We start from the raw sequence: 49,029 nt of genomic DNA on the forward strand, positions 1-49,029 counted from the left end.
GCCCGCGCACCAGCGGCTCCGCGTCGACGAGGCGCACGCGGTGATGCGCCAAACGCCGCCGTACCGGGCCCGGCACGCCGGGCAGCCGCAACAGCGACTCGGCGGCGGCACGGAGGATCCGGTTCTCCGGGATGTCCGCCGTGTACGCGTCGTAGGTGATCTCCACCGGCGGAGTACGGCCGAAGTGCCTTCGGAGCTGCTCCGCCTCGCGGATCCGTCCGCGCACGACCAGCGCGGACTCCTCCACCCGCCGGTAGCCCTGCAGCACGCCCTGCCGCAGCGCCGCGTCGATCTGCCGCTCGACAGCGTGCGCGAGGGCGGGCACCACGTCCTCGTACGCCCCCGCGTCCACGGTGCCGTCCCGCCCGCTCCGCCAGGCCTTTGCCGGGTCGAGGCTGAAGCCGAGGAGGAAGAAGAGCCGGCGTACCGGTGTCTTGGGGGTGATCCGGACGGTGAGTGAGCAGCTGGTCTCCGGCACGCGGAGCCGCACCGCGCCGACCAGGCTCCCGGCCCGCAGCAGCCAGTGGCCGTCTCGGTGAGGGTCCGGTACGGCGCTCTCCAGGACACCCGAGGCGGCCAGCGCCCGTCCGGTGGCGGGGTCCAGCGGCACGGAACGGGCACGGGCGTACTCACGCAGGGCGATGCTCGTACCGGGAGCGTCCTCGGGGTTCACGGCAGGGACTTCCGCAGCGCGTCGAGGCCGTAGCGGGCCTCGATGTCCTCGCCTTCGCCGTAGTGGTGCTCCTCCAGCAGCGGCAGGATCTTCGTCCGCCAGACGCGGCGCAGCCGGTTGTCGGCGTCGATGCCCGGCTTCATCAGGTAGGAGGGGCCTATGGCGAAGTCCGGGTCACCGATCCGCTCGTTGAGGGCGTCGAGGAGCCGGGCCGGCTCCGGGTCCAGCTGTTCGCGCTCCAGCCAGCGGTGCAGCAGGCCCCGGGTGGGCTCGGTGCGCGGGGAGAGCTCGACGAAGGCGAAGCGGCGGCGCATGGCGGCGTCGACGAGGGCGATGGAGCGGTCGGCGGTGTTCATGGTGCCGATGACGAAGAGGTTCGGCGGGAGGGCGAAGTCGTCGCCGGAGTAGGTGAGTCGGACGGACTTCCTGCGGTATTCGAGCAGGAAGTAGAGCTCGCCGAAGACCTTGGCGAGGTTGGCGCGGTTGATCTCGTCGATGATCAGGAAGTGCGGGACGTGCCGGTTGCCCTCGCGCGACGCGAGGTCGGCGAGTTCGCGCAGCGGACCGGCGGTCAGCCGGAAGGCGACGTCGTGGGTCTCCGGGTCCTCGACCGGCCGGAACCCTTCGAAGAAGTCCTCGTAGGCGTAGGACGGGTGGAACTGCACGAGCTTCACCTGCTCGGGCCCACCGCCGAAGTGCTCGGCCAGCTTCATGGCCAGATAGGTCTTGCCGGTGCCGGGCGGCCCGTAGAAGACCAGCTGCCGCTCCTCCAGGAGGAGTTCGCGGACCTCCTCCAGCCAGTCGGTGCCGTCGACGAGAAGTTCGCCGGCGAGGGCTTCGTCGACCGGCGGCAGCGCGAGCTCCTTCGCCTCCTCCGGCGGAAGGTCCACGGCGGGCGCCGAGATCGCCACCGGAGTGCGGAGCCGGACGAGCACGTCCGCGATCGGTGTCAGGTCGACGACGTCGTGCTGGACCGAGAGCTTCTGCTGCACCTCCTCCGGCAGGTTCTCGTACGGAAGGCCCTCCGGCTGCCAGCCGGCCTTCCGCCGCAGGTTGGACAGGCCGCCCGGGGAGTCGGTCTGTTCGGCCGGGCCGTCGATCTCCCCGAGGTGGAGCAGGCCGTCGGCGAGGGTGACGACGGTGTCGCCCACCCGCATCTGCGTCAGGAACGCGTGGATGTCGTCGACCAGGCCGTGCTTCTGGCTGTAGGTGGCGGAACCCTCGTACCCCTCCTCGATGTAACTGCGCAGTGCGCTCTTGGTCGGGTCCGACTCGTCGAGCGGCGGCAGGTGGGCGCCGGAGAGCGAGACGATCCCGTCGGCGAGCCAGAGCCGGCGCACCAGGTTGTGACCGGAGACGTTGGAGCCGCGCACCAGCCACGCCTTGTGCGGCACGCGCCAGCTGCCGGGCAGGTAGTCGGAGAGCGGGTGGCCGTCGGCGGTCCGCCAGGTCTCCGGGCCGCCCGCGTTGTAGCCGAGCACGACGGTGGCGGCCGCCGAGGGCGAGTTGCACTCGATGTCGCGGTTCGCCACCCAGTAGCCGGGGCGGTCGTCCACCAGCGACCAGTCGGACCGAAGCTCGGCGCGCAGTCGGCGGCCGTAGTCGCCCAGCTTGGGCCAGTCGGTCGCGGTCACCGACGAGCCCTCCAGCAGCAGGAACTTGGGCGAGCCGTTGTTGCCGATCGTGTCGAGCAGCCGGCCTCGTGCCACGAGGTCCACGCCGGGCAGCTTGATGCGGAACTCGGGGTGATCCGGGTGGGGCATGGCGAGCCTTTCGTGCGTCGGCCTGGTGGCAGGGTGAAGCCTACGTGTTGACGGTGTCAATCGACGAGAGTCCGGCGCGGGCCCGGTAGTCGATGCCCTGGAGGTGGACCTCGATGCCGAGGTTCTGCAGGGCGCGCGCGGTGTGCAGGAGCGAGATCTTGGAGACGGTGAACAGCGAGTCGGGGGTGAGCGCGGCGCCCGTCTTCAGGGCGATGGCGAAGACCACCCGGCGCGGCTCGAAGCGTCCCGCGGGGAACGAGCGAAATCGCCTCCTGACGGCCGCGACGAAGGCCTCGTTCGCGTCGCTCTCGGCGTGCAGGGCGTCGGCCGACACGTGGCCCTGGACGAACAGATGGCTGAGCGGGCCCGAACCCCTCGCCTGCTTCACGTGAACCAGAGTGCCGTCCGGAGAGACCAGGTCGGCCGCCTCGAAGCCGCGCGGGTGCAGCTTGCAGGTGATCAGCTTCCGGTCCAGACAGGCCCACCCGAGCTTCTGTGCGACGAGTTCGTTGTACCCCTGCTCGTGGGCGTCCTTGAGCCCCCACACAAGGGCCTCGGCCGCCGTCGGCCACGCGGGGAGGCCGTAGTCCGGGGACGCCGCGAACAGCTTGCGCACCTCGGCGTCCACGTACTCCAAGTGGTTCGCGCCGATCTCGTAGCACTTGTTCTGCAGGCGGAGGAAGGAGCTGTTGTCCAGGGAGAACTCCGCCGAGACCCACTTCAGCGCATCCGTGGCCGAACCGACCGGCAGACCGCCGTCGATATCGGTCATCAGCTGGATCCCGACCCTCTTCAGGGTGTCCAGCCGGTCTGCGGCGGGAACGCCGTCCAGAAGGTCCTGGAGGCTGTCGAGCGTCACCTCCTCGGTGAGGAACGGCTTCCTGCCGCAGCGGGGGGACACGCGTGCCGACTGGCTCTCCGCCAGGACATCGAGCAGCGCGGACGGGGGTGCGAGAGTGACGCGCTCCGACGCCGCGGAGCTGTGCAGGGCCCCGGCCAGCCGCTCGTCGAGGGCCTTGATGCGGGGATCGGTCCGGGAGAGACGGCGGACGTAGGAGATCCGCTCGAACCCGGCGTCGGGCTCCCGGTCCAGCCGCGCGCCGATCGCCCGCAGGTCCGAGACGAGGTGCGGACCTTCGAGCGCGAGGCGCACGTTGAGGGAGTCGGAGCCGAGGACGCGCGGGCGGGCCTTCCTGATCCGCGGGTTCCGCTCGGCGCTGAGGCCGATCTCCATGGCCCGGCCGACGACGCGGGTGCAGATCTCGCCGTACTCGTCCAGGTCGAAGGTGCGGATGTGCTGTCCGCGCGCCGTGGAGCTGCGGTCCGTGTACGCGCGGGAGTCCATCCGGGTGTGCGTCAGCTCGCTGACGGTGCCGGGGTCGACCGTGCGCAGGGCGAAGTCCAGGCCGAACGACGGCGTGGTGTACGCGGACTCCAGCAGGAGGTGGCCGGACCCGAAGCAGATCGCGAAGACCCGGTCGTCCACGGGCAGGAGGACGGCCGCCGCCGCGAGGTGGTTCGTCAGGTCAACGGGCTCGCTGACGAGCCGGACCAGGTCTCCCTGCCAGGGCGGCTTCCTTCCCGCGCCGATGACGCCGTACGACGCGACGCCGGGGATGCCGGCGATGGTGATGCTCCTGACCTGGAACCCCTGCTGCTTCTCGTACTCGGCACGCAGGGCGGTACGCAGTTCGGTGGGCGAGGAGCCGACGCCCTGGAGCAGGTAGACGGTCGTCGGCCGGGTCTCGGGAAGGACGTCGAGGTCGAGGGGGAAGGCAAGCTGTCCGCGCATGGGGAACCGCCGATCGCTGGTCGGGAGGCGAGGTGTTAACCAGAGTAGCAGTGAACTCTGTTGGCAATGTTAACAAGCTGGGCTTGGCTGTGCTGTTAATTACTCGCCCGTCCCTACCCCTGTTCGCCCGCCGGGCAGCAGGAAGCCCCCGCTCCGAACGGAGCGGGGGCTGTGCTCGGACTGTCAGACCTCGCCGAACTCGCCGGCCTGGACCGCCGCGACGAAGGCTACGAACGCGGTGGCCGGGAAGACGAGGGCGGGGCCCTGGGGGTCCTTGGAGTCACGGACGGGGACGAAGTCGTCGGCGGCGAAGTTCCGCGCGACCTCGATGCAGTCGCCGCCGTTGCTGCTGTACGAGGACTTGAACCACTGGGGATCGGTGGTCACGGTAGTTCCTTCCTTAGCTGGCGGATCACGGCCACGGACTCAGCCTGGGAAAGGGCGAGGGCCTGCAGCTGATAGTAGGCCGTCAATACCGGGAGCACTGCGTCGCTGTCCCGCTCAAGGTGACCTTGCTGGGCGGACTCCGCGTAGGACATCAAGGAGCGATTCGGGAGCGTCAATACGTTCACCGGGAGGTCGAACGCCCGATCCTCGCCTATGGCGTACGGCGCCAGCTGAACGACGGTGTGCGGCAGCTCGGCGAACGCGACCAGGTGGTCCAGCTGGCCGGCCATGACCGACGGGCCGCCGACCGGCCTGCGGATACAGCTCTCGTCCATGACCACGTGCACCAGTGGTGGTGACTCGCGGCGCAGTTGGGCCTGTCGACCGGCAAGGACCTTGACGCGCTCGTCGGCCTGCTCCGAGGTGATGCTGCCTCGGCGCACTGCCCCAGCGGCGACGGCTGTTGCGTACTCCATGGTCTGGAGCAGGCCTGGCACGATGCCGAGTGTGAAGAGCCTGAGCTCGACGGCGCGGCGCTCATGGGCAACGTACTCCGGGAATCCTTCGAGGAGCGCCGTGTACTTCACGTCACCGGCGTGACGCTTGAACACGCCGTCGGTGCCGAAAGCCAAGTCAAGTTGCTGCGCCAGTCGACGGGTTGGGGGACGTCGACCGGTTTCTACGGCTGATACGTGCGTCGCCGAGTAGCCCGTCGCGCTTGAGAGTTCGTCCTGGGTCCACCCCCGCGCCTCACGTGAACTGCGGAGAAAGGCGCCGAATGCTGCTGCGGGCGACGACTCGGGATCCAGCTCAACCTTGTTCACGGACCAGCTTCCTTACTCTTCGAGCAGGTCTGACACGTTGAAGACTGCTCTGACTGTACGACACAGTAAGTCGCCCTGGGTAGTGAATCGACTACAGAAGGGAGCGGCTGTCATGCCGCGAAAGAAGTCGAGCCCCGCCTACCAGCCCCAAATCGGGGAGATCGCGCGCGACTTGGCCAAGCGAGGATCCGACGGAGGGCTGGCCGAGGGCGTCTACATGGACTGTCTCGCCGGGCTCTACTACCTCCGCGCCGAGGGCGGCGGCTGCGAGTGGACCACCAGACCCGGGAACGTCCAGCGACTGGACGCCCCCCGCTTCGTCACCGTGCAGCACTCGAGCCGGCCGCGTACGGCGGGCTCGGTCGGAGAGGTCGCGTGACGCCCCGACCCGGTTTCATGGCACCGCTGTTGTAAGGGATCGTCGTCGTGCTCAGTGCTCTCGTGGCCCTCGCGGTCGGCTGGCCGCTCCGCAGCGGGCCCGCCGGTCCGTGGCTCCTGGTCGTCGGCCTCGTCTTCGCGGCCGGAGCAATCGGCGCCCTCCCGATCTCGGGAGCCTGATCCCGCGGTTCTCTCCCCTCGCACCTCTCGCTCGCTGGTGCACGGCTGCGCACCGCTCATCCCCTTGGAGGCATCACGATGTTCACGCTGCCCAGTCTCCTGACCGACCCGCCCGGCCGGCGACTCGGCCACCAGGCCCTCATCCTCAACCGGGACGGCGCCGTCCTCCTGATCGGCACCACCTACAAGGAAGGCCTGCTGCTCCCCGGAGGCAGTGCCGAACGCAACGAACTCCCGCACCTCGCCGCCCGGCGACACATCGAGACGGAGACGGGCCTCGTCCTGCCGCTGGCCCGCGTCCTGGCCGTGGACTACGTGACCATGCAGCTCCTGCCCGAGGGCATGAACCTCGTCTACTGGGGCGGCCGACTCGTCCCGACCCAGGAGGAGATCGTCAGACGCCACCGGCCACCGGCGGAGATTGTCGAACTCCGCTGGGTCCACCGCGCCGAGTTCGCCGACGTGATGGAGGCCGACCAGCACCGTCGGGTGGAACACGCGCTGGATGCTCTCGGGCGGGGCGCCCACCTGCCCATGCTCCTGCGGGGCGTCCCGGCGGCGTAGGGCGCGGACGTCACCTGCCCGCCTGGTGAACAACGCCAGGCGGGCAGGGTCGCTCGCGGTTACGCGTCAGCCGCGGGGTGGCGGGGCCCCTGCCCCGGCGGCGGATTGAGCGTGGACCGGTAGGTGCCGGCCTCGCCTTCGATGAGCGGGTTCTCCAGCGTCAGCCCGGCGGCGGCCATCCGGTCGTACTCGGCGAGGACCAGGCGCTTGGTGCGGTACTCGCCGTATTTGGCGATCTCGTTGTTCTTCAGGCCCCCCGACTCCGTCTGGAATGACTCCAGGATGTAGTCGGTGTCCTCGCGGGAGATTCCGTATAGGTGGAAGAAATACGCGTCCAGTTCGCCGCGCAGCTGAGCACGGCGGTTCTCGTCCCACCGGAACGGTTCGCCCTCATCACCCAAGTCGCGGGCAAGTGGAACCATGTCGTAGGCGGTGTAGACGAGTTCGAGAACGCGGGAGAGAAGGGAGGGAACGTGACGTTCGAGATTATCGGGAGTAGGGACAGGTAGCTGTTTCCAGACGAAGAGCCCCATGCTGGTGCCGCCAATTTTTTGGCGGCTGATGAAGTCGAAGATTAGGGATGACTGAGTGGCGATCAACGAGGCCACCAATCGGGGGGTAACACGGGGCATCATCAGGGGGAACTTATGGCCAACGGCTGTTCTTGGAAGAAAGGCGGGAATGGCTGTTCGCTCGTTGGTTGAGGCGGTGACATCGCACCAGCCGCAGAGCCACCTGTGGTCCCATTTTTCCTCGGCTAGACGCAGTTCGATCCCCTTGACCTTAACGTCCTTGTTGTTGCGTCGTGTGGGGATAGTTCCGTCCTGCTGGATCCAGTTGAGGGGCAAGGCAAGTCGCGCGGGGTCCTGATGCGCTTCGGTAGACAGGTATTTGGGCTGATTCTGGCGGTTGACAGCAGTTGGGCTCTTGATGACGTCGGCGGCACGATGGTTGAAGAAGTCGACCATCTTTGCCTCATACAGGGGAAGCATCAGTGCTCCGTCCCGCTCGAAGACATTGCCTCGCAGCTCCCACCCATCGGCTTCGAGCCGCTCACGGCTGCGGAAGAGGTCGGAGTCGTCAGTCATGTCGAAGAGACGTTTGAAGCTCATACCCCACGGGTTGCCGTTCCTACGCCCCTCGTTCCATAGCACCGGCACGCGACGGTAGATATTGGCTGTGATGTCTGCGTCGCGTTGTGTCCGAAACACCGGGAGGGTGCCTGTGTTCGGGTTGATCCGGGCCAAGTCTTCCGGGTCGAGGACGAAAACTCGATCGGCGTCTTCCAGGTCCGTAACGTCGGACAGGAAGAAACCGACGCGGCTGGTATCCGCCCGCGCGGCGCGGCCGGTAAGGGAGAACAAGCAAAACTTGTAGCGAGAGTCGACGCTCTCGAACCACTTGCCGCCCGTGGGCAGCGCTGGCGACTTCGGGCGACGGTTCTCGAAGTCGTACAGCGACGCCAGAGCTCCCCGCCGTGTGAAGTCACCAAAAAGGTACTGGGAGCTCGCACCAGTGGCGACCGCCGTAGGAAGGATTAGGCCGAACCTGCCATTGGCTGCAACCACGCTCGCCATCCGTTCGGCAAACAGCGTGTCAGTCTGAAGCGAGTTAACGCCCTTGACCGTCAGTCCCTTTGCGCACAGCGGGAAAACATCTGAGTCTCCTGCGAAATGGAACGTCCCCTTGACCGCGCGCCGCGCCTCCCGGTACCGCATGCTAGCTTCCGGGTTTTCCTGCTCCCACTCGACGATGCGGGTCCGACGGGCAGTTCCCGCGATCTCCGCGATCTCGGGGTTGACTACGCTGAAGTACTTCTTGTCCTCGAAGTCGACCTTGTCCCATGGTGGATTTCCCACCACACAAGAGAATCCGCCGGCCCAGCCCGACACCGGGTCGACCGCACCTACGTCTTTCTGTGTGTCGCCGATCTCCGGGACGGTGAAGATCTCCGGAAACTCCAGGTGCCAGTGGAAGAAGGTGTACTGGTTCCGCAGGTGAATGATCTCGTCATGCGTCGACTGCGGTGCCGCGTCGCCCTCGGGGTCCTCAAGACTGCGGAACACCTTGTGAGTGATGGCCGGCGGTGCGTCCTCGTGCTTGACCCAGACGAAAGCCGCGCACCAGGCGTCCGCCAAGTGCAAGGCGCGCAAGTACGCGGTCGAGGTTGACCATTCCTGGTAAGCCTCTTCCTTGCGGCGGATGTCGGAAAGGTCGGCGGCCGGGGCCGCAGTGATCCGCCGCAGCCCGCGGGCGAAGGAGGCGTTGGCAACCTTCGTCTCTGTCTCGACCTCGAACAGTTCGCCCTGATGCCCGCGCTCGAGCGAGTTCCGCTTGAGCAGCGAGGTTGCCCAGGCATCGTCGTCGCCCTCGGTCTTCTTGAACGCCTTGTCCGGGATGCCGTCCCGCATCAGCGCTGGGGTCGCCCCGATCAGGCCGTTGCCATGCTTGATGTGCGAGTCGAGGAAGCCGAGGGGTCGACCCGGCTCCATGGCCTCCAACCATAGCGAAACCTTGGCGAGTTCGACTGCCAGGGGGTTAAGGTCCACGCCGTACACGCAGCGCTCGACGACCTCATGCAGGGCATGGCGTACGGCGTCGGTCGTGGGTTCGGGGTTGCGCTCGCGGACTGCGGCGACACGCTTGGCGATACGGCGGGCAGCCGCGACGAGGAAGTGGCCCGATCCGCATGCTGGGTCGCAGACCGTCAGGGAGAGGAGTTCTGCAACGATTGTGTCGGCCGGGTCTGTACGGCCCTCGGCGTTCGCGCGCTGCTCTCCGCGCTTGACGGCATTGTCTATCACCGGGTTAAGCGTTGAGTCGAGCAGGGTTTCGGTGAGTGCGGCTGGCGTGTAGTAGCTGCCGGTCTTCTTGCGGTCGTTGCCGATGCGGTCGACCAGTTCGAAGGTGCGGTCGGCGGCGCTGTGCTTCGGGACGAGTTCCAACAGGGCCTCGTACACCGAGCCCAGTTCCTCGGCGCCCATGTGCAGGTAGTCGACTGGACGCCAACGCGCGGAGCCCGCGTCACGCACCCGGGCCAGATGCTTGACCGCCTCGAAAAGGTGGCGGTTGGCCAGCCGCGCGTCGCGCAAGGGTTCGTCGGCCGGTGTGTCGTTGAACAGGCCGCCGAGCCCTTTCAGGCCCAGCTCGGGGAGGCCCTCCTCGGAACTCAGCGCGTTGATCAACAGCTCCAGGACGCGGTACTGGTCGTCGTGGGCGGTGCCCAGGCGAAGCAGGGCCTTGCGGCGGAGCCGGGCCGTGGAGAAGTAGCGGGCGAAGCGTTCGCGGATCTGTACGCTCGCCTCGGGATCCAGCAGGGCGCCCCGGTCCTCGGCGACGAAGAGGAAGATCATCCGGTAGACGAGACGTAGCAGCGCCGTCTGCATGGCCTGGACGTCCAGATGCTCGCGGAGCTTGTGATTCTGTGGGTGGCTCAGGAACCCAGTTCCGAGGGCGGTGAGGGCCGCCTGGACGCCGTCACGAAAGTGGTCGAGCGCCCGGCTGCCGGATTCGATGGCGACCGTCCGCCATTTCTCCAGCCAGCACCCCGAAGCCGCCGTCCCCTCCGCCACCGCGAACCGGGAGGCGTGCAGTACGCAGTACAGCAGCACGAACTCGCTGAACAGCTCGCCGTCGAACAATGCCTCCAGGTCGAACTCGACGTACGCAGCAGTCGCAAAGGACGACGAGTCGCGCAGCAACCGCAGGCGGCGACCATTGGTGAGTAGGGCCCACTGGTGGGCCTCGGTGCGGTTGAGGCAGTCCTGGAGCATGGACTGCGCCGGCATCTGCCCCGCCGCGGCCCGCGTGTCCAACTCCTGGTTCCACGGGATCTGGTGGATCAGAGCCGGGCCGTGCCGGTGGCTGACCGGGAACCGCTGCCCGCCGTCGGAGTCGGCGACGATGCCCTCCGCACCAACCGGCGTCAGCGCGCCGAAGTCGAGCTTGCGGAACAGCTGCGCCAGCCAGTCCGTCCCCGCCCGCCCCGTCGGGTCGGCGGCCGGTGTGCCCGTGATCGGGTCCGAGGGCAGGGCCGTACGCAGCTCGCGCCAGAGCGGCTTCAGGTACTCCCAGGCCCGCTCGGCCTCGTCCCGCACCGGCACCGAGGCGGGCAGACCGTAGTCGGCGGGCTTGGTGCCCGGCAGGTTCCTGGCCTCGGCGATGCGCAGCAGCATGTCGGTGGGCAGCAGGCCGCCGACGGTGGTCACGGCGGTGAAGACCTGGGCGGTGCGGGTGGCGGCGGACATCAGGCGACGGCTCCAGCGGACGGGGCGGCGGCGGGCGCCGGGGTGGCGGGCAGGTAGACGTACGCGCCGAGGATGTCGGCGTCCTCCTGGGGGACGACCTTCAGGCCGCGGACGATCTCGTCGCCGGCCTTGCGGACCCGCCGGTGCGAGGCGTCGAGTTCGGCGGCGAGGTGCTTGCCGTACTCCTTCAGGTGGTCCGTCAGTTCGTCCTTGCCGTCCAGCGTCCGGACGATCTGGTTGCGGGCCAGCTGCGGGTTGGTGTTGTCCGAGGCGCGCGCCGACAGCAGCTCGGCCGCGGCTTGGTCGTCGAGCCAGCGGGCCCGGGCCGGCATGCCCTCGAAGGCGAGCAGCCGCGCGTCCTCAGCGACCACCTGCTTCTCGCCCGTGCGCGAGGGCAGGGTGAGGTGGAAGCGGTACCGGACGAGCAGCAGCGTGGTGCGGACACTCACCGCGTCCGTGGTGAGTACGCCGCACCGACGGGCCGGCCGGGGGCCGGGGGTGTTGGCGTCGAGGGCGGAGTCGAGGACGTAGGAGGCGACCGCTGCGACGGCCGGGTCGGTGCGGACGAGGGCCGCCTCGCCGCGCGCGATCGCCGGATCGGTGCGGAACGGGATCTGGCGGTCCTCCTCGACGATGCGCCCGCCGAGGGTGGCGGCGAGCGCATCGCGCAGCCCGGCCGGGGTGCCGCCGACCTGCGCGGTGAAGTCGCCGGTGCCGTCCCGGGGGTCGCGGACCAGCGCGTCCAGTCCGTGCAGCGCGGCGAGCGTGAACTCGCGGACCTCCTCCGCCCCACCGAGCGCCGCCCGGACGGCGGCGACCTCGCGGGCGACCTCCTCGGGGTGGATGGACCGCTGGGCGTACTTGGAGCGGGAGGTCTTCTCGCGTTCGGCGGCGGAGTTCCACTCCCGTTCGGCCTTGTCGAAGGACTGCTGGGCGGCAGGCATGTCGAACAGGCTGTCCTGGACGCCCTGCCGGCCGTGGAGCAGCAGCCACTCGACGATGGCGTCGGTGACGCCGGACGCGGTCTCGTCGGGTACGGACACGGAGATGCCGAGGTCCTTCTGGATCTGCCGGTGCTTGGCGAACAGCACCTCCAGCACCTTGCCGTCGATGCCGTTGTCCTCGCCGAACATGGTGATGACGCGGACCTGGTCGCGCTTCTGCCCGTACCGGTCGACGCGGCCTTCGCGCTGGTCGTGGCGGGTCGGGTTCCAGGCCAGGTCGTAGTGGACGACGGCGTCGAAGTGGTGCTGGAGGTTGACGCCCTCCGAGAGGCAGTCGGTGGCGATCAGCACGCGGCGGGTGGCCGGGTCGTCGGCGTCCTCGGCGGCGAGTTCCTCGATGCGCTCCAGTCGCTGCTGCGGGGAGATGGTGCCGGTGACGGCGGCCACCTTCGCCTTGCGGCCGAGGGCTCCGGACAGCTCCTCGGCGAGGTACTCGGCGGTCGGGATGTAGCGGCAGAAGACGATCGGGTGGTAGCCGTCCGCGAGGAGCGACTTGAGGTGCTTGACCAGCGCCTTCAGCTTCGCGTCCTGCTGCGTGCCCTCCAGGGCCTTGGCCCGCTCGGCCAGTTCGAGCAGCCGGGCGCCGGCGTCCTCGGTCTCACCGGCGCCGGGGGCGACGTCCAGGCCTTCGAGGGTGTCGCTGTCGGCGGCGTCGCTGTTCAGCGGCGCGCCCAGCACGTCCGCCTCCTGGGCGGTCCGTGCGGTGGCGGAGGCCGAGCGGGTCCGCAGCGTCTGGGCGGCGGCCCGGGGGGAGGAGACCATCGAGCGCAGCAGCGCGATCACCGACCACCAGGCGATCCGTGCCTCGCGCTTGCCCTCGCTGCCGGCGGCCCGGACGCGGTCGCCCGCGTAGGCGATCGCGTCGTCGAGCAGTGCCCGGTAGCCGGGGGCGAGCTTGTACGGCTCGTCCTTCGTCCAGCGGTCGGAGGGGAAGGCGGTGCGCTCGGCGAGCGAGTCGTCGGCGAGGCCGTCCTCCTTGGTGAGGTAGCTGCGGACGTCCGCGCGCTTGCGGGCGATGAAGTGCTCGGCGAGCCGGGCCCGGCCGGCCGGGTTGTCCAGGTCCAGCTCGGCCAGCTCGGGTTTGACCAGGCCGAGCAGGTTGCGGAACGCGGACTCCTTGCCGGAGTGCGGGGTCGCGGTGAGCAGCAGCAGGTGCCGCTCGGGGTCGGCGGCCACGCGCTGCAGCAGCTCGTAGCGGAGCTGGTTGGCGCCGGACTTGGTGCCGGCGTGGGCGTCGTCGGCGGCGACGCAGGTGTGCGCCTCGTCGACGATGACCAGGTCGGGGCAGTGGCGGACGAAGTCCTCACGGTGGCGGGTGGACTTGATGAAGTCGGTGGAGATGATCGTGTACGGGTGCTTCTTGAAGAGCGACTGGCCGAGCTCCAGATCGCGCTCCAGCCGGGAGACCGTGGAGGAGAGCACCAGTTCGGCGTCGATGCCGAACTTCTCCCGCAGCTCGCCCTGCCACTGTTCGGCCAGCGCGGGGGAGCAGAGCACGGCCAGCCGGCTCGCCTCGCCCTGGGCCAGCAGTTCCTTGGCGATGAGCCCGGCTTCGATCGTCTTGCCGATGCCCACGTCGTCCGAGACCAGCAGCCGGACGGTGCGCTGGCGCAGCGCCATGAGCAGTGGCACCAGCTGGTAGGCGCGCGGCTCGACCGCGATGGAGGCGAGCGAGCGGAACGGCCCGGCGCCGGAGCGGAATCCGATGCGCAGCGCGGTGCGCAGCAGACCGGCGGCGTACTGGTCGCCCAGATCGTCCGCGCCCGGGTCGGCGAACACGGCCTGCTCGACATTCTCGAAGGCCGGGAAGACGGCGGCGATGTCGTCGTCGCTGCCGCCCAGCGGGCGCAGTACGAGCAGGTCGGCGGCGCTCTCGGGCAGCACCACCCATTCCCGGCCGCGGGCGGTCACCAGCGAGCCGGCCGTGTACGTGGGGCTCATGAAGTGTCTCGGTTCCTCAGTTGTCTTCGATCAGTGGCTTCGACGCCGGGGTTGCCGGCAGGGGTGGGTCAGCGGGTGCGGAAGTAGCCGGCGTTCTTCTCGACGAGAGTGTCCCAGTCCGCCCCGGCGGGGAATCGCAGGACGTCCCACCCGTTGTCCTCCAGCCGGCCCACCGCGTCGGCGTCGCGGGTGGCGTCGTCGCTGTGGAAGGGACCGTCGACGAACACGGCCACGCTGCCGCCGTCGACGCGGAAGATCAGGTCGGGGCGGGCCGCGGCCTCCGGGACGAAGGCCGTCACCTCGTCCGGCAGACGGTGTCCCTTGGCCTTGAGCCAGCCGAGGAGGTCACCGGCCGCGACCAGCCCGGCGAGGTCGGCTTCCATCGGTGTGACGGCCATCGGCGGAGCGACGGTCGCCGACGGCTCGGCGCTGCCGTCCGCGCCGCTGTCCGTGTCAGCAGCCGACCGATCGGCCGCCAGGCGGTGGAACTGCTCGGTGCGCGACTCCCCGCGAGCGGTCCGCTCGGTCTCGGCGGTCGCGAGCCGCAGCAGCAGCGGACCGGCCGCGTGCCGGCTGAGCTTCTGGTGGTGGGTCTGGTTCCCGTACGTCAGGAGGCACTCGTAGCAGCCGCGGGCGCACTCCCGGCCCTCCTCCGGGCCGCCCCGGTCGACGCCGTGCTCGTCGAAGTGGCAGATGTCCAGGGCGGTGCGGGCGGCCTTGGCGAGCGCGTGGCGGTCGTGCTGGAGCCGGCGCAGTACACCGGCGCCGCCCTCCGCCGCCTCGGTGAAGAGGATCCGGCGGCGCGGTCCGTCGTCCGGCGGCAGGAGTTCGGCGGTCAGTTCGGCGTCCTCCAGCTCGAAGGCGGCCTCGATGCCCCGCTCCAGCGCGTACATGAACGACAGTGCGATCGGCTCGGGCAGGGCCTCGTCGAGGGTGACGACGAGGATGTTCCGCCGGTCCTGGACGTAGGGCAGGACCCGCTTCTTGCGGCGCTTCTCGTTGCCGTCCTCGTCGGCGACCGGCATGCCGGTGCCCTCGATGGCGTCCGCCGCGGCCTTGTCGTTGAGCCAGCGGCCGTCGCCGAGGTCGAGCCAGTAGCCGTCCGGCTCGTTCTCCTTGTCGCGGACCCGGCCCAGGTTGGTGATGCGGACGGTGGCGGAGTCGCCATAGTCCAGGGTGAGGACCGGGGTGTGGTCGGCGTCGCTGACGTGCGAGGTGAGACGGCCCTTGCGGATGCCGTGGTCCTGGAACGCGTAGGACGTCTCCAGGCGGAAGCCGGCCCGGCGCCGCTCCTCCTCGTCCGAGGAGATCCGCTCGCGGGGGGTGGTGTACACGGTGTGCAGCTGCAGCAGGTTGCTGCGCTTGGTGGGCAGCGGCTCCTTGCACATCTCGCAGCGGTTGCTGCCGACCTGCACCTCGTGGTGGTAGCCGCAGTCGCCGCAGCGCCTGGACTCGGCCGTCGCCAAGTCGCCGGAGGCGTCCGGCGGGAGCTGGATCCGGGTGACCTGGTACCGGGCACCTTCGTGGTAGATCAGCGCGCCGGGGCCGAACTCGCGGATCGCCAGGAAGCGCGGGCGCTGGAGGTAGTCGCCGTCGCTGTTGCGGCGGCTGCCGGAACGCGGGATGTAGGCGGCCAGCGGCAGGCGCGGGAAACTGTAGCCGGGCAGGAAGCCCTCGGAGGCGAGGTAGCGGTACGGGTTGAAGTCGCTCATGACCGACTTGGCGTCGGTGGAGCGGTTCAGCAGCAGGTCGCGCTGCGTCTCGGCCTCGCGGCGGCGCGAACGGGCGCGCGACTGTTCGCCGTTGCTCAGGGTGGTGTCGACGACCCGCCGGTTCTGCTCGTACTGGTCGAGCACGGCGGCGCGGAACAGCTCCCGCCACCGTTCGAACGCTTCGTCGAAGGTGGCGGGAGCCTTCGTGACCTGGTCCTCGATCCAGGTGTCGTACCACCAGGTGGTGTCCGCGAAGTCGGCGATCAGCGGTGAGAGCACGGTCCGGGCGGCCGCGACGGTCCGGAGCCGGGCGTCCTCGTCGAGGGACTGGTCGCGGATGTCGGGGCGCAGCGGCAGCGGCATCTCGGGGTCGGGGCGTTCCACCCCGTCGGGGTCGTAGGTGACGTCGATGACGTCCGGGACGGCGCGGCCCAGCCGCATGGCCGTTTCGGCCAGCCAGATCCCTTGCAGGTGGGAGCGGACAAGGTCCTCGTTGGCCAGGTCCAGGCGCGGCGGGGCGACCTGCCCGGCGACCATCGCCTGCGAGTGGCGGAAGTAGTACTGGTCGTGGCTGTTGCCCGTCGCGCAGTAGGTGGTGACCAGCGCGGGCTGCCCGGACCGGCCGGCCCGGCCCGAGCGCTGGGCGTAGTTGGCGGGCGTGGGCGGCACGTTGCGCATCATGACGGCGTTGAGCGAGGAGATGTCCACGCCCAGCTCCATCGTGGGCGAGCAGTACAGCAGCGGCAGGGCGGCGGTGCGGAAGTCCTTCTCGCGCTGCTCGCGCTCCTCCGGGGTGACCTGTGCGGTGTGCTCGCGGGCGAACAGCCCGGCGAGGCCGGCTGCCGCGTCCTGGTAGAGGCGGCGGAAGAAGGGGTTGACGCGCGGACCCTCACCCCTGCTGTAGGTGCGGGTCAGCGGGTCGATGGCTCCCGTCTCACCGGTACCCGCCCGCCAGACCAGCGCGGCCGCGGACACCCGGTAGCCGGTCCGCTTCTCGGCGGGGCGACGCCGGAAGACCGGGCCGGAGGTCTCGGGAACGACCTCCACCTCGCGTACGAGCTCCTTCGCGCAGAGCACCTTCAGCAGGTCCTCGATGACCTTCTGGAGCCCGGTCACGTCGAGGGCGCGGAACGCCGGCGCCGTGCGCTTGAGGTACTTGCCGAACTTGCCGCGTGCGGACAGGAACAGCGCGGTGCGCTCCATGCCCGGCTTGGACGCGGTCGGGTAGGCGGTGCCGATGCCGGGCTTGTCGCTCTCCGCCAGCACCCAGGGGCCGGTCAGCCGCTCCTCGCTGGCGCGCTGCAGGCTGTCGAAGTCGTCGCGGAAGTACTGGACGTCGATGGCGAGGGCCCGGCGCAGGTAGTCGAGCAGGGCGCGGGCCACCTCGGCGCGCAGGGCCGGCTCGGCCTCGCGCAGGGTCTCGTGCGCCCCGTTCCAGTCCTCCTGGTGCGCGGCGATCCAGTCGAGGTCCTCGTAGTCGATGCGGAGCAGGCCGGTCTGCTCCAGGTTGGGCATGGTGATGCGCCAGCCGCGTTCCAAGTCCCGGTAGAGGCGGTAGCCGACGACGTCGCGGAAGGTCTTGGTGGCCCGCCGCTCCAGCCCGGGCGCCATGTCCGGATTGCCGGTGTACTCGCGCGGGGCGAGCCCCATGACGTCGGTGACCGCCTGCGCGAGGTCGTCGTGGCGCAGCCCCTCCTCCCCGGCCTGCAGCGCGGCCCGGTACAGGGCCCCGCGCAACTGGGTGACCTGGGCGAAGTCGTTGAAGTGGCCGGCCTGGAGGGAGGCGTCCTGCCGGTTGTCGACGAAGGTGAGCAGCTTGCGGGCCTCCACGGAGAGGATCTCCTCCGGCACGGCGCGCAGCGACTTCACGATGGACGCGGAGATCACGGACGTCGCCGAGGAGCGGCCCTCCTGGTCGAGGGTCGCCAGCTTCGCGAAGTCCCGGCCGCGGGTCTGCTCGTAGGAGATCTGGCAGTGCAGGCAGAACAGGAACGGGGCGGGCACGAACGCCGCGACCACACCCTCGCCCGACTCGCCGCCGTGCGGGTCGACGACGACGCGCTGCGGGACCCGCGGCCGGTAGGACTTCTTCACCACGGTGGCGCCGTTGGCGTCCGGCTCCAGCCACGACTCGGGGAGCCGGCGGTCGTCGACCGCGCGCTGCGGATCGGCCGGCCACTCGTAGTCCTCGCCCGGCACGCCGATGTAGAGGTAGCCCTCGCCCGCGCGACCGCCGGAAGCGGAGGTGTCGCGCCGGGGCTCGTAGCGGACCGCGCCGTCCTCGGTGGTGCGCCACACCGTGACGTACTCCTGGCCGCACTCGCGGCAGAACGCCAGCGGGAAGAGCGGCCGGCCGGCGCCCCCGCTGCCGGCGGCCAGCTCCAGCTGGTAGGTGCGGGTCAGCGGGCGGGTGAGCGGGTCCTCCAGAGTGGTGTAGACGGTGTCGCCCTTGGACAGGAACTGGTGCAGGCGGAACGCGAACAGCGGCCGTTCGGTCACCGGGTGCTTGGCCTGCGAGCCGGCCTCCAGCGTCGCCCTGATCGCCTCCCGGACGGTTTCCTCCGGGATCCCGGACACCGCGGTGAGTTCGGCCGCCGCTTCCTCGATCTTGCCGGGGGGACGGCGGCGCAGACGGCCGGTCCCGTCCTCGCGCTCCAACCCGAACCGTGACTCGATCCAGCGGGCCAACGGGTCCTTGGTCAGTGCCTCGTACCCGCGGGGTGCGGCGACGGCTCGCAGCCGCTCCGCCGGGACGGTCGCGGGCGGCTCCTCGGTGGCGCGGACGAGCGTCTCGCCGATCACCCGCCCCGGCAGCACGGTCGTGCCGAAGAGCCGGCCGGCGACCTTGGCGACCTCCCGCCGCTGGTCCTCCCAGCTGCCCTCCGTCGACATGGTCGCGGACGTGCCGATGCACTGGAGCGTGCTTGAGACCCGGCAGGCCTCGCGGACCCGGCGGATCAGCAGGGCGACGTCGGCGCCCTGTCGGCCGCGGTAGGTGTGCAGCTCGTCGAAGACCAGGAACTGGAGGCCCTCGGCCATGCGGATCAGGCTCGTCCGGTCGTCGGGCCGGGTGAGCATCAGCTCCAGCATCACGTAGTTGGTGAGCAGGATGTCCGGGGGGTTCTTGCGCAGTTCCGCGCGCTGCTCCTCGCTCTCCTGGCCGGTGTAGCGGGCGAAGGTGACCGGCTCGTTGCCCTTGCCGAATCCGTACCGCAGGTACTTCTTCAGCTCCTGGCGCTGGGAGTTGGCGAGCGCGTTCATCGGGTAGACGACGATCGCGCGCACCCGCCCGGGCGCGCCCGGCCGCTCGGTCGCACGCTCCTTGAGCACCCGGTCGACGATCGGGACGATGTAGGAGAGGGACTTGCCGGAGCCGGTGCCCGTGGTGAGCACGTAGGAGTCACCGGCCTGCGCGGCGTCGATCGCCTCGCGCTGATGGCGGTGGAAGGTGAGCGGCCGGCCGTCGGGGCGTGGGGAGGTCTTCTTCTTGTCCGCCTGGAAGATCTCGGCGCACTTCGGGTCGAGGATGTCGTCCCGGACGAGGTCGGTGACCTGGCCTCCGTCCGCGAAGAAGGGATTGAGGGAGAGCCACGGGGCGGGCCACTGCGACTTGTCCGCCAGATCGTCCTCGATGAAGCCGGCGATCCGGCTGTCCCGGACGACGGCGGCACCCTTGGTGAAGCGCTCGTACTCGTCGATCAGGGTCTTGTGGATGCCGAAGACGTCCATCGCGTCCGACCTCCGGCGCGGCGGGCGCGGGACCGGCACGGGGGCGGCCGGCGCGGGCTCGGGGAAGTCGGCGCGCAGCCGTTCGACCGGGTCCATCGCGGTCCAGTGCGGGGCGAGCAGAGCGGAGGTCTCGTCCGGGGCCAGGGCGAGCGGGACCAGCGCCTCGCGGACCAGGGTGGCGTTCTCCGGCCGGTTGGCCTGGTCCTTCTCCAGGAGCCGGGAGACGAGCCGCACCAGCTCGGGCGGAAGGTCCGGGCGGACGACCGTGAGCGACGGCGGAGCGTCGTGCTGGTGCTGCGCGGCGAGGCCGAAGGGTGTCGTGGCGGCGAAGGGCGGCTTGCCGATCAGCAGCTCGTACAGGATGCAGCCCAGCGCGTACAGGTCGGCGGGTGCCGTCACCAGCTCGGCCCGGAACTGCTCCGGAGCCATGTAGCGGGCGGTGCCGACGCCCACCCCGGTGCTGGTGAGCCGCGTCCGGTCGGGGTCGTCGACGATCCGGCCCATGCCGAAGTCGAGGATCTTGACCGTGCCGTCGTGGGTGAGCATCACGTTGGCGGGCTTGAGATCACGGTGGACGATGCCGGCCGCGTGCGCCGAGGCCAGGCCCGCCGCGATCTGCGCGGCGATGGCGGCGGCCCAGGAGACCGGGAGCTGGGGCTCCTCCTCGATCAGGTCGTCGAGCGGGCTCCCGTCGAGCAGCTCCATCACCAGGTACGGCAGGCTCCCGCCGCCGGCCGGAGTGTCCACACCTCCGGCGACGAGCCGGGTCAGATTGGGGTGGCGGGGGGAGAGGCGGCGCATGATGTCCACCTCGCGGCGGAACCGTTCGACGTCCTTGTTGTCCTGGGACGCGTCGATCGCGAGGCCGGTCCGGCTGCGCAGGATGGTCTTCAGGGCGACCTCCCGGCCCGCAGCGCCCTCCGGGGCTTCGAGGTCGATCGCCCGGTGGACCTCACCCATGTTGCCGCGGCCGACGGGCCCCACAACGCTGAACCTGTTCGCGACCGTCCCCAGACCCACTGGCGCTCCCCTGCCTGATGCGTTTCGTCTCGTCGTACGTCGTGCCTCGTGCGCGGCAGGCGGACATCCTGCTGCCGCCAGCCTACTGGACGACATGTGCACACAATCAAGAATGCGTTGACTGTGTCAACTTATTTGCATCCGGAGAAGTCCAGCTGCTCCGCACACCATCGGCACCGATGGAGAGAGGGATCATTGCGTGAGTGATGTCAACACACCAGTGCCCCCCTGTGAATGTGGGCGGCTGCGTGTACGGTGGCGGCCATGGAAGACCCAGCCGTGCCCCGACCGGTCCCCCACGACACACAGCCGGCCACGCTGGTCACCAGTGCCGAGATCGCCCGCCTCGCAGGCGTCACCCGAGCCGCGGTCTCCAACTGGCGGCGGCGCTACGAGGACTTCCCGCCGGCCGCGGCCGGAAGTGCTTCCAGCCCGCTCTTCGACTGGCCCGCCGTACAGGAATGGCTACGTCGACGCGACCGGCACCAGGACGTCTCCCTGGAGGTCCAGACCTGGCAGGCGCTGCGCGCCGCCTACGGCGATGCCACGGTCGCCGCCGTCGCCGCCGCGGCGAGGCACCTGGCGCGGCTACGTTCCTCCAGGACGGCCACCGCGGACGTGGACCAACCGATGCCCGCCGCGGCGCGGGCCCTGCTGGACCGGTTCGCCGAGGAGTCGGATCCGAACACCGCGCTGCGCGCGCTCACCGACCGGATGGCCGACTCCGCCCGTCGTACCGGGTCCGACCAGGTCACCTCCCCACTCATCGTCCAGGCGGTCGGCCACTTCGCTCCGGAACCCCGGCCGGGCTCGACCGTGTTCGATCCGGCATGCGGGATCGGGGCCCTGCTCCTCGCGCCCGGATCCGGCCGCGATCTCGTCCGAATCGGCCAGGACAGTGACGCCGACGCGGTGGACATCGTCCTCGCCCGCTCCTCGCTCGCCGACTACGGTGATGTCCGGATCGCGCACGGCGACTCCCTGCGGGCCGACCGCCACCCGGGGCTCGCCGCCGACCTGGTGCTCTGTGACCCACCGGTCGCCGCCGGGGACTGGGGCCGGGACGAGCTCCTGCTCGACCACCGGTGGGAGTTCGGCACTCCGTCCCGCGCGGAGGGCGAACTCGCCTGGCTCCAGCACGCGTACGCGCACACCGCACCGGGCGGCCATGTGCTCATGGTGATGCCGGCCTCGGTCGCCTACCGGAAAGCCGGCCGGCGGATCCGTGCCGAGCTTGTCCGCCGCGGCATCGTCCGCCAGGTCGTGGCCCTGCCCGGCGGGGTCGCCTCCGGTCACGTCCTGCCGATCCACCTCTGGACCCTGCGACGGCCGGAGGAGGGCGAGCCGCGTCCCGACAGCGTCCGCCTGATCGACCTGACCGAGAACAAGCCCGGCGGCCCGCTGCGGCCGACCGACGCACAGGTCGTCGATGTTCCACTGGTCGATCTGCTCGACGATGTCGTCGACCTCACCCCTGCCGTGCACCTGCCCACTGTCCGGCGCGACCTCGCCCACGAGTACGAACAGGCACGTTCCGACCTCGCCGACGCCCTTGCGGGGCTGCAGAGCCGGCTGCCCGAGCTGCGCCGCGGCGACGGTGCGGACCTGTGGGACGGAGCCACCGTCACCGTCTCCGACCTCATCCGGGCCGGTCTCGTCGAACTGCAGGACGGCGAGCCCCGCGTGGTCGGCGGCCAGGTCGACCCCGAGTACCTCGACGGGTTCCTCCGCGCCGGTTCCAACGTCCGCCGCTCCACGTCCCAGAGCGGCTCCTACCGCCTCGACGTCAAGGGCGCCCGCATTCCCCAACGCGAACTTCCCGTCCAGCGGCGCTACGGCGCCTCGTTTCGTGCGCTGCTCGACATGGAGCGGGAGGCCGTACGGGTGGCCGAAGCCGCGCAGAAGCTCGCCGACATCGCCCGTGAGGGCTTGGGCAGCGGAAACCTGGAGCCCGGCGACGGGTGAGGACTGACCCTTCGCGCGGTTCCGGTCCCGTACCGACCGCCGCTCGGCGGCGGCCACCGGGCCGGCCATGATGCCAACGCGGGGTCGTGTGAGCGTCGGAGTGTGCCCTGTGGATCCCGCGCCGGATTCGTCCGGGGTGCGGCCCGGGTCGGGCCGCACCCCGGCTTTGGTGCGACGGCACGGGGCTCCGGCCGGGTGTGGGTGGGTCAGAGGATGAGGTAGATCGCGGCCGCGAGGATGACTGCCAGGCCGACCACGGTGCCGCAGAGGATGAGGATGTTCCGGCTCTGGGGGTCGGGCGGGGGCGGAGGGGGCCGGCGGGGTGGGGACGGGACCGGGGGCGGGGCGGGGCGTCGGTCGGGTGGTGGGGGGTCGGGTGGGGCGGAGGGGCGTGGCGGGTCGGTGGGTGGGGTGAGGGTGCCGGGGGGGAGTTCGTGGAGGAGGCGTTGCCACAGTTCGGGTGGGAGGTCGGGGGGTGCGGCCTTGGCACCGGGGGGTGGGACGAGGTGGCGCAGCAGCTCGTGTTCGACCGCGGTGCCCTCGTAGAGGAGCGCGCTCAGCAGGGCGTCGAGGGCCGGTGCGTGGCGCCGGTCGCGGACGTGCGGGGTGACGGCCCACTGGAACAGCCAGGCGGCGCGGCGGGCGAGTTCGGTGGTGGACTCGGCGGACGGGTCGGGCCGGCCCCGGTCGGTGCGGTAGAGGTAGAGCCGCTGGTCCAGGACCTCCGCGCAGAGGCGGTGTTCGTCCTCCGGGTGCCGCTGGGGGCTGCGGCGGTGGAGGACGAGCAGCAGGCGGCGGGTGGCCGGGTCCGGGAGGTCCTCCTCGCGCAGGATGTCGAGCAGGGGCCGGTCGCCGATGCCGTCGGTCAGCCGTAGCAGGTAGGGCAGCAGGTCGTTGGTCGAGCCGGGCCGGAGCAGGGCCCGGCGCAGTTCTTCGGTGGGCGGCACCGCCGGCGGGGCGGGGCGCTTGGGCGGGACGTAGACGGGCTGGTCGTCGGGGTCCGGGGCGGGGTCCGGGTCGGGGTCCGGGTCGGGGACTGGGGCGGGGCCCGGGGCGGGATCCGGTCTGGCCGCCCGGACGCCGAGGGTGCGGGCGAGGCGCCGCAGGCGCTCCTCGGCCGGCCAGGTCGCGGCGTCCCGCAGCTCGCCGGTCAGTTCGGGCAGACCGGCCGCCCGGCGGCCGGTGGTCTCCAGACAGCGTTCGACCAGGCGGGCCGCCAGCTCGTGGGCGAGGTCGGCCTCGGGGCGGCGCGGGTCCACCCGGGAGCGGGGCTGCTGCTGCCCGGAGTCGGTCGCCCAGTCGGCGACCCAGGTGACCAGGAGGTCGTGGCGGTCCGTCACGTCGTAGGTCGCGAAGGTCCACGGCTGCTGGAGCCAGGTGTGGCCGAAGATCTCGTGCAGGCCGCTGATCACCGCGGCGGACGGGTTCCGCTCGGGCCAGCCCGGCAGGGCGTCGCTGCGCAGGGAGAGGCGGTGCCGAGGACGGCGCAGCAGGGCCGCGGTGGCGACGGTGAGCGCGTCGGTCACCCCGGCGATCCGGGCCGGCGTGTCGGCCCAGGTCTGTTCGGCGCTGTCCCGCAGCAGGGCCCGGGAGACGGGCGGGCAGCGGTCGGTGGCCTCCTCGGCGAACCGCTTCGTGCCGAACGACCAGTCGCGCAGCGCCAGGGAGAGCCGGGCGCCGAGCACCTCCTGGTGGCCGAGCAGCAGGTGGCAGGCGGTGTTGGGCCGCCCGCCCAGGTCGGCGGTCGGCCACCGCCGGATGACCGCCGCCTCGCCGCGCTTGGTGACCGTCCGGACCAGGCTGGGGCGCAGCGCGCCGTCCACCCTGAGCAGCGGGGCGAGCTCGCGGGCCAGCTCCTCGGCGCGTTCCGGCGGGCAGGACCACGCGGCGGCGGCCATGCCCGCGCCGCGCCGCCCCAGATTGCCCTGCCAGCGGAACACGATCTGGTCGACGGTGCTGTCGGGGGCAGTGGCGCCCGGGGCGCTCATCCGGTCACCTCCCCGGGGGCGTGGCCGTCGGCCAGCTCGATGATGCCGTGCATGGCGAGCAGCGAGATCAGCGGCTCCAGCACCCGCTGTGCCCGGACGCCGCGCGGGTAGCGGCTGTCCTCCTGCCGCCCGCCGGTGGCCGAGGAGATGTGCAGGGTGCAGTGCAGGGCGGTGTCGAAGGGGCGCAGCCAGGCCTTCCCGGCGTGGCGGTGCAGCAGCGCGTACACGTCGCGGCTCTCCTCAAAGAGCCGTCGGCGGCTCAGCGGAAGGTGGCCGGGCTCGGTCAGCCAGCGGTCCACGGGGGGCTCGGAACGCAGCAGGTCGGCCTTGGCGACCACGACCGCCGAGGGGACGGTGAGGTACGGGCCGTTGCGGGGGATGCGGTCCAGGGCGGTGGCGAACGCCGGGTCCCCGTCCCGGTTGACGTGCAGGCCGAGCGCGGTGCGGATCTCGTCGAGCTGCGGCAGCGGCATGGCGAGGGTGGGGTCGACGACGAAGACCAGGGCGTCGATGCCGAGGAGGAACCGCAGCAGCGCGTCGGTGCGCAGGAGGTCCTCGCCGGCGAGGTCGAAGAAGGCCAGCGGGCGGACCCGGCCGCGCGCGTCGGTGATCAGCAGGGACTCCACGAAGCGGGCGGAGTCGCCGGCGCCGAGCCCGGCGGTGTGGGCGAGCACGTTGCCGTCGCGCAGCGGCACCACGCGGTCGTTGAGGAAGCTGGCGTGCTGCTCCGGGTTGACGGACTGCCAGCTGACGCCGTAGGGCTTCAGCCGGTCGTCGGCGATCTCGGCGATCATCTGGGTCAGCAGGTGGCTCTTCCCGGTGTTCGACTGGCCGATCATGGCGACGGTCAGCGGACGCCCGTTGGTCAGGTAGGGGACGGGGATGTGGTGCGGCGGCGTCGCCGGACCGCCCTCGCAGAGCTGGAAGGCGCCGCGCAGCTCGTCGGCGAGCACCCGCGGGTTCTGCTGGTCGGCGAACCGGTAGGGCTGGAGGTCCTGGACGGCGTCGGGCACGTAGAGGGCGTTCGGGTCGAACCGGATGGGTTCCAGGCAGTAGGGGCAGAGCACGCCGCCGGGGTCGGCGGCCGGGTACCCGTACGGCGCGCCGTCCGGGCCGGCCGTCGCGTCCTGGTCGGCGGCCGCCGGGGCGCCGTACCCGGGGAGCGCGGCGTACCCGGGCAGCCCGGTGCCGCCGGGGTGCTTGAGGGCGACGGCCCGGTCGAACTCGGCGCGGTGCCGGCCGAGGCCGTCGCCGCCGGCGGTGCGGCCCGCGCCCGGGCGCCGGTCGGGCGCGAGCAGGCCGAGGAGCGCGGCCGGGGCGGGCCGGTCGGCGGCGCGGGGGGCGAAGGAGGACCGCATGGTGTGGGCGAGCGAGCGGTGGTCCGCGAGGTCGGCGGGCTCCCGGTCCGGGTCGCCGGGCCGCCCGGTGACCAGGCGGTACATCACCTGGGCGGTGCTCCAGAGGGCGTCCCGCGGGTCGGTGTGCCCGGTGCCGCCGCGCACCTCCGGCGAGGCGTACGGCGCGGGGCCGCGCGGGGTGCGCGGCCGCCCTGTGTGGGCCACCGCGTCCAGGCCCCACAGCTGGACGGCCCGGCCGTCCCAGCGGACGGCGGCGGGGGTGATGCCGTGGTGGACGAGGCCGAGTTCGGCGAGCAGGGCGGTGGCGTCGACGAGGTCCCGTTCGACGGTGCGCAGCTGGGTGACGGCGAGGCCGTGCAGCCGCTCGGCCGGGGTGCCGCGCGGCGGCCGGTAGAGCACGAACGGCTCGGCGACGTCCAGGTCGTAGCCGATCACCACGGGGAAGAGCCGGGCGAACTCGGTGTCCCCGAACGTGCGGTGCAGCCGCAGGGCGGTCGCCGCCTCGGTGTCGAGCGCGTCGCGGGCGGCGTCCGTGACCCCCGTGCCGGGGGGCGCCGCCGCCCGGACCTGCACGCACTTGACCGCGCCGTCGAGCAGGGTGTTCCGCATCAGGGGGGCGTCGCGGACCACCGGCCCGGTCGGGTCGGGGCCGAACCTCGCGGTGGCGAGCAGGCGTCGCCCGGCGGGCGTCAGGTAGGGCAGGTCGACGCCCTTGGGGCGGCCGGGGTCGCCGGGGCTCCGCGGCCGGACGGGCCCGGTGGTGCTCACCACTGCTCCTCCTCCTCGGGCAGCGAGACGTGCCGCTGCCGGACGGTCTCGACGACGCCGGCCCGCAGCGCGGTGAGCCGCAGCTGCCCGGCGTAGCGGCCGGCCGCCGTCCGGACGTCCCGGACCTCGGGTCGGCCGGGCGAGGTCCGGTGCCTGCCGGAGCCGTCCTGGGCGGCCTCCGGGGCGAACCGGATCAGGGCGACGGCGTCGGGGTTGCGGCTGAGCAGGTCCAACTGCTCGGCCGAGTTCAGCTGCAGCAGGCCCTGGCCGTCCTGGTCGGGGCCGGCCGCGTCGGCGGCCCGGCGGATGTCGATGCCGAGCAGCCCGGCCGGGCCGCTGCGGGCCCGGTGCGGCGCGGCGAACGGCGGGGCGGGCAGGACGTCGTTGCGCCGCAGGTGGTCACGGGCCACCGCGAGCAGCTCGCGCACCCGCTCGGCGATCCGCTCCTGGGCGGCGTCGCCGGCGTGGCCGCGCTCGACCGCGCCCCAGTAGGGCTCCAGGGCGGTCAGCGTGGCGTCCGTGAGGTCGCCGGCCAGGGTCGGCACCAGGTCCGGACCGCCCTTGGCCTCCCCGCGCTCCAGCCAGCGCGGGCCCGCGGCGGCGGTGCCGGGCAGGGGCCCCGCCGGGTGGAAGGGGTCGGCCGTCCGGGCCTCCTCCCGCCGCTCGCTGCCGCCTCCGGAGGGGACGCTGGTCCAGTCGTACTCGTCGGGTTCGTCCGGTTCGGCCGGCTCGTCGCCCTGGTGGTGGTCGCCCCGCCCGTACGGGGTGGACGCGTCGTTCCCGGGTTCGTCGTCGGCGGTGCGGCCGAGCCAGTCGTCGTCGCTCTCCGCCATGGCCTCGGGCGGGTCGGCCCCGAGGTCGCGGGTGGCCTCCTCCTCGGCGGCGGTGACCGAGGCGCGGAGCACCCCGACCACCGACAGCGCCGCGTCGGCGCAGTACCGGCGCTCCTCGACGGCCCAGAACTCGCGCAGGGCGCGGGCGAGGAGCTCGTCCAGGCCGTTCAGTCCGTCCTGCAGCGGTGTCACACCGCGTTCCAGGCCCCAGCGCTGGGCGTGGTCGTGCCAGGTGCGCAGCAGCAGCCAGCCCCCGAGCCCGAGCCCGGCCGGCAGGCCGAGCGCGCCCGCCCAGACCGGCAGTCCGGCCGCGCCGGCGGCCGCGGCCGCCACCGCGGCCCCGAGGAGGGCGGCCACGCCGAACCGGCCGGCGTCGGAGGCCCGGCCCGGGCCGCCGGGCAGCCGGGTGACGGCCCGCAGCATGCCGAGCACGAGCAGCACCGGGACGGTGAGCGCGGCCGGCAGCGCCGGCCAGGTCCAGAACCCGCCGAGCGCGCCGGCCAGCCCGGTCAGGGCCAGCACGCCGGAGCCGGGCGGGTCGGGCGGCAGCGGACGGTCGGGTGGCGCGGCCTCCCGCAGCCGGTCCAGTTCGGCGATCCGCGGGGCGTTGGAGAGCGGCTGCACCTGCTCGGCGAGCAGCGACAACTGCTGCTCCACCGAGCGCAGCGACAGGCCGTCGCGCAGCAGCCCGAGGGCGAGGCTGCGCAGGCTCTCGCCGATCTGCTCGCCGGTGGTGGTGGCGGGATCCACGGCGACGCCCAGCCGGGCGAGCCTGGTCGCGGACTCGGCCGCGGACTGCGCGCCGACGGTGCCGCCGTCGCTGCGCAGCACCTTGCCGATCAGACTGCCGTAGCGGTCCAGCGCCGACCGGGCCCGGTCGAGCGCGGACTCCAGCTCACGGCGGCCGGCCCCGTTGACGAGCCCGGCCGGGCTGCCGAGGGTGACCAGTTCGGCCTCGGCGTCCGACAGCGCGTCGACGACCTCGTGGCGCACCCGGGAGGTCTCGCCGCCGTCGACCGGCCGCCCCGGGGTGCCGGTGGTGGAACCGGCGACCAGACCGGCGAGGGTGGTGGGCAGCGTGGCGCCGGTCAGGACGGTCGGGCCGGAGGTGTGCGAGCCGGCGAAGCGGAGCAGCGCCTCGCTCCAGGCCTGGCCGCGGACCTCGGGGGAGAGGCCGTGCTCCAGGACGCGCAGGGCCGGGGCGGCCACGCCGTCGGGCAGCGAGCCAAGCAACTCCAGTGTCTCGTCGAACAGTTCGGGCATCGCGAGGACATCGACCAGGACGGCCAGGGCCTGCGGGTCGGCGGGCCCGGCCTGGTCGGCGGCGCCGTGACCGGCCTGGAGGTCGCCGGCCCAGAGCAGGCCCGCCTCGGGGGCGCGCAGGGTGGCGGGGCGCACCAGCCGGCGCTCCGCCGGGAGGTCCTCGTCGGAGCGGGCCGGGAGCCCGCCGACCAGGAGGCAGAGCACCCGCACCCGGCCGGGCGTGCGGTAGCCCATGATCTGCTCGAACCGGGTGCGGTGCTCGTCCAGCCCGGCGGGGGTGTCGACCACCAGGAAGCGCTGGTCGTGCGGTTGGACCAGGCCCTGCGTCGCGAGCCGGGCCGAGACGGCCGCCCGCAGCACGGCAGGGTCCTCGCCGGCGAGTTCGGCGGTGCGCAGATCGAGGTGGACGACCGGCGCGGACTGCGACAGGGGAGTGCTCAAGCGGGCTCACCGCCCCGGCGCTCCGTGCCCGGCTCGCCCGGCTCGTCCCACCAGGAGGTGGAGCGCGGCTCGTCGGGGAACTCCCGCGGGGGTTCGCCCCGGGCGGCGGACCGGTCGGCGTTGCGGTCGGCGCTGTGGTCGGTGTCCCACCCGGTGTCCCGGTCGGGGCGTCCCACGAACCCGGTGTCCGGGGCGGGCCCCTCCCGCCGGTCCGCCGGCCGGGGGGAGGGCTTCGTCCAGTCGTCGTCGTACGCGGCCCCGGAGCGGTCGGCCCGGTCGGTGCGGTCGGCCCGGTCGGTGCGCGACTCGTACGCGGCGCCGGCCCGGTCGGCGCGGTCGGCCCGGTCCTCGTACGGGTCCCGCTCCCCGCCGGCGGTGCCGTGGCGGTCGTCGTCGTACGGGTCCCGCTCGCCGCCGGTGCGCTTCGGGGCGGGCTCCCAGCCGCGCGCGCGGCCCCGGCCGTCGGGCCGGTCGGCCGGTCGGGCGGTGCCGAAGTCGTCCTCCTCCCGCACCGGCGGGACGCGGGTGCCGTACGCGTCCTCGTCGGTGTCCTCGACGGCGCGCGGGGACAGCTCCCCGCGCTGGATGACGTCCAGCAGCGTCTCCAGGTTCGGCTGGACGGCCCGCTGGTCGCCGAACTCCAGCTTCAGCGCGGCCGGCAGGGTGTCCGCCCAGAACTGCCAGAGCGGGCGGAACCAGCCGTCGACCCGCTCCCCGCCGATCTCCCGGCGGGACCGGAGCATCCGCAGCTGCTGCGGGGCGATCTGCTCGACCAGCCGGACGAACAGCGGGTCCGGCCGGCTGGCGGAGCGGGTCAGCCCCGCCGGGCGGGCCGCCATCAGCCGGCTGCAGTAGTCCTCGACCGTCCGTTCGTCGTCCAGCACCGTCCAGCGCTCGTAGGCGCGCAGCAGCTCGGCCCAGCTGGAGACCCCGTTCTGCTGCTCGCCGAGCCGCAGCCGCACGCCCGGCACGTCCACGCCGCGGTCGCGGAACAGCCGCAGCCGGATCAGGTGCGGGGAGTCCTCCGGCCCCTCCAGCACGTCCACCTGTCCGTTCCAGAGCAGGCTGAGCAGCCGGTGCAGGATGAGCCGGCGGTCGGCCTCGGTGGAGACCAGCCAGTCGTCGCGGTGGCCGAGCCGCTGGCGCCAGCGCAGGACGTCGTCGCTCTGCTCGTTCTCCTTCGCCTTGGCCCACTGGCGCAGCATCTTGCGGGCCTCCGGCACCTGGGTGAGGCTCATCTCGCTGCGGAACAGCACGACCGTGATCGACTGCGTCTCGACGCCCCGGAACTCCGCCCGGGCGTCCTTCGGCAGCCGCAGCGCCTTGCGCAGGAAGTCCTCCACCTCGTCCGCGGACTTCACCCGCGGGTACGTCACCAGGGCCTTGAGCGGGCCGGTGCCCTCGGGCACGAACCCGGCCGGCAGCAGCCCGGCCAGCTTGCGGCCGAACTGCTCCAGCGCCTCCTTGCTGACCTGCTCGGCGTCCTCCGTGCTCCCGGCCGCCGCGGCCAGCAGCACCCCCATGGCGGGCAGCAGCGGGCGCTCCTCCAGCTGCTCCCCGCTCTCCGCGAAGAGCCGCTTGACGCCCGCCTCCACGGCAGTCTTCACCTCGCCGACCGCGTTGCCGGGGTTGCGCCGGCTGAGCGCGTTGGCGGAGCGCCACTCCTCGCCGCCGACCAGGCGCATCAGCAGCGCGGCCTCGTCCTCGGTCTCGGGCAGGCCCTCGCGCGCGGTGAGGCGGGTCACCAGGTCGTCGTAGAAGTGCTTGAGGTCGCGCTGCGGCGGCAGCAGGTAGGAGACGCCGGTGCGGTCCTCGTAGAGCGTCTGGGACTGCTCGGCGAACGCCCTCGGCTCGTCCCGGGCGTGGTTGCGGAAGGCCGTGGCGAGCCGGCCGACCTCGGCCTCCAGCGCGCGGGCGGTCGGCTCCCAGCGCTGCTGCTGGCTCTTCCAGCCCTCGTGCCACAGCTGCCGGCTGCGCCAGCGGTACCAGGCGTCCTGGGCCCGCAGCACGGCCTGGACCTCGTCGTCGCCCCAGCGCGGCTGGGCGAGCCCGCCCATGCGGCGCCGGATCCTCGGGGCGGACGGCGGCTGCTCCCGGGTGCCCGGCGGCAGCGGGGGCGTGTGGGTGCGCTGGTCGAGCAGGCCGAGGAAGCCGAGGCGGGCGAGGTCGTTGCCGTCCTGCGGCACGCCCCGCACGATCCGCTGCACGGTGAACGGGTCGACCTTCGCCAGCAGCCGGTCCACCGCCCTGCGGGGCGCGAAGTCCTTGGCCATCTCGGCCGTGCGGACCGCCACCTGCCGGGCCAGGTTGGCGAGTTCGGACTGCATGTCGCCGAGCCGGGCGGCCAGCCCGGCCTCGATGGCCGAGCTGCCGCGCGGCTCGGGAGACGGCGGCTGGATCTCCAGGGCGGGCCGCAGCAGGAGCTCCTCCAGGCCGGAGTCGGTGAACATCTGCTTCACCAGCTCCTCGGCGGAGTGGCCCGGGCGGTGCGTGCGGTCGTCGAGCTGCTGGACGGAGGCGCGCAGGATGCGGCCGGAGACGAGCGAGGCCAGTTCGTCCACCGGGGCGGTCATCGAGGCGACCAGGCTGGTGGAGACGCCGCGGCGGCCGATGCCGGACGGCGCGGTGGCGGCGCGCTGCGTGCCGCGGTTGATGAAGCTCGCGGCGAAGGTCTGGTAGTCGTCGTCGGCCCGGGTGCGGGCGGTGCGACCGTCGCCGAGCTCGGTGCCGATCAGCGACATCACCAGCGACACCATCGAGCGGCGCAGGTCGTCCGGCCGGATGCCGGCGGTGCGGTTGAACAGGAAGGCCGTCGGCAGGATGCCGGTGCGCAGCCGGATCGGGGCGGTGTGCGGGTAGCGCACGCGCAGCGTCAGGTCCTCGTCCAGGTCGCCGAGTTCGGCTCCCTCGACCGGGGCGTTCTGCTCGTCGACCAGGCGGAAGAGGTCGACCAGGGCGCGGGCCGAGTTGAGTTCCGCCTCCCGGCCGCCGCCGCTCGCCGCCGGGAACGCGGAGGGCATCACCACCAGCGGGTAGATCTTGACGCCGTCGAAGCCCTTCTCCCGGAAGGCGTGGTTGATCAGGTACAGGTAGTCCAGGAAGATCCCGGCGCCGGTGCCGCCCGCGACGGAGAACGCCACGAAGACGTCGCAGCCGGAGACCGGGCCGCCGCCGAGCTGGCTGAGCACCCCGCCGGAGCGGGCGAGCGCGTCGATGGCCTGCATCAGCGGTTCCAGGACCGGGTCCAGCCCGCCGCGGAGGGTGCCGAACAGCCCGGCGCGGCCGACGGTGGGCAGCTGGCCGGCGCCGTTCTTCAGCGGTACGACCCGCGGCTCGTTGTTGCGGGGCGGCAGCCAGGCGGCCGTCTCGTCGGGGAGGCTGGCCCGCAGCATCTTGGTGACGTCGGGTGAACTGTCGAAGTTCGGCAGCAGGTCGTGGGTGGAGCGCGAGGTGCGGCTGAAGACGGGGCGCAGCGCCGGGGCGGCGGAGGCGTGCGGCAGCCTCGACAGGTCGGTCTCGCTGAAGTCGGCGTAGACGAACTGCAGGCAGTCCGGCAGCTGGTAGGGGGCCATGGCGCCGAGGCCGGTCAGCGCCGTGCCGTCCGGCCCGCAGAGTTCGGCGCGCAGCCGCCGGTCCAGCTCGGCGCCGACGAGGCCGCCGGTGCCGCCCAGGCCGACGAAGAGCATCGGCTGGAAGATCTTCATGTGTTCCGCCTCCATCCGGCCGCGCGGTGCGGCCGGTTCGGGTGTGGGGTGGGGCGAGGTGGACGTGCGTGGGGTGGGCGTGGGTCGGGGTCGGCGGGGCTGGGGCGGGCGCCCGGGTCAGAGGTAGTCGGAGGACGGCGTGGACGGTCCCGTCGCGAACGGCCGTTCGTCGGACCGCGGTGGCGGCGGGGTCGGCCCGGTACGGCGGCCCGCGCCGAGGCCGAGGCTCAGGCCGTCGGCGAGCGGAACGGGGGTGTCCGCGCTCAGCCGCGAGGGCGACCGGCGGCGGATCTCCAGCACCGCGCCGCCGTCCTGGCTGCGCTGCACCCGGTACGTGCCGCCGGGCCGGCGGACGATGCGCGGGTGCGGCCCGCCGACACCGCTCACCTCGAACTCGTACCAGCCGCGGGAGCCGGCGGACGCGGTGTGCTTCCCGATCTCGCGCCCGCCGTCGTCGAGCAGGAGCAGCTCCAGCCCGGCCGGGGTGCTGCGGTCGCGGGTGATCCGGCGACGGACCAGCAGGCCCAGCACGGCCAGCACCACGACGGCGCCGGCGAGCGCCAGGGCCCACCACCACTGCTCCAGGAAGGTCGGCGGCGGGGTGACGGTGAGGGACAGCGGGCTGTCGACCAGCACCCGGTCCCGGTCGGAGGTGTCGACGACGGTGACCTTGCCGCCCACCGTCACGCCGTCGTCGCCGAGCAGCCGGCCGAACGCCTTGGCGCTGCCCACGGTCAGGGTGACGTCGACCGTGCGCGACTCCTTGGGCGCCAGCGTGACCGAGCCCGGGGACACCGTCAGCAGGCCGGCGGCGAGGTCGGTGACGGCCGGGCGCAGGGTGTGCGGCACCGCGTCGTCGTTGCGCAGGGTCAGGGTGCCCCCGACGCCGTCCCCGGGGTGGGCGCTGGCGCCCCCGTCCAGCGAGAACGACGCGGTGACCAGCGGCACCGCCGGGGAGACCACCGAGGCGGCCGGGCGGTTCTCGTCGGCGGCGAGGCCGGAGGCGGTCAGGGTGCCGGAGGCGGTGATCCGGCCGGTGGCGCCGGCGGGGACGGTGACGGTGCCGGTGAACGTGGCATCGCCGCCCTTCGCGTCCGGGGCGGCGCCGTCGTCGGCCAGCGGGACCGGGACCGACGGGAAGCCCTCGCCCGCCAGGACGGCGGTGACGCCGAGGTCCTTGAGGTCCTGCTGGTCGGTGATCGCCAGGCCCTTGCGGGTCTGCAGCTTGAGCGTCACCACGGCCTTCTCGCCGGCCCGCGGCGACGGCGGGGTCAGCGTGATCGAGCTGTTCAGGGCGCCGCGCCAGAGCACGCTGACGCTGGCCAGCTGGGCCCGGTGCCCCTCGGGGGCGTCCAGGTGGACCCGCCAGTCGCCCGGCACCGGGTCGGTGATGCGCAGCGACTCGACGCTCTGGTCGCGGCCGGAGAACTCGAACGTCGAGTCGGGGTCGGACCCGGGCCCGGTGATCTGCTTCCCGGAGGGGTCGAAGTACGTCGCGGTGACCTGCGGGTCGCCCTTGTCGACCACGATGCTGCCGACGGTGGCGAGCGGGGAGATCCGCACGGGCAGGTCGGCCGGCGGGTGGCCGGTCTTGCCGGGCTCGGCGCGCAGGCAGTGGGCGGCGGCGAAGGCGGCCTCCAGCGCGGTGCCGACGGCGCCCGAGTCCTGCACCACCGAAGCTCGGGGCCTGGCACCGGGCAGGCTGACGCAGCCCTCCTGGAAGCCGCCGGCCGCCATCCGGTCCAGCGCGGCCCGGTCGATCTCCGCGCCGAAGCCGAGCGGCCAGATCTGGATGTTGGCTGCCTTGGCGGCGGCCAGTGCCCTGGTCAGCGCCTCCTCGCCGGCGGCCGCCCGGTGCGCCGGGTCCCCGTAGGCGGGGCTGTCGCTGACGTCCAGCTTGCCGTCGGTGAGGACGAACAGGACCCGGGGGACGGCCGGGTCGGTGCCGTCACCGAGCCGGCCGACGCCCTGGAGAACGGCGTTCGGGAAGTCGGTGCCCTGGCCCTCGTCGGGGGCGCGACTGTGCAGCTTGGCGATGCAGGTGCCGATCCGGTCGCGGCCGGCGGCGTCGAGGACGGTCGGCGGGCAGACCTCGTCCACCGGGTGCTGGCCCGCGTTGTCCGCGCTGGCGAAGCCGAACACGCCCACCGTCGAGGCGGGGTGCACCTCGCCGAGGGCGATCCGGAGGGCCGCGGCGCGCTCGCGTTCGAGGTCGGCGGGCTTGAGGCTGCCGGACTCGTCGACGGCGACGGCGTAGTTGACCGGGCCGATGGACGCCGACGGTGTGCCGGGCGCGGCCGCGGGCGCGGGATCGTCGGCGGCGGCCGGACCGGCGGGCAGGCCCGTGGTCAGCAGGGCCGCCGCCGCGACGACGGCCGCGGCGCGACCGAGGCGGTGGCGCGGCCGCCGGGGCCCGGCCACGGCGGCCGTGGCGCGCCTGCGGGAGGGCCCGAGGGACAGGTGGTGCACCGTCATCTCCTCTGGATCAGGGTGCGTGCTCCCGGCCGACCGGTGTGGCCGGCCGGGGAGTCGGCGGGTGGGGGCAGGAGGGTGCGGTCAGGCGAGCAGCAGCCCGGCGGTGGTGAGGGCGGCGCCGGGCGCGAGGCAGCCGACGCCCCAGCGGATCCAGCGGTACTTGGCGGCGAGGATGGTGCTGACGTCGACGGCCTGGACGAGCAGCCAGCCGACCGGGTCGCGGCCCGCCGCCGCGACCCGGTCGGCCAGCGCCGTCCGGCCCTCGGCCGGCAGCAGGTCACCGAAGTAGGTGACGCCCTCGTGATCGCGCTGGGTGCCGGTGCGGGGCAGGATCGCCCGCACCAGCGCCACGGCTCCGGCCGCCCAGAGCGCGCCGCCGAGGGCGAGCAGGACGGCGGCGAGGCCGGTGGGCCGGCCGTCCGGCCAGCTGCGGCCGAGCAGCAGGGCCGGCAGGCCGAGGGCGGCGGTGAGCAGGATCGAGGCCTTGGTGTCGGCCCGGCCGATGTCCTCGCGGACGGCGGCCAGCAGGCGGTCCGCGACGAAGCGGGCCTCGTCGGGGGCGGGTGCCTGCGGGGACGGGGATGTGGTCGGGGACGGGGACGTGGTGGAGGTGGCGGCGGGGGGCGGTATCGGGGGCACGGTGGTGGTGCGGGGCGGTATCGGGGGCACGGTGGTGCGGGGGTCGGGCACGGCTCACCACCCGCCGTTCGGCGACCAGGGCCGGTCGTCGTCGCGGGCGTCGTCGGGGGCGTGGTCGGGGTCGTGATCGCGGCGCCGGCCCCGGTCGCGGTCCGGGCCGTGGTTGTCGGTGCGCGGGGTGCCGGTCCGGTCGGTCCGGGGCCCGGGGGCGTCGCGGGCCGGGGCGGGTTCCCAGTCGTCGAAGGCCTCGCTGGGCCGGCGTCGAAGCCGGGTGTCGGCGGCGGGCCGCTGCGGCGGAGCCGGGTCGGCCTCCAACCAGGAGGGCGTGTAGGGGCGTTGGCCGCCCGGACGGTCCGTCCGGGCGGTTCGGCGGTCGTCCGGCTCGGACCACCGGTTCTCGCGCTGCTCCGTACGGCGGTCGTTGCGGTGCGCGGCCCCTTCGTTCCGGGCGTCGCCGGGGCCGTCCGCCCTGGTGCTCCGATCGTCCCGGCGGTCGTTCCGGCGGCGCTCGCTCCGGTCGGTGTCGCTCCGGTGGTCGTCGCGGCGGTTGTCGTCGTGGCGGTCCGACCGGTCGTCCCAGCTGCCGCGGCGCTCGTCCCACCGGCTGTCGTTCCAACCGTCGGTCCAGTCGCTGTTCCGGTCGTCCTTCCGGTCGTCGTCGCGGCTGCCGTCGCGATCGTGCCGGCGGTCCGACCGGTCGTCCCGGTGCTCGTCCCAGCGGTCGTCCGGGCCGTCGTCGTGCTGCCGGCCGGGCGGCAGCTCGCGGCGCGGCGGTGCGGGCCGCACCGGCGGTCGGCCGAAGCTGCCCTCCACCCGGTACGCCCCGGTGCCCAGCAGCTCCCGGACCTGGCTCTCCAGCTCGGCGGACTGGATCACCCCCTTCTCGACCAGGTCCAGGGTGTGGTCGAGGAGTTCGCGCCGGTCCTGGCGGGCCTCCTGGCGCAGCAGCTCCATGAAGGCCCGGGCCTCCGCCGGGTTGTCGGCGAGCATGAAGCAGATCTGGCTCCACTCGCCGCCTTCGAGCATCACCCGGAACTTCTGCATCCGCAGCTGGAGCAGCTCACCGCTGTGGTGTTCGCCGGCCAGGTCGTGCGCGTGCTCCCGCTCGGCCATCGTCCCCCGGTGGTCGTCGTCCCGGACCTGCTCGGCCTGCGCGATCGCCTTGCGGTCCACCGTGAAGCGGATGTACAACTCGGCCCGCAGGCCGAGGTCGTAGCCCAGGTCGTCCCACTGGCCGTTGCGGCAGGCGGACTTGACGGCGCGATCGGCCTCGGTCGCGGCGGTGATCGGGTAGCCCGCGCAGACCCCGCGCAGGCGCTCGGTGAGCGGGGCCCGCAGCCGGACGGCGACGTTGGTGACCTGCTCGTCCACCACCTTGAGGTAGTCGGTGACCGTCCACTGGATGTCGGCCTCGACCTCGAAGAAGGTGGTGCCGCCCGCGGCCGGGACCTGCAGCGACACCCGGGTCATATGGGTGCCCCGCGCCACCTCGCAGACCGTCACCGGCCGCGCCATGAACGGGCGGCCGACGTGCTCGCTGCCCCGCGCGGTGATGATGCTGTGGCCGCCGTTGCGGTAGAAGAGCACCTGGGCGACGCCGGCACCGGGCTGCGGGAGGCCGCCCTCCGGGCGCGGGTACTCCTTGAGCAGCGGGCCTGCCGGGTGCACCGAGGAGGCGCCGCCCCGGCCGGGGGACTTCCGGCCCGCCTTCGGGTCGTCCGTCATCGTTCGTCCTCCTCGGTGTCCCTGCGCTGCCGGTCGGTGTGCTGTTCGTCCGTGTGCCGCCGGTCCGTGCGGTTCGGGTCGGGGGCGGTGCGGCTCCGGTCCGGACGGCCGACGGGGGCGGGGCGGGCCTCGGGGGCGGGGCGGCCCTCGGTGGCGAGGTGCCATAGGCGGCGGGCCGCCGCCTTGTCCAGCGGGGCGTCGGGATCCTTCATCATCCGGCGCAACAACCAGTCCAGGAGCTGCCGTTCGCGGTCCCCGCCGAGCAGTGACGGCAGCAGCGCGGCCAGGCCCCGCCGGGTGTCCGGCCCGCCCTCCAGGCCGCCGTCCTCCTCGGGGACGGCCCCGCGCAACCAGTACTCCAGGCAGTCCGTGGCGGCCTCGTGGGAGCGCGGGGTGCGCAGCGCCGTCCACATCAGGTCGGCCAGGGCCCGGACCCGGTCCGGCCGGGTCACGGCCAGGGCCAGCGGCAGCGGCCAGTCCAGGTGGTCCGCGAGGTCCGGCGAGGCCTCGCCGTCCCAGACCTCGCCGACCGTGGTCACCGCCAGCCGGACGATGGTGAGCAGCCCCAGGTCCTGGTGCGGCACGCGGCGGTCGGCCGTCCAGTCGGCGATCCGGCGCAGGACCGCCCGGTCGTCGGGGCCGGACAGCAGCCGGACGGCGCTGTGCGAGACGAGCGGCGCCTGGTCGTCGTGCTCGTCGGTGCCGATCCGGGCCAGCCGGTCCAGCGCCTCCTCCACCGGGGCGATGTGGCCGAAGCCGAGGGCCATCGCGGCGGTCCAGCGCAGCCGCACCGAGTCGGACCTCGTCCAGTCCCGGACCAGGGCCCGGACGGCGGGCCGGTGGCTCTCGTGCCGGGCGGTCTGGTCGAGCACGGTGGCCGCGAAGGCGCGGCGCTGGGTGGCGGGGGCGGTGGCCATCGGGCGGACCAGCTTCTCGTAGCCGGTGGCGAAGTCCCGGGAGCACAGCTCGCCCGAGGCCAGCGCGGCCCGGACCCAGACCTCGGGGCGCGGGTCGTCGGCGAGCAGCCGCATCCAGCGGATCACCGGTTCGCGGGCCGGGTGGTGGCGGTCCCAGACCTCGGCGAGGACGGCGGCGGGCAGGGCGGCACCCCGGTAGCGGACGATCCGGGCGGGTGCGCCGACACCGGCCGTCTCCACCTCGCCGTCGGTCAACTCGGCCCGCAGGAAGGCGAGGTCGGAGGCCGGGTCGTCGCAGAACAGCGGCCGGGCGGGCGCGTTGGCGGGATCGCGGGCGACCGCGAACTCCCAGGTGAGCAGGTGCGCGGCCTCCGCGACGGTGCTGTGCGCCGAGCCGTTCAGGACGGCGAGGGCGATCCGGGACGCGGTGGGGTGCAGCACGGTGGCGGCCGAGCGGCCGTTGTCCCCGGCGGTGTCGGCGATCTCGCGGTCGGCGCCCGCGAACCACTGCTGCGCCTGCTGCGGGGCGAGGCTGGCGCAGCCGTCCAGCAGGTCCTGGCGGGTGAGCCGGCCGAGCACGTGGGCGGAGACCAGGTCGGCGAGCAGCTCGGCCTCGGCGGGGCGGAGGTCCTCCAGGCCGACGGCGGCGCGCACCTCCGGGTCGTCGACCAGTTCCTCGGCACGCTCGAACGCGTCGGGGCCGGTCCGGAACGGCTCCCCGGCGGACCCTGCTGCGGACCCGGTGGACCCTGCTGCGGACCCGGCCTCGGACTCCGCGTCCGGGTGCTCGCCGCCCGCCCCGGCGGGCTCCGCCGCGAGGCGCTCGGCCAGCCGGGCCCGGAGCAGTTCCTCGGTGGGCGCCGGCGGGCAGATCAGGCCGTACCGCCCGGCGAGCAGCGGGGCGGCGGTGGGGCCGGCGGCGACCACCAGGACCGCGAAGGAGTCCCGGGCGACGAGGGCAGCGGCGAGCGCGTCGAGTTCGAACTCGTCGGGCGGCAGTACCGTGCGGCCCCCGCCGGACGGGAGTTCGAGCAGGTAGCCGCGGTCGCGGTGCTCGCCCTCGGCGACCACGGTGGTCAGCCGGGGCACCCGGGTGTCCGGCGCGATCCGGGAGACCCGGGCGGGCGGCTTCTCACCGGCCGCCCCGCCGGGCTGCGCCCCGGCCGCGGGCTGGGCGGGGCCCGCCTGGGTCAGTTCGTCGAGCAGCGCCAGCGCGGTGCACGTCCGGCCGGTGCCCGGGGCGGCGGCGAGCACCAGCACGCGCTGGCGGCGCAGCGCCCGCTGGAGGCCCACGTACCCCTCCGGCTCGCGGTAGATCCGGCGGACCCGGCGCAGTTCCGCCTCCGGCACCGGGCCGCTGACCGCGCCGACCGCCTGCCGGCCGTCCAGGCTGAGGTGGACGTCGCCGATGTGGGCGCGGTGGAACACCGAGCGGTCGAAGAGGTTGTGGTCGCCGCCGACCTGGTAGGAGGAGCGGGCCGAGCGGTGGGCGCGGGAGGTGGCGGCCATCCCGGTGGCGGCGCCACCCTCGTCCTCCTGCTCGTCCAGGAGGCGGTCGCGGCTGCGCTCGCGGAAGCGGCCGGCGGCGCGCTCGCGTTCGGAGCGCTCCTGCTCCTCGCCGTCCTGTTCGGCGCGCCCCGGCTCCTCCCCGTCCGCCTCGGCGCGCGCTGGACCGTCCCCGGTGCGCACCGGCTCGTCGCCGGCCGGCGGCTGCGGCCCGCGGTCCCGCTCGGGGCGGTCCGGCCCGGGGCGCTCCCGGTCGGCGCGGTCGCGCCCGGGGCTGTGCGCACCGCGGCGGTCCCGGTCGCCCGGCTCGCGGCCGCGGTCGTGGTGCCCGCGGTTCTCGGGCCCGCCGGCCCGGGGCTCCGGGCGGGCCTCCGGCCGCCGGGCGGCGCGCTCGCGCGGCTCCTCCGCCCTGCGCTCGGCGGGTGCCTCGGTGGTGCCGGCGGGCTCAGCCACGGCGGTCTCCCTCGGTGGTGCGGCCGATGTGGACCGGCGCCTGGTACGTGTTGTCGTGGTGCACCGAGAGGTCCCCGGCGACGGTGGTGCCGTGGGGCAGACCGGTGGCGACCGGGTCCGCGGCGGGCCCGGGGCGGGGCTCGGTCCGGTGCGGGGCGCTCCCGGCCGCGTGGTCCGGTGCGCCCGTCGTGCCGCCGTCGGCCGTCCCGCCGCGAGCCGGCTCCCCTGTGGTCGGCTCGTCGGCGGGCGGCCCCTCGGCGGACGTGCCGCCGCCCTCGGGTACCGGGACGGGCCGTGGCCTGCCCGGCAGCCGGAGCCAGGCGTGCACCCCGCCGTCCTTGAGCCGCAGTCGCGCCGGAGCGTAGTGCTCGGGGTCGACGAAGCGGCCGCCGTGGCAGACGACCTCCCGGTACAGGGAGTCGGAGACGACCACCACCAGGTCGGCCCGGTCGCGTTCGAGCAGCCGGCGCGCGGCGTCCGAGTCGGTGAGCCGGCAGGCGAGGTCGACGGCGTGGCCGCTGATCCCCTGGGCGTCGTGGGTGACGGGGCCGACGTGCAGGCCGATCCGGAGCCCGAGCGGCATCCGCAGGTCGCGGTTGTCCTGGCGCAGCTGCTCGTGCACCTCGGCCACCCAGACGCCGATGATCCGGGCCGGCGGGACGGTCGAGGCGATGGCCGCCAGGATGCCGTCGCCGCGGTCCTCGCGGTGGACGAGCCGGGCCGGCACCCCGGCCCGGGCGAACGCCCGGTCGAGGACGGCGTAGAGCTGCCGGCGCATCCGGGTCTTGCCCTGGTCGTCGTAGGACCCGGACCGCCGGACGTCCACGCCCACGACCAGCTCGTACACCGCGTCGACTGCCTGGTCGTCCACGTCCACCCCCATGGTTGTCTCTGCCACGCCGTCAGGATTGCCTGCCGCGCGCCGGGTTGTCTGTGACCGTTTACATGCGCCGTGCGGTCACGCCCGGCCGCGCCTCATGTGCGCCGTCGCGCCTCCGGCCGCTGCTCGGCCGGTCCCCGCGCGAGCAGTAGCAGCGGGGCGGGGGCGAGGATCTCGACCTGCCGGGTGCCGGTGCGCACCAGGCCCTGGTCGCGCAGGAGCCTGAGCGCCTTGGCCACCGCCTCGCGGGTGGCGCCGACGGTCGCGGCGAGGTCCTCCTGGGCGAGGTGGACGACCGCGGCGGCGCCGTCCCGGCCCGGCCGGGAGGTGGCGTCGGTGCCGGAGAGCTCCACCAGGCGGCGGGCGAGTCGCTGGACCACGGTGAGCGAGGCGAGCGCGGACCGTTCGCGGTCCGAGTCCCTTAGCCGGGAGGCCAGTTGGGTCATCACCTGGCTGCCGACCCGGGGGCTTTCGGCCAGGAACCGGCGGAAGCTGTCGCCGGGAATCACCAGGGTCTTGACGGGCCCGAGCGCCTGGACCGTCGCACTGCGCGGTCGCTGGTCCAACGCGGCCAGCTCGCCGATGAGTTCACCCGGTCCGCGCAGGCCGAGCACCAGCCGGGTCGCCCCCCGGTCGATGGCCGTGAAGACCATGGACCAGCCGGCCAGCACCAGCAGGACGTGCGTGGACCGGTCGCCCTCGGAGAGCAGGTGCTGCTCCGGCCGGAACGTGCGCTCGGCCCCGAGCGAGACCAGGGCTTCGAGATCGTGGGCGGTGAGCGTTCGGGCGAAGGGCTGGTCGCCGCCGAGCAGACCCATGTCACCTCCTGGTCCTCACCAACCGTCTTGATCCGCTCCGACGTTGGGAGATCGTAGACCTGCCGGAGGAGGAATTTGGCCGAATTTCTCGCGATGGGAGCGATGTGGTGCTGGAGGGATTCACGAGGCTGGTGTGACATCTCCGCGAGGAGTCGGCGGCGCCCGGACCGTACGGCGAACGGGCAGGTCGGCAAGGTGATCGCGGGAAGAGCGGCGCGGTTTGGGACACGATTCAGACATCTCTTGGCAACAGTGCGGTGTACACGCTCGATGCGCCGTCGTGCGCCCCCGCGCACTGCGTCCCGGGGGGCGTCCGGCGAACCGGCCGGGCGGCCCCGGTCACGCCGGGTGGCCAGCGGCGGCGGGCGGGTCGGAGGTGGCCTGCGGGGCCGGGTGGGCGGGCCGTCCGGCGGCCCTCTCCACCGTTCCGGCCAGTCGAGTCCGGTCCCTTGACACGATCGGCACAACTTCACCACTCTTGGCCCATCGCCGAGCTGGTGTGGACGACTGACCCATGGTCATTCATCTCAGCTGATGGCGTTGTTGCCAGCCAGTCATCGAAGGAGGTGTGTGCCATGAAGAAGATCGTCGTCCGCAAGGCCGGCCCGGTTCGCCTCACCAGCGCGGCCCGTGCGCTGTACCTGCCGTGGTCCTGCGCCGTGCAGAACTGATCCATCCCCCCGGGCAAGGGGGCACACGGTGCCGGCCGGACCCACGTGCGGCCGGCACCGCTCCACCTCGCCCCTCCGCCTACCTCCCGCAGGAGGATCCGTGCACTCCTCCACGGACAGCGGCTCCGCCGCCCCGGGCGTCGACCTGGACCGTGCGGTGCCACTGCGTCGCCTCGTCTATCTGCAGGAGGCCGACGAAGTCACCATCGGCAGCCCGGAGACCGACACCTACGCCGTCTTCCCGCCCGACGGCGCCGAACTGGTCCGGATGCTGGCCGACGGCCGCACGCCCCGCGAGGCCGCCGAACGCTACGAGGCCGCGCACGGTGAGAGCGTCGACATCGCCGACCTGGTCGGGGCCCTCGTCGAGCTCGACCTCGTCCGCTCCGCCGGGGAACCGGTGGGACCGGACGGACCGGACGGACCGGCAGGCGGTGCCACCCCCGTGCGCTGGCAGCGGCTGGGCCGGCTGGTGTTCAGCCGACCGGCCTTCGTCGGCTACGCACTCGTGACGGCCCTCGCCGTCGCCGAGATGATCCGGGTGCCCCGGCTGGTCCCGCGCGTCGACCACATCTTCTTCAGCTCGTCCTACACCCTCGTCGTGCTGATGCTGTTCGTCGGCCAGGTGCCGCTGCTCGCCCTGCACGAGGCCTTCCACGCGCTGGCCGGCCGCCGGCTCGGCCTGCGCTCGCGGCTCTCCGTCGGACGCCGGCTCGTCTACCTGGTCCTGGAGACCTCCCTCGACGGCCTGGTCGGCGTGGAGCGGCGGAAGCGCTACCTGCCCATCATGGCCGGCATGCTGGCCGACACCCTGGCGATCGCCGTGCTCACCCTCGTCGCGGACCTGACCCGTGACGCGAACGCCGGCGTCGCGTCGATCTGCCTCGCGATGGCCTACGCCACCGTACTGCGCCTCGCCTGGCAGGGATTCTTCTACCTGCGGACCGACCTCTACGTCCTGCTCAGCACCGTCCTGGGCTGCGTGGACCTGCACGCCGCCGCGGCCGACGTGCTGCGCAACGCCGTCCGGCGCGGCACCGGACGGCCGCCGCTGGACCTGTCCGTCCACCACCCGGTGGACCGCCGCGTCGCGCGCTGGTACGCCTGGCTGATGCTGGTGGGCTACGTGTTCACGCTCACGATGTTCGCCGGGGTCGTCGTACCGACGGCCTACCGGCTGCTGCACGACATGTGGCTGCGGCTGACCGGCCAGGCCTCGCTCGCCGGCCGGCTCGACTCGCTCGCCCTGATGCTGCTCAGCGCCGCGCAGACGGTGGCCGTCCTCGTGCTCGCCGCCCGCGAGCGGCGCGCCGCCGCCTCGGCCTGACGCCCGCCCCCGCCCGTGCGCGGCTCGCCGCCCCGGCCCGACGCCCGAACCGACCCCTCTCTCCTGCGCCACCGCACGAAAGGCAGCTGTGTCATGGCCGAGCACCGCCACTACTGGGTCCGCGCCGCCGGGCGTCCCGCCCGCGCCGACGCCCGCGAGCGGCTCGACCTGCCGCCCGTGCTCGCCCTGGTGAACGCCAACCGCCGGCTCCGGGGGCCCTACACCGCCGTCGGCGCGATCCTGCGCGCGATCGTCCCGGACGCGCTCGCCCGCTGCCCAGAGGCCGTCACCGGGCACGACATCGAGATCCTTTCCACCACACCGGAGTTGCGCGACCTGGTGCCGGCCACCCGGGAGACGCTGACCTCGCTGGCGGTGCCCAAGGAGCGCACCCGCTTCTACTCGGCGCTGCGCACCCTGCGGATCGCCCACGGCCTGGTCGAGTTCCTGGAGGCGTACCTGCGCGCGGTCGGTTCCGCCCCGCGCACGCTGATCGTCGACGACGCCCACGCGGCCGACCCCACGGACGCCGAGTTCCTCGCCGTCCTGCTGCGGCGCGTCGATCCCGCGCTGCTCACCGTGGTGGTCACCACCGGCGACGAGCCGCCCGCGAGCCCGGCCGGCCTCGGCAGCGAGGACCTGCCGACCGCGCTGGCCGCGTACTGCACGGTGGTCGGCCCGGTGGTTGCCTCGGTGACCGGCCCGGCGGGGGAGGGCGGCGCGCCGGACCAAGGGCGGCCGGCGGGTGCGGTAAGCGAAGGAGGCCCGGCCGGGACGCCGTCGGCCGCCGTGCTCGGCCGCCGGCACATCGACGGGGACGGCGTGGGCGACGACCCGGACGAGCTCGCCGCCTACCTGGCCCTGCCGCCCACCGAGCGCGCCCGGCTGCACGACCTGCGACGGGCCGAGCTGGAGACGGCCGGGGAGTCCTCGCTGCGGCTCGGCGCCATCGCCTGGCACGCGGAGCACGGCAGCGACCCGTCCGGCGTCGGGGCGGACACGCTGCGCCACGCGCTCGACCACTGCATGGACCTCGGCTACTACCACGCCGTCCTGGACCTCGGCGAGCGAGGCCGGCGGCTGGTCACCCACGAGAGCCACCCCACCCACTGGTGGGCCTTCACCACCAAGATGACCACCTCCTTCGCCGCGCTCGGCCTCGCCGAGCAGGCACTGCCGCTGTACGACGAGGCCCGGGCGCTCAGCTCCTCGCCCGAGGTCCACATGCAGGCCGCGTACGCCACGGCCATGCTCCACACCCGGCACTTCGGCGCCGACCGGCGCGACCACCAGCTGGCCCGGAGCTGGGTCAACCAGGCGATCGCCTTCGCGAAGTGGCACCCCGAACCCAAGGAGCGGGAGGCGCGGGTCGTGTTCAACCGCAACGGCCTCGCGCTGATCGAGGTCCACCAGGGCCGCCTGGACGCCGCGTTGGAGCTGCTGGATGCCTGCATCGCCCGGCTCGACGAGACCCTGGAGGAGCACGAGCACGCGCTGCACCGCTCCGTGCTGCGCTACAACCGCGCCCAGGTGTACGCGGGCCTGGGCCGCCACACCGACGCCGTCGCCGACTACACGGCGGTGATCGAGTGCGACCCCAACTACGCCGAGTACTACTTCGACCGGGGAATGCTCTGGCGCGACCTCGGCAGTCCGGAGCAGGCGCTGGCCGACTACGACCGCGCCATCCGGCTGTCGCCGCCCTTCCCGGAGGCGTACTTCAACCGGGCCGACGTGCTGGCCGAGCTCGGCGAGACCGAGGCGGCCGCGGCGGACTTCGGCTACGTACTGGAACTCGACCCGGCCTTCGCCGACGCCCGGCTCAACCGGGCCGCCCTGCTGTTCGAGGCGGGCGAGCACGAACGCGCCCTGGGCGAGGTCGGGACCGGATTGGCGGCGACTCCGGACAGTCCGCAACTCCTCTGCCTGAAGGGTCAGCTGCTGGCGGCCGAGGGCGACCCCGCGGCGGCGTCCGAGGCCTGGCGGGCCGCGCTCGCCGCCGACCCCGAGTACGCCCAGGCGTGGGCCCTGCTCGGCGAACTCCGCTACGAGGAGGGCGACCTGGACGGCGCGAGCGCCGACCTGGCCCGTGCGGTCGAGCTCTCGGCGGACCCGGGCATGCGGTTCAACCTGGCCGTGGTCCACCACGATGCCGGACGCTACGGCGAGGCCCTCGGGCTGCTCGACGAGGTGCTCGGCGCGACCGAGGACGTGGACGCCCGCTTGCAGCGGGCCCGTTGCCTGATCGGGCTCGACCGGGCGGACACCGCCAGGGCCGACCTGCTCGCCTGCCTGGAGGCCGACCCCGGGTCCGCGGAGCAGGTGTACGAGCTGATGCCCGACCTGGCCCGGGTCTGAGCGGGGCCGGGTCTGCGCCGGGCCGTTCCTGAGCGGGCCAGTTCCTGGTTCGGCCCGTTCCTGAGCGGGCCAGTTCCTGGTTCGGCCCGTTCCTGGTTCGGCCCGTTCCTGGTTCGGCCCGTTCCTGAGCGGGCCCGCCGATGCCGCCCCGCCCACCGATGTCGCCCCGCCGCCCCGCCGCAGACGCCGGGCGGCGGGGCGGCCCCATGCCGTCAGTGCCGGAGGGCGGCGCGGCCCAGCTCGTCGCGCACCCGGGCGCGGACGTGCGCCACGGCGGGCGAGCCGGTGTAGGCGGCGGCCACCCGGACCAGCCAGGCCGCCTCCTCGTGGATGCCCGCCGCCACCGGGTGGGGTACGCACCCCTCGCCGGGGTGCCCGGCGAACCGGTGCCCGGCCCGGGCCGCCTCCAGGGCGGCCGCGATGGCGGCCGCCTCCACCACGGCCGCCAGCTCCTCCGCTTCGGCGGGGCCGACGGCCTCCGCCACCCAGTGCCGCACCTCGGGATGCAGATGGGGGCGGAGGGCGAGCTGGCCGTCGCGGATCTCGATGATCCGCCGGTACAGCGCGAACTGGATGTCGCGGCGACGCGGCCCGCCGGCGTCGCCGAACAGCCCGGTCCGGGCGGCGAGTTCGATCTCCGGTAGCGCCGTCCGCATCGCCGACCAGAGCGGACCGAGCCTGCGGTGATCGTGCCAGGCCCGGACGCGTCCGGCCCAGTCCGCCCAGCCGGACGCGGTCGCACCGGCGAAGCCGAGCGTCACGCAGACGGCGCCCGCCAGCGCGGACACTCTGCTCTCCGCGCCGTTCTCGTGGCCCGTGGCGAGGATGTTCGCCAGGTCGTGCAGGGTGTCCGCGGTCCACAGCAGGCCCGCCAGCGCGCTCAGTGCCATCAGGCGCAGGCCCAGCCGGAGGACTCCGCGCGGCAGGCACCGCGCGCAGCGCCCGATCAGGAAGCCGAAGACCGCCAGGCACCAGGCGGTGTGGAGGGCGAACAACGTGACGTAGGCCGCCAGGACGGGCCGGCCCGCGGCGTCGACGCCGACCTCGGCGCCCCGTCGGACGGGCGAGGCGGCGAGGAAGAGGGCGACGCCCAGCAGGACGGTGACGGCCGTGAGGGCGGTCTGCCGCAGCACCGCGCGCCGCGCCGCCGCAGCCGGCCGGGTGGAGTACGCCATCATCGCCAGCGCGCCGGAGGCCGTGACCTTCAACTGGTCGGCCACCAGGGTGAGGTGGCTCGGATCGGGGAGTAGGGCGGCCAGCGCCGGACCGGTGGCGGGGGCACTCATCGCCATCCCCGCGCCGATCAGCGCCCCGCAGGCGTAGCCGTGGTGGAGCGCCGGATCGGACCGGCGTCCCCGGTCCATCAGGATCTTCCAGACCGTGCCCAGCAGCGCGACCGCACCGGCGAAGTACCCGGCGGCGTTGGCCAGCTGGTCACCCACGGCGGGCCGCGCCGGGCCGCAGCGGCCGGTCGAACACGTACCGTAACCGGACGACCTGGTCGGCGAGTTGGCCGACGGCGGTGGAGCGCGGCCGGTGCAGGGCGCGCTGTAGCGCGAGGGAGGCGACGAGCTCCGCCTCCTGCTCCATCCGCTGCGTGTAGCCGGACCGGCCGAGCACCCGGCGCACCAGGTCCTCCGGCAGCAGCGTCGTCAGCGCGGGCGACACGGCCGGGGCGGCCCCGGGGCCGCCGGTGTGCCCGCAGAGGAGGTGGCCGATCTCGTGCAGCACGATGTGCTGCTGGTGCAGCGCCGTGGTGTCGGCCGGGTAACCGATGTAGTCCGCCCGGTCGGTGGTGATCAGCACGCCGCACGGCGAGTGCTCCGGACCGGAGAGCGGCATCAGTTCGATGGGTCTGCCGCGCCGCACGGCGAGCGCCTCGGTCAGCGCCGGTATGCCGAACGGTTCCGGAATCGGTATCGACTCCGCGACCCCCCGACATCGCTGCCAGAGCCCCTGCTCAACCCCACCCGGATACCCCACGATTCGCCCCCCTGGCGGTCGACCGGGAGGTGATACTACGGACGCGGCAACGCCGAGGGAATCCGCTTCACCATCTCGGAGCCGCCGCGGCAGCTACCGGCCGCCGGCCTCGCGGCGGGCGATCGCCTCGATCATGTCGCTGATCGTGCCGAGCCCTTCGGGGGAGAGGGTCACCGCGCGCAGCGCCACGTCCCGAACGCCCGCGTTGCGCAGCGCACCGAGCAGCGCCAGCTCCTCGGCGATCCTGGCACTCTGCCGGTCGTCGAAGAAGTAGGTCGGCGGCACCTGGAAGAACTGCGCCAGCGCTTCGAGGTGACGCTTCGTCGGGTTGTTCCGGCGGCCGGTCCGGAGCTGCCAGAGGTACGTCGCCGAGAAGCTCTCGCCGGTCGCCTCCCGACAGGCCCGGGCGACCTCCTCGTGGCTGTACGGCTCACGGTCGGGACGGCGGACCACGTCGAACAGCCGGTCCAGCTTCGCCGCGAGCGTGGACGCATCGGAGTCCGCATCGGGCACGGCACACCTCTTCCCTCACCCCGGGCGCACGCGTCGTCCGTGCGCGGATCGACCTCTCGCGAACCGAGCCCCCAGTCTAGTTGCTCCCCAACGCGGGGCACCGGCCCGGAGAGCAGCGTCCTGCGGGAGCGCATCCGGAGTCCGTCACCCCGTTCGCGCCGTGGTCGTCGTGTCGCCGGGGACGAGGCCGGGACGGCCCGCTGGGCCGCCTCCCCGGGGAGGCGGCCCAG

27 protein-coding genes (1 of these 27 cut by a window edge) are annotated in these 49,029 nt (G+C 73.4%); 6 read left to right on the forward strand and 21 right to left on the reverse strand.

Annotated features, from left to right (window positions below; genetic code table 11):
- The 5 genes from ABZ495_RS19150 to ABZ495_RS19170 all read right to left on the reverse strand — a co-directional run.
- Positions 1–673 carry the 5' portion of a restriction endonuclease gene (locus ABZ495_RS19150; RefSeq protein ID WP_359837030.1) on the reverse strand. 599 nt of this gene lie to the left of the window's left edge, so the window shows 673 of its 1,272 coding nt (coding positions 1–673); the start codon lies at positions 671–673; its stop codon lies off the left edge, out of view.
- On the reverse strand, positions 670–2,436 hold the full coding sequence (locus tag ABZ495_RS19155; RefSeq protein ID WP_359837032.1) for a DUF4357 domain-containing protein: 1,767 nt from the start codon (positions 2,434–2,436) through the stop codon (positions 670–672). The genes ABZ495_RS19150 and ABZ495_RS19155 overlap by 4 nt, the downstream gene beginning before the upstream one ends.
- Positions 2,437–2,476: 40 nt before the next feature.
- Entirely contained in the window at positions 2,477–4,228 is a 1,752-nt protein-coding gene (locus tag ABZ495_RS19160; protein ID WP_359837034.1) for a DUF6119 family protein, read from the reverse strand.
- A 183-nt stretch (positions 4,229–4,411) separates the two neighbouring features.
- Positions 4,412–4,615: a DUF397 domain-containing protein gene (locus ABZ495_RS19165; RefSeq protein WP_359837036.1), complete on the reverse strand. Its 204-nt coding sequence runs from the start codon at positions 4,613–4,615 to the stop codon at positions 4,412–4,414.
- Positions 4,612–5,439, reverse strand: a complete 828-nt coding sequence (locus tag ABZ495_RS19170; protein WP_359837038.1) for a helix-turn-helix transcriptional regulator — start codon at positions 5,437–5,439, stop codon at positions 4,612–4,614. Before ABZ495_RS19170 ends, ABZ495_RS19165 begins: the two co-directional genes overlap by 4 nt.
- 112 nt (positions 5,440–5,551) lie before the next feature.
- Here ABZ495_RS19170 and ABZ495_RS19175 point away from each other — a divergent pair, with 112 nt between their 5' ends.
- From ABZ495_RS19175 to ABZ495_RS19185, 3 genes are all read left to right on the forward strand, one after another.
- Positions 5,552–5,818, forward strand: a complete 267-nt coding sequence (locus ABZ495_RS19175; protein WP_359837041.1) for a hypothetical protein — start codon at positions 5,552–5,554, stop codon at positions 5,816–5,818.
- 47 nt (positions 5,819–5,865) lie between these two features.
- Positions 5,866–5,997 carry a hypothetical protein gene (locus ABZ495_RS19180; RefSeq protein WP_359837043.1) on the forward strand — a complete coding sequence of 44 codons (132 nt, stop codon included), beginning with the start codon at positions 5,866–5,868 and terminating at the stop codon, positions 5,995–5,997.
- Positions 5,998–6,075: 78 nt separating this feature from the next.
- Positions 6,076–6,561 (forward strand): NUDIX domain-containing protein, encoded by a 486-nt coding sequence (locus ABZ495_RS19185; RefSeq protein WP_359837044.1) that lies wholly within the window; start codon positions 6,076–6,078, stop codon positions 6,559–6,561.
- A 59-nt stretch (positions 6,562–6,620) separates the two neighbouring features.
- On the opposite strand, the gene ABZ495_RS19190 is transcribed toward ABZ495_RS19185, so the two are convergent.
- The 3 genes from ABZ495_RS19190 to ABZ495_RS19200 form a co-directional block, all read right to left on the reverse strand.
- Positions 6,621–10,808 (reverse strand): DNA methyltransferase, encoded by a 4,188-nt coding sequence (locus tag ABZ495_RS19190; protein WP_359837046.1) that lies wholly within the window; start codon positions 10,806–10,808, stop codon positions 6,621–6,623.
- A complete protein-coding gene (locus tag ABZ495_RS19195; RefSeq protein ID WP_359837048.1) occupies positions 10,808–13,753 on the reverse strand; it encodes a DEAD/DEAH box helicase in 2,946 nt (981 codons plus the stop codon). The genes ABZ495_RS19190 and ABZ495_RS19195 overlap by 1 nt, the downstream gene beginning before the upstream one ends.
- 68 nt (positions 13,754–13,821) lie before the next feature.
- Complete coding sequence (locus tag ABZ495_RS19200) at positions 13,822–20,178, reverse strand: protein kinase (protein ID WP_359837051.1); 6,357 nt, start codon at positions 20,176–20,178, stop codon at positions 13,822–13,824.
- Between the two features lie 300 nt (positions 20,179–20,478).
- On the opposite strand from ABZ495_RS19200, the gene ABZ495_RS19205 reads away from it, so the two are divergent.
- On the forward strand, positions 20,479–22,179 hold the full coding sequence (locus ABZ495_RS19205) for an N-6 DNA methylase (RefSeq protein ID WP_359837052.1): 1,701 nt from the start codon (positions 20,479–20,481) through the stop codon (positions 22,177–22,179).
- A 206-nt stretch (positions 22,180–22,385) separates the two neighbouring features.
- On the opposite strand, the gene ABZ495_RS19210 is transcribed toward ABZ495_RS19205, so the two are convergent.
- The 10 genes from ABZ495_RS19210 to ABZ495_RS19255 form a co-directional block, all read right to left on the reverse strand.
- Positions 22,386–24,167, reverse strand: a complete 1,782-nt coding sequence (locus tag ABZ495_RS19210; RefSeq protein WP_359837055.1) for a hypothetical protein — start codon at positions 24,165–24,167, stop codon at positions 22,386–22,388.
- Entirely contained in the window at positions 24,164–26,293 is a 2,130-nt protein-coding gene (locus ABZ495_RS19215; RefSeq protein WP_359837057.1) for a hypothetical protein, read from the reverse strand. The genes ABZ495_RS19210 and ABZ495_RS19215 overlap by 4 nt, the downstream gene beginning before the upstream one ends.
- Positions 26,290–28,830, reverse strand: coding sequence for a hypothetical protein (locus tag ABZ495_RS19220; protein ID WP_359837059.1), 2,541 nt, complete (start codon positions 28,828–28,830; stop codon positions 26,290–26,292). Before ABZ495_RS19220 ends, ABZ495_RS19215 begins: the two co-directional genes overlap by 4 nt.
- Positions 28,827–32,534 carry a tubulin-like doman-containing protein gene (locus ABZ495_RS19225; RefSeq protein ID WP_359837060.1) on the reverse strand — a complete coding sequence of 1,236 codons (3,708 nt, stop codon included), beginning with the start codon at positions 32,532–32,534 and terminating at the stop codon, positions 28,827–28,829. Before ABZ495_RS19225 ends, ABZ495_RS19220 begins: the two co-directional genes overlap by 4 nt.
- Before the next feature lie 117 nt (positions 32,535–32,651).
- On the reverse strand, positions 32,652–35,003 hold the full coding sequence (locus ABZ495_RS19230) for a VWA domain-containing protein (RefSeq protein WP_359837062.1): 2,352 nt from the start codon (positions 35,001–35,003) through the stop codon (positions 32,652–32,654).
- An 87-nt stretch (positions 35,004–35,090) separates the two neighbouring features.
- On the reverse strand, positions 35,091–35,699 hold the full coding sequence (locus tag ABZ495_RS19235; protein WP_359808175.1) for a Pycsar system effector family protein: 609 nt from the start codon (positions 35,697–35,699) through the stop codon (positions 35,091–35,093).
- Between the two features lie 3 nt (positions 35,700–35,702).
- A complete protein-coding gene (locus ABZ495_RS19240) occupies positions 35,703–37,373 on the reverse strand; it encodes a hypothetical protein (protein ID WP_359837064.1) in 1,671 nt (556 codons plus the stop codon).
- Complete coding sequence (locus tag ABZ495_RS19245; RefSeq protein ID WP_359837066.1) at positions 37,370–40,249, reverse strand: hypothetical protein; 2,880 nt, start codon at positions 40,247–40,249, stop codon at positions 37,370–37,372. Before ABZ495_RS19245 ends, ABZ495_RS19240 begins: the two co-directional genes overlap by 4 nt.
- Positions 40,242–41,147 (reverse strand): hypothetical protein, encoded by a 906-nt coding sequence (locus ABZ495_RS19250; RefSeq protein WP_359837068.1) that lies wholly within the window; start codon positions 41,145–41,147, stop codon positions 40,242–40,244. The genes ABZ495_RS19245 and ABZ495_RS19250 overlap by 8 nt, the downstream gene beginning before the upstream one ends.
- Positions 41,148–41,224: 77 nt before the next feature.
- On the reverse strand, positions 41,225–41,947 hold the full coding sequence (locus tag ABZ495_RS19255) for a Crp/Fnr family transcriptional regulator (protein WP_329490224.1): 723 nt from the start codon (positions 41,945–41,947) through the stop codon (positions 41,225–41,227).
- 771 nt (positions 41,948–42,718) lie between these two features.
- Between ABZ495_RS19255 and ABZ495_RS19260 the strand changes: the two genes are divergently transcribed.
- On the forward strand, positions 42,719–43,945 hold the full coding sequence (locus tag ABZ495_RS19260; RefSeq protein ID WP_359837070.1) for a hypothetical protein: 1,227 nt from the start codon (positions 42,719–42,721) through the stop codon (positions 43,943–43,945).
- Positions 43,946–44,038: 93 nt separating this feature from the next.
- Positions 44,039–46,303 (forward strand): tetratricopeptide repeat protein, encoded by a 2,265-nt coding sequence (locus ABZ495_RS19265; RefSeq protein WP_359837073.1) that lies wholly within the window; start codon positions 44,039–44,041, stop codon positions 46,301–46,303.
- Between the two features lie 212 nt (positions 46,304–46,515).
- On the opposite strand, the gene ABZ495_RS19270 is transcribed toward ABZ495_RS19265, so the two are convergent.
- The 3 genes from ABZ495_RS19270 to ABZ495_RS19280 all read right to left on the reverse strand — a co-directional run bounded on the left by ABZ495_RS19270 (position 46,516) and on the right by ABZ495_RS19280 (position 48,799).
- Positions 46,516–47,745 (reverse strand): MAB_1171c family putative transporter, encoded by a 1,230-nt coding sequence (locus ABZ495_RS19270; protein WP_359837075.1) that lies wholly within the window; start codon positions 47,743–47,745, stop codon positions 46,516–46,518.
- Positions 47,738–48,145, reverse strand: a complete 408-nt coding sequence (locus ABZ495_RS19275) for a ParH-like protein (protein WP_359837076.1) — start codon at positions 48,143–48,145, stop codon at positions 47,738–47,740. Before ABZ495_RS19275 ends, ABZ495_RS19270 begins: the two co-directional genes overlap by 8 nt.
- A gap of 234 nt (positions 48,146–48,379) precedes the next feature.
- The gene (locus ABZ495_RS19280) at positions 48,380–48,799 is read right to left on the reverse strand and encodes an XRE family transcriptional regulator (RefSeq protein ID WP_359837078.1); all 420 of its coding nucleotides are present in this window, start codon (positions 48,797–48,799) and stop codon (positions 48,380–48,382) included.
- Between the last annotated feature and the right edge of the window lie 230 nt (positions 48,800–49,029).

Origin of the sequence: Kitasatospora sp. NPDC005748 (assembly GCF_040630735.1) — a bacterium.
Taxonomy (GTDB): domain Bacteria; phylum Actinomycetota; class Actinomycetes; order Streptomycetales; family Streptomycetaceae; genus Kitasatospora.

Excerpts from the sequence above, each read along its gene's own strand:
- ABZ495_RS19185 (WP_359837044.1), top strand. The coding sequence starts at position 6,076 with ATGTTCACGCTGCCCAGTCTCCTGACCGACCCGCCCGGCCGGCGACTC.
- ABZ495_RS19190 (WP_359837046.1), bottom strand. The coding sequence starts at position 10,808 with ATGTCCGCCGCCACCCGCACCGCCCAGGTCTTCACCGCCGTGACCACC.
- ABZ495_RS19240 (WP_359837064.1), bottom strand. The coding sequence starts at position 37,373 with ATGACGGACGACCCGAAGGCGGGCCGGAAGTCCCCCGGCCGGGGCGGC.
- ABZ495_RS19225 (WP_359837060.1), bottom strand. The coding sequence starts at position 32,534 with ATGAAGATCTTCCAGCCGATGCTCTTCGTCGGCCTGGGCGGCACCGGC.
- ABZ495_RS19265 (WP_359837073.1), top strand. The coding sequence starts at position 44,039 with ATGGCCGAGCACCGCCACTACTGGGTCCGCGCCGCCGGGCGTCCCGCC.
- ABZ495_RS19210 (WP_359837055.1), bottom strand. The coding sequence starts at position 24,167 with ATGAGCGCCCCGGGCGCCACTGCCCCCGACAGCACCGTCGACCAGATC.
- ABZ495_RS19275 (WP_359837076.1), bottom strand. The coding sequence starts at position 48,145 with ATGCCGCTCTCCGGTCCGGAGCACTCGCCGTGCGGCGTGCTGATCACC.
- ABZ495_RS19155 (WP_359837032.1), bottom strand. The coding sequence starts at position 2,436 with ATGCCCCACCCGGATCACCCCGAGTTCCGCATCAAGCTGCCCGGCGTG.
- ABZ495_RS19195 (WP_359837048.1), bottom strand. The coding sequence starts at position 13,753 with ATGAGCCCCACGTACACGGCCGGCTCGCTGGTGACCGCCCGCGGCCGG.
- ABZ495_RS19255 (WP_329490224.1), bottom strand. The coding sequence starts at position 41,947 with ATGGGTCTGCTCGGCGGCGACCAGCCCTTCGCCCGAACGCTCACCGCC.
- ABZ495_RS19205 (WP_359837052.1), top strand. The coding sequence starts at position 20,479 with ATGGAAGACCCAGCCGTGCCCCGACCGGTCCCCCACGACACACAGCCG.
- ABZ495_RS19160 (WP_359837034.1), bottom strand. The coding sequence starts at position 4,228 with ATGCGCGGACAGCTTGCCTTCCCCCTCGACCTCGACGTCCTTCCCGAG.
- ABZ495_RS19175 (WP_359837041.1), top strand. The coding sequence starts at position 5,552 with ATGCCGCGAAAGAAGTCGAGCCCCGCCTACCAGCCCCAAATCGGGGAG.